54 protein-coding genes and 1 tRNA gene (2 of these 55 cut by a window edge) are annotated in these 57671 nt (G+C 49.7%); 12 read left to right on the plus strand and 43 right to left on the minus strand.

Going from position 1 to position 57671, the window contains the following annotated elements:
- The 5 genes in view from THEAE_RS0113435 to cas6 are tightly spaced (at most 38 nt apart) and all read right to left on the minus strand, a layout consistent with a single transcriptional unit that may run on beyond the window.
- Positions 1-790 carry the start of a CRISPR-associated helicase/endonuclease Cas3 gene (locus tag THEAE_RS0113435; RefSeq protein ID WP_028987828.1) on the minus strand. It extends 1688 nt beyond the left edge of the window, so the window shows 790 of its 2478 coding nt (coding positions 1-790); its start codon is at positions 788-790; its stop codon lies beyond the left edge, outside the window.
- A complete protein-coding gene (gene cas5 / locus THEAE_RS0113440; RefSeq protein WP_028987829.1) occupies positions 784-1479 on the minus strand; it encodes a CRISPR-associated protein Cas5 in 696 nt (231 codons plus the stop codon). The genes THEAE_RS0113435 and cas5 overlap by 7 nt, the downstream gene beginning before the upstream one ends.
- 20 nt (positions 1480-1499) lie before the next feature.
- The gene (locus tag THEAE_RS0113445) at positions 1500-2465 is read right to left on the minus strand and encodes a CRISPR-associated protein (protein ID WP_028987830.1); all 966 of its coding nucleotides are present in this window, start codon (positions 2463-2465) and stop codon (positions 1500-1502) included.
- A 38-nt stretch (positions 2466-2503) separates the two neighbouring features.
- Positions 2504-4594 (minus strand): TM1802 family CRISPR-associated protein, encoded by a 2091-nt coding sequence (locus THEAE_RS0113450; protein ID WP_028987831.1) that lies wholly within the window; start codon positions 4592-4594, stop codon positions 2504-2506.
- 4 nt (positions 4595-4598) lie between these two features.
- Entirely contained in the window at positions 4599-5351 is a 753-nt protein-coding gene (cas6, locus tag THEAE_RS0113455) for a CRISPR-associated endoribonuclease Cas6 (RefSeq protein ID WP_169729991.1), read from the minus strand.
- Between the two features lie 460 nt (positions 5352-5811).
- Here cas6 and THEAE_RS0113460 point away from each other — a divergent pair, with 460 nt between their 5' ends.
- Positions 5812-6693: an NAD(P)-dependent oxidoreductase gene (locus tag THEAE_RS0113460; protein ID WP_028987833.1), complete on the plus strand. Its 882-nt coding sequence runs from the start codon at positions 5812-5814 to the stop codon at positions 6691-6693.
- Positions 6694-6737: 44 nt separating this feature from the next.
- On the opposite strand, the gene THEAE_RS0113465 is transcribed toward THEAE_RS0113460, so the two are convergent.
- The 7 genes from THEAE_RS0113465 to THEAE_RS0113500 form a co-directional block, all read right to left on the minus strand.
- A complete protein-coding gene (locus THEAE_RS0113465) occupies positions 6738-7142 on the minus strand; it encodes a hypothetical protein (protein WP_028987834.1) in 405 nt (134 codons plus the stop codon).
- Positions 7143-7178: 36 nt separating this feature from the next.
- Positions 7179-7655 carry a hypothetical protein gene (locus THEAE_RS0113470; protein WP_028987835.1) on the minus strand — a complete coding sequence of 159 codons (477 nt, stop codon included), beginning with the start codon at positions 7653-7655 and terminating at the stop codon, positions 7179-7181.
- Between the two features lie 327 nt (positions 7656-7982).
- Entirely contained in the window at positions 7983-9401 is a 1419-nt protein-coding gene (glnA, locus tag THEAE_RS0113480) for a type I glutamate--ammonia ligase (protein ID WP_028987836.1), read from the minus strand.
- 239 nt (positions 9402-9640) lie between these two features.
- On the minus strand, positions 9641-10282 hold the full coding sequence (locus THEAE_RS0113485) for a response regulator (protein ID WP_028987837.1): 642 nt from the start codon (positions 10280-10282) through the stop codon (positions 9641-9643).
- On the minus strand, positions 10251-11390 hold the full coding sequence (locus THEAE_RS0113490) for a HAMP domain-containing sensor histidine kinase (protein WP_005584773.1): 1140 nt from the start codon (positions 11388-11390) through the stop codon (positions 10251-10253). The genes THEAE_RS0113485 and THEAE_RS0113490 overlap by 32 nt, the downstream gene beginning before the upstream one ends.
- Positions 11391-11405: 15 nt before the next feature.
- On the minus strand, positions 11406-12329 hold the full coding sequence (gene liaF / locus THEAE_RS22165; RefSeq protein ID WP_052330013.1) for a cell wall-active antibiotics response protein LiaF: 924 nt from the start codon (positions 12327-12329) through the stop codon (positions 11406-11408).
- A gap of 94 nt (positions 12330-12423) precedes the next feature.
- Positions 12424-13227 carry a carbon-nitrogen family hydrolase gene (locus THEAE_RS0113500; protein ID WP_028987838.1) on the minus strand — a complete coding sequence of 268 codons (804 nt, stop codon included), beginning with the start codon at positions 13225-13227 and terminating at the stop codon, positions 12424-12426.
- A 143-nt stretch (positions 13228-13370) separates the two neighbouring features.
- Between THEAE_RS0113500 and THEAE_RS0113505 the strand changes: the two genes are divergently transcribed.
- A complete protein-coding gene (locus THEAE_RS0113505; RefSeq protein WP_028987839.1) occupies positions 13371-14552 on the plus strand; it encodes a pyridoxal phosphate-dependent aminotransferase in 1182 nt (393 codons plus the stop codon).
- 87 nt (positions 14553-14639) lie between these two features.
- Entirely contained in the window at positions 14640-15695 is a 1056-nt protein-coding gene (ytvI, locus tag THEAE_RS0113510; protein ID WP_005584776.1) for a sporulation integral membrane protein YtvI, read from the plus strand.
- Between the two features lie 93 nt (positions 15696-15788).
- On the opposite strand, the gene THEAE_RS0113515 is transcribed toward ytvI, so the two are convergent.
- Positions 15789-16493 (minus strand): thermonuclease family protein, encoded by a 705-nt coding sequence (locus tag THEAE_RS0113515; RefSeq protein ID WP_005584777.1) that lies wholly within the window; start codon positions 16491-16493, stop codon positions 15789-15791.
- Positions 16494-16655: 162 nt separating this feature from the next.
- On the opposite strand from THEAE_RS0113515, the gene THEAE_RS0113520 reads away from it, so the two are divergent.
- Together THEAE_RS0113520 and THEAE_RS0113525 are read left to right on the plus strand one after the other, a co-directional pair.
- Positions 16656-17171 carry a MogA/MoaB family molybdenum cofactor biosynthesis protein gene (locus THEAE_RS0113520; RefSeq protein WP_028987841.1) on the plus strand — a complete coding sequence of 172 codons (516 nt, stop codon included), beginning with the start codon at positions 16656-16658 and terminating at the stop codon, positions 17169-17171.
- A gap of 68 nt (positions 17172-17239) precedes the next feature.
- Positions 17240-17500, plus strand: a complete 261-nt coding sequence (locus tag THEAE_RS0113525) for a metal-sensitive transcriptional regulator (protein ID WP_005584779.1) — start codon at positions 17240-17242, stop codon at positions 17498-17500.
- 62 nt (positions 17501-17562) lie between these two features.
- Here the strand turns inward: THEAE_RS0113525 and sat are convergent, their stop codons facing one another.
- The 4 genes from sat to selB all read right to left on the minus strand — a co-directional run bounded on the left by sat (position 17563) and on the right by selB (position 21921).
- The gene (sat, locus tag THEAE_RS21025) at positions 17563-18732 is read right to left on the minus strand and encodes a sulfate adenylyltransferase (RefSeq protein WP_052330015.1); all 1170 of its coding nucleotides are present in this window, start codon (positions 18730-18732) and stop codon (positions 17563-17565) included.
- Between the two features lie 72 nt (positions 18733-18804).
- Positions 18805-19467: a phosphoadenylyl-sulfate reductase gene (locus THEAE_RS0113535; RefSeq protein ID WP_005584780.1), complete on the minus strand. Its 663-nt coding sequence runs from the start codon at positions 19465-19467 to the stop codon at positions 18805-18807.
- Between the two features lie 145 nt (positions 19468-19612).
- Complete coding sequence (gene trxA, locus THEAE_RS0113540; RefSeq protein WP_028987842.1) at positions 19613-19930, minus strand: thioredoxin; 318 nt, start codon at positions 19928-19930, stop codon at positions 19613-19615.
- Positions 19931-20028: 98 nt separating this feature from the next.
- Positions 20029-21921: a selenocysteine-specific translation elongation factor gene (gene selB, locus THEAE_RS0113545; protein ID WP_028987843.1), complete on the minus strand. Its 1893-nt coding sequence runs from the start codon at positions 21919-21921 to the stop codon at positions 20029-20031.
- A gap of 223 nt (positions 21922-22144) precedes the next feature.
- Here selB and THEAE_RS0113550 point away from each other — a divergent pair, with 223 nt between their 5' ends.
- The 6 genes from THEAE_RS0113550 to THEAE_RS0113570 all read left to right on the plus strand — a co-directional run bounded on the left by THEAE_RS0113550 (position 22145) and on the right by THEAE_RS0113570 (position 28664).
- A complete protein-coding gene (locus tag THEAE_RS0113550; RefSeq protein WP_084213561.1) occupies positions 22145-22831 on the plus strand; it encodes a TerC family protein in 687 nt (228 codons plus the stop codon).
- Positions 22832-22978: 147 nt separating this feature from the next.
- Positions 22979-23074: transfer RNA gene (locus tag THEAE_RS23070), tRNA-Sec, on the plus strand.
- A 358-nt stretch (positions 23075-23432) separates the two neighbouring features.
- On the plus strand, positions 23433-25121 hold the full coding sequence (locus THEAE_RS0113555) for a methyl-accepting chemotaxis protein (RefSeq protein ID WP_028987845.1): 1689 nt from the start codon (positions 23433-23435) through the stop codon (positions 25119-25121).
- A 125-nt stretch (positions 25122-25246) separates the two neighbouring features.
- Positions 25247-26125 carry a formyltetrahydrofolate deformylase gene (gene purU / locus THEAE_RS0113560; RefSeq protein ID WP_005584785.1) on the plus strand — a complete coding sequence of 293 codons (879 nt, stop codon included), beginning with the start codon at positions 25247-25249 and terminating at the stop codon, positions 26123-26125.
- A gap of 235 nt (positions 26126-26360) precedes the next feature.
- Positions 26361-27152, plus strand: a complete 792-nt coding sequence (locus tag THEAE_RS0113565) for a multinuclear nonheme iron-dependent oxidase (RefSeq protein ID WP_169729992.1) — start codon at positions 26361-26363, stop codon at positions 27150-27152.
- 138 nt (positions 27153-27290) lie between these two features.
- Positions 27291-28664, plus strand: a complete 1374-nt coding sequence (locus THEAE_RS0113570; protein WP_028987847.1) for a dipeptidase — start codon at positions 27291-27293, stop codon at positions 28662-28664.
- Between the two features lie 16 nt (positions 28665-28680).
- On the opposite strand, the gene THEAE_RS0113575 is transcribed toward THEAE_RS0113570, so the two are convergent.
- From THEAE_RS0113575 to THEAE_RS0113600, 6 genes are all read right to left on the minus strand, one after another.
- Complete coding sequence (locus THEAE_RS0113575) at positions 28681-30675, minus strand: M28 family metallopeptidase (protein WP_028987848.1); 1995 nt, start codon at positions 30673-30675, stop codon at positions 28681-28683.
- 192 nt (positions 30676-30867) lie between these two features.
- Positions 30868-32685 (minus strand): ABC transporter ATP-binding protein, encoded by a 1818-nt coding sequence (locus THEAE_RS0113580; RefSeq protein WP_052330259.1) that lies wholly within the window; start codon positions 32683-32685, stop codon positions 30868-30870.
- A gap of 117 nt (positions 32686-32802) precedes the next feature.
- On the minus strand, positions 32803-34548 hold the full coding sequence (locus THEAE_RS0113585) for an ABC transporter ATP-binding protein (protein WP_005584793.1): 1746 nt from the start codon (positions 34546-34548) through the stop codon (positions 32803-32805).
- A 90-nt stretch (positions 34549-34638) separates the two neighbouring features.
- On the minus strand, positions 34639-36084 hold the full coding sequence (locus tag THEAE_RS0113590) for a sensor histidine kinase (RefSeq protein ID WP_005584794.1): 1446 nt from the start codon (positions 36082-36084) through the stop codon (positions 34639-34641).
- Between the two features lie 21 nt (positions 36085-36105).
- Positions 36106-36792 (minus strand): response regulator transcription factor, encoded by a 687-nt coding sequence (locus THEAE_RS0113595; protein WP_005584795.1) that lies wholly within the window; start codon positions 36790-36792, stop codon positions 36106-36108.
- A 196-nt stretch (positions 36793-36988) separates the two neighbouring features.
- Positions 36989-38137: a trypsin-like peptidase domain-containing protein gene (locus THEAE_RS0113600; protein WP_005584797.1), complete on the minus strand. Its 1149-nt coding sequence runs from the start codon at positions 38135-38137 to the stop codon at positions 36989-36991.
- A 126-nt stretch (positions 38138-38263) separates the two neighbouring features.
- Between THEAE_RS0113600 and THEAE_RS0113605 the strand changes: the two genes are divergently transcribed.
- Positions 38264-39316 (plus strand): YkvI family membrane protein, encoded by a 1053-nt coding sequence (locus THEAE_RS0113605; RefSeq protein ID WP_028987850.1) that lies wholly within the window; start codon positions 38264-38266, stop codon positions 39314-39316.
- Between the two features lie 129 nt (positions 39317-39445).
- Here THEAE_RS0113605 and THEAE_RS0113610 read toward each other — a convergent pair whose 3' ends face one another.
- The 20 genes from THEAE_RS0113610 to THEAE_RS0113710 form a co-directional block, all read right to left on the minus strand.
- A complete protein-coding gene (locus tag THEAE_RS0113610) occupies positions 39446-40234 on the minus strand; it encodes an undecaprenyl-diphosphate phosphatase (protein ID WP_028987851.1) in 789 nt (262 codons plus the stop codon).
- Between the two features lie 193 nt (positions 40235-40427).
- On the minus strand, positions 40428-41042 hold the full coding sequence (gene wrbA / locus THEAE_RS0113615; protein WP_028987852.1) for an NAD(P)H:quinone oxidoreductase: 615 nt from the start codon (positions 41040-41042) through the stop codon (positions 40428-40430).
- 24 nt (positions 41043-41066) lie between these two features.
- Entirely contained in the window at positions 41067-41813 is a 747-nt protein-coding gene (locus THEAE_RS0113620) for a pirin family protein (protein WP_052330017.1), read from the minus strand.
- A gap of 283 nt (positions 41814-42096) precedes the next feature.
- Positions 42097-42927 carry an aldo/keto reductase gene (locus THEAE_RS0113625; RefSeq protein WP_005584804.1) on the minus strand — a complete coding sequence of 277 codons (831 nt, stop codon included), beginning with the start codon at positions 42925-42927 and terminating at the stop codon, positions 42097-42099.
- 200 nt (positions 42928-43127) lie between these two features.
- Positions 43128-44552, minus strand: coding sequence for a SpoVR family protein (locus THEAE_RS0113630; protein WP_028987854.1), 1425 nt, complete (start codon positions 44550-44552; stop codon positions 43128-43130).
- A 4-nt stretch (positions 44553-44556) separates the two neighbouring features.
- Entirely contained in the window at positions 44557-45708 is a 1152-nt protein-coding gene (yhbH, locus tag THEAE_RS0113635; RefSeq protein ID WP_028987855.1) for a sporulation protein YhbH, read from the minus strand.
- A 35-nt stretch (positions 45709-45743) separates the two neighbouring features.
- Positions 45744-47642 (minus strand): PrkA family serine protein kinase, encoded by a 1899-nt coding sequence (locus tag THEAE_RS0113640; RefSeq protein ID WP_028987856.1) that lies wholly within the window; start codon positions 47640-47642, stop codon positions 45744-45746.
- A 412-nt stretch (positions 47643-48054) separates the two neighbouring features.
- On the minus strand, positions 48055-48780 hold the full coding sequence (locus THEAE_RS0113650) for an HAD family hydrolase (RefSeq protein WP_028987857.1): 726 nt from the start codon (positions 48778-48780) through the stop codon (positions 48055-48057).
- 140 nt (positions 48781-48920) lie between these two features.
- Positions 48921-49781 (minus strand): MTAP family purine nucleoside phosphorylase, encoded by an 861-nt coding sequence (locus THEAE_RS0113655; RefSeq protein ID WP_028987858.1) that lies wholly within the window; start codon positions 49779-49781, stop codon positions 48921-48923.
- Positions 49782-49814: 33 nt separating this feature from the next.
- Positions 49815-50282 (minus strand): tRNA (uridine(34)/cytosine(34)/5-carboxymethylaminomethyluridine(34)-2'-O)-methyltransferase TrmL, encoded by a 468-nt coding sequence (gene trmL / locus THEAE_RS0113660; RefSeq protein ID WP_005584809.1) that lies wholly within the window; start codon positions 50280-50282, stop codon positions 49815-49817.
- A gap of 47 nt (positions 50283-50329) precedes the next feature.
- On the minus strand, positions 50330-50833 hold the full coding sequence (locus THEAE_RS21030) for an amidase domain-containing protein (protein WP_169729993.1): 504 nt from the start codon (positions 50831-50833) through the stop codon (positions 50330-50332).
- Positions 50830-51051, minus strand: coding sequence for a hypothetical protein (locus THEAE_RS23290; RefSeq protein WP_028987859.1), 222 nt, complete (start codon positions 51049-51051; stop codon positions 50830-50832). The genes THEAE_RS21030 and THEAE_RS23290 overlap by 4 nt, the downstream gene beginning before the upstream one ends.
- Positions 51048-51587 carry a methylated-DNA--[protein]-cysteine S-methyltransferase gene (locus tag THEAE_RS0113675; protein ID WP_005584815.1) on the minus strand — a complete coding sequence of 180 codons (540 nt, stop codon included), beginning with the start codon at positions 51585-51587 and terminating at the stop codon, positions 51048-51050. Before THEAE_RS0113675 ends, THEAE_RS23290 begins: the two co-directional genes overlap by 4 nt.
- A 120-nt stretch (positions 51588-51707) precedes the next feature.
- Positions 51708-52892, minus strand: a complete 1185-nt coding sequence (gene queG / locus THEAE_RS0113680; RefSeq protein WP_028987860.1) for a tRNA epoxyqueuosine(34) reductase QueG — start codon at positions 52890-52892, stop codon at positions 51708-51710.
- 199 nt (positions 52893-53091) lie between these two features.
- Positions 53092-53709, minus strand: coding sequence for a hypothetical protein (locus tag THEAE_RS0113685; RefSeq protein WP_028987861.1), 618 nt, complete (start codon positions 53707-53709; stop codon positions 53092-53094).
- A 273-nt stretch (positions 53710-53982) separates the two neighbouring features.
- Positions 53983-54687: an ABC transporter ATP-binding protein gene (locus THEAE_RS0113690; RefSeq protein ID WP_028987862.1), complete on the minus strand. Its 705-nt coding sequence runs from the start codon at positions 54685-54687 to the stop codon at positions 53983-53985.
- On the minus strand, positions 54687-55472 hold the full coding sequence (locus tag THEAE_RS0113695) for an ABC transporter ATP-binding protein (RefSeq protein ID WP_028987863.1): 786 nt from the start codon (positions 55470-55472) through the stop codon (positions 54687-54689). The genes THEAE_RS0113690 and THEAE_RS0113695 overlap by 1 nt, the downstream gene beginning before the upstream one ends.
- On the minus strand, positions 55469-56416 hold the full coding sequence (locus THEAE_RS0113700; protein WP_005583605.1) for a branched-chain amino acid ABC transporter permease: 948 nt from the start codon (positions 56414-56416) through the stop codon (positions 55469-55471). The genes THEAE_RS0113695 and THEAE_RS0113700 overlap by 4 nt, the downstream gene beginning before the upstream one ends.
- A 12-nt stretch (positions 56417-56428) precedes the next feature.
- Complete coding sequence (locus tag THEAE_RS0113705; RefSeq protein ID WP_028987864.1) at positions 56429-57307, minus strand: branched-chain amino acid ABC transporter permease; 879 nt, start codon at positions 57305-57307, stop codon at positions 56429-56431.
- Positions 57308-57397: 90 nt separating this feature from the next.
- Positions 57398-57671, minus strand: the 3' end of a protein-coding gene (locus THEAE_RS0113710; RefSeq protein WP_028987865.1) for an ABC transporter substrate-binding protein. Its footprint extends 953 nt past the window's final position; 274 of the gene's 1227 nt are visible here — the last part of the coding sequence; its start codon lies off the right edge, out of view; its stop codon occupies positions 57398-57400.

Below are 57671 nucleotides of genomic sequence, written 5' to 3' on the forward strand. Positions count from 1 at the left end.
TCTCCTGCAGTTCCCGCCGCAGGGAGGAGATGCCGGCGCCGGAATGGTTTAATCCTTCAAGATAATTGTCCAGGTTTTTCAAGCCATTCTGAATCATCTCACCCGTCAACTTTATCTCTTCCACTTGGGCCGCATCGAAGCGGTCCGCCTGAATAAAAGCGGCGGTCTGATGACGCAGGCAATATTTGGCCGCTTCCGCGCGCTTAATCTCCAACCGTTTGAGAGAAAGGTACCCTTGTTCCCAGCTCCTCCTGGATTGGGACATCCACTGAAGAATGGCGGGAACGGTAAGGGAAAAGGAACCAAATTCCGGATAAAATGAAGTTAACCAATCATGAATCCCGGAGAGATCCATGCTGCCGAACTCTTGAGCCCGGACCACTCCCCCCAACCAAGGGGCATCCTTCTCAATATCTTTTAATTCCCCATGATGGTCCATAATATCACGGACCCAACGCATCATGAAAAGCTTCTCCGCCTCTCGCCCTTCTCCTTCCCTTTTTTTTATCTCCAACAAGCGACTTGCATAAAAAGCGAAAAGGACCGCTCCATATTTGGAGTGAGGTACCTTCTTCTTTCTTTCCCCCCTCATCTTCTCCTGGAGATATACCTGCCATTCCGTTCGTGCTTTCCCGATATCGTGGAGCAGTCCTGCGAGAAACGAGATTCTTCCCGAGAGGGTGTCCTCCACCTTTAGTCCCCGGGCCACCGTTTCTAAATGGGAAGGAAGGGGATAGTTCCTATCCCCTTCTTTTGGTCGTGCAATACATTGATGAAATGGAATTACCATAGGGTGATCACCTCCCCGTTTTCCAAACGAACCATTTTTACCGCGGGAGAGGGGTTTTCCTTGGGAATGAAGCGGATGGGCCGGCCATTCACCTCATAAAGAAGGTGGACGGACCCCTGGAAACGACGATTTCCCAGATGTTCATAATGGAACCCCCCCGCCCGTCCATACTGATTTCCCTCCTCCATGGAGAGGCTTTCAATAAAATGGGTGGGAATCACCGTCACGGAAGTGACCCAATCCTTTCCAGGATCGATCTCTTCCCCGCGGGAGAGGGATATAAACTCGGGAACCGTAAGGGCAAAGGCGCTTCCGAGATAGGTGTGATAGACGCTTTGCCGCTTCCCGATTCTCTCCGCCAACTCTTCCACTTCATCTCCCTGGCAATAGATGCGGTAATGGGGGTTGACCAAAAGTTCAATCGCCGTTGGGCGGTTAAACTGATTTCCCCCATCCCCCAAGAAAGCTTTCCCCAATAGGGAGAGTTCCTGGGAAACCCGCCTGACCGGAGAGAGAAGTTGAATCCCCGCCAAGATGTTCCCATGGTACTCTTCAAGTCCCAGGATGGAACCGATCACCCCTCTGAGGGCGGTGCGGGTAATAAACGGAAAGGTAACATGGGTGGCCGTCGTATCCGGTTTCCGGAAATGAGCCAGACTCCCACGCAGATCAAAGGTTAAGATCTCCATTCTTCTTCCCCCCTGGCGGATTACCAGAGCGGCTGACGTTCGCCTGGAATCTCCCCGTCGATTTGGAATTCGGGATCTACCCAATAACGAATGCGGGCGATCCGGTCCTGGTATTTGCCCAATCGTTCGGCCAGACCCCTCACTTGCAATGTCACCTCCGTTAGCGAGGTGGGGGCTTTCCCCGACAACCACTCCTCCCGCTCCGGAAGTAGTCTCAGGGCATCCTCCAGATAACCGATACGGAAGAAGGGGTCGCTATATTCCACGTGGAGAAGGAACAGGGGTTTTTGCAGGCCTCTGCCCCGGGCCTGACGCAGGAGGGTTCCCTTCCACAAGGCTTCCAATAAGAGCTCCTGATCCTCCTCATTCATCCCGGTCTGCGCGGCGATGGAAGCATTAATCACTCCCGGCATGGCGAAGAGAGCGAAGGGAAGGGTGTAGGCGGTCCAAATGGTTCCCTGTCCCTTTCCCTCCTCCTTTCCTTCTTGGGAAATTTTCACGTCTTCACTGGGCATGACAACGGTACCCTGTACATATTTTGTCTCCACGGGATGGAGGGAATGGGCCCAGCCGAATTGGACGGGGCCGGTAAACTTAAAGGTCTCCTTCTTTACGCTGAAGACGATGCCGAAGGTGCGGACATCGAAGGCGGCTTTTTTCAGGAGGGATTCCATATTCTTCTCCGCATACCCCGCTTTCTCCGCTATGCTTTGTGCGAGGCTGCCCCTCCCCAAGAGACTGCCCGAATCGCTTCTCTCCTCCCGCACAAAGATGAAGCGGTTCTTCCCTTCTCCCCCATCGGGGTATCGCTGGAGCACATAATCCCGCACATCCCGCTTCAGGCTCACATCGCTTAGGGAGATGCGGCCATCCTCCTCTCCAAAAATGCGGCGGGCATCCGATTCATGGAGCGGGTCCCGGTTGGGGATCCCGTCCTTTACGCTTTTTACGAAGAGAATCTCTCCGCTGTTTACCGGAAAGGTCATTTCTATCTCCTCCTTTTTATCATGATTCCTAGCCTTCCTTATTTTTCACTCGCCACGGGAGCGTTCTCCCCTTCATGTTGCGGTTTTTTCTCCCCTTGCCCCTGGCCCGTCTGCAGGCTGTACCCGGCCCAGAAGGAGGTGATAAATTCATCTTTCTTTCTCGCCACCTCTTCCTTCTTCTCCTGATAGGTGGCCAAGACGAGGCCGAGGAGTTCGCGATCGATAAATTTTTTATCAAAATTCAATTTGTAGCTTAATTCCACCATCTGTGCCAATCCGTCCTTCACGATCTTATCCGGCGTAAGCCGGCTGCCGAAGCTTAAGACCCGGTCCCTCAGATATTCCCGCTTGTCCGTGTTATTGTAGTAGAGACGGGAATACCTGCTGATGAGAAAGCCGGCGGCAAACCCCAACTCCTCCACCGAGGTTAAAAGCAAATCGTCGTACTTCCTTTCCTCCAGCCTCTTCCATAATGTGCGCCAATCCTTCATTTCCACACCTCCCTCCTCAATTTGTATGGTTAATGCATAACGCTTTAACAATTCATCAAAAATGAGGAAAAAGTAAACTTCCTCCTTCATGCGGAACAGCTTGGTATCAATCTCCTTCCCCAACTCCTCCATGCGCCGGGCCGCGTGGCGGATAAAGCTCTTCCGGTCCAAGGGACGGCGATGAAGCGCGGAGGAAAGAGCGGTCCAGAGGCGGGTCGTCCCAAAGGCTTTGGACAGCAGGGCGGGAAGGGAGGAATAAAATCTGCCCAAATACTCAGGAAATTGCCCTCCAAAAAGCCTCTCCTGCCAGTCGTAAGCCTCCAAAACCACTTCATCGAGCAGCTCAGTCAATCGGTCAGCCGTGCTGGGGAGAACATCTTCGATGATGGCCCGCAGATGGATATCCCCTCTCCCCGGCTCGCCGGAAAAATAGAGGATTTCCAGGCGGTACTGGTCTCTTGCCAATTCTTCCGGAAGGGAGAGATCAATACCGGTAATTGCACTGAGATGGAGAGAAGCTTTTCCCTTCTCGGTTCTACCCCGATCGGCGATGAGCTCTTTTATGTTCCGGATGTAAGCGAGGCGACCCTCCAAATCATCGGTATCCAGGATGGGGAGAACCAGAATCCCCCCGTAAATCTTCTCCGGCTGCCCGCGGAATTCCCGGGCGGTCGCGCTCTCCACCGGAGCGAAGATCTCCTTCGTCAGCCACGTGGGAAGGGTGGTGGTGAGCTGATCGAAGAGGTTGCTTCCATAGGTTAAGGCCTGATAACATTGCGGACAAAGGGCGATGGTCTCCACCAGCTCCTCCTCGGGAACCTGGATGGATAAGGGAGCGGACCAGGTGGTGGTAAACCAGTTCCACGCTTTGGAATAGACGGAGACCACCTCCCCCCTTTTTCCACAGAGGGTGCAGACCGCTTCTTCCCCTACCCGTTTCCCCATCTCCTCCCCCTCTGCCACCTTTGATTCCCAAAAAAGCGCGGTAATTTTCTCCAAATCGGCGACGATGATCCGTCCAGGATGGAGCAGGCTTTGGCAAAGGGTTACTTCCCTGCCTTCCACAGGAAGGTAATCGCTTCCTTCATAACGGCACCATCCTTTTTCCTCTACCGGAAGAAGAACAATAAGACCCAGCATCTTTTCCTTGGGATAAGGTTCAAGTTTGGATAGAAGATTTTTGACCTCTTTCGCCACCTTTTTTACTGTTCCTTTTTCCAGAGTAAGGGAGGAGGTTCTCTCAAGCCGCCCTTTCAGGAATTTCTCCACCTCCGTTTCGGACTTCACCATCCCCTCAAAGTGCTTCTCATAAAGGGGATACGCGGGAATTCCATACCTCCCCTGAGGCACCAGGGGATTTCCCCGGGGAATGATGAAGGGAACAGCCACAGCCGCCTTCAGGTTCGGAGTAAAGTCTTCCACCTTCCCCTTCGCGTCAAAGGAGAATCTTCCCCAGCGAACCCATTGTGCCATCACCTCCCCTCCGGCGTTCCGATCCATCTCCACCAGCACCACTTTGGTGAGGAAATTTCTTGCTTCCACCGCCGCCACATCGGAGATCTGAAGCAGGATCTCCTCAGGATCAAGACCACCTTGCAGGAATGGTTTTCCCAGGCGAACGATGCTATCGATGAGCATTTTTTCACCTCCTCTCTAAGATAGGTTCGATAAAGCCGAAGCCCTGGCTATTCTTCACCGATATTCCGGCCTCAAAGGCGATCTGCATCAACTCCCTGGATCCGGTAAGACGAAATGTTCCTCCATACGCCTTGATCACGGTCCCCTTATACATCAGAATATGTTCCTTCACCTCCCCCACCGGGTCAACCTGCAGGCGGGAATCTTCGGGAGCTTCCCCATGTAGGAGAAGATATTTTTTGAGAAGATTGGAGCGAATCAGTTCGCTAAAATCCTTCTCACGGGGGTGGTAGTAATGGGTATATTTCCTCCCGTCCGCCTTAAAAAGGGTGCTATAGACGGTGATGGGGGACATGGTTCTTACGAGGAAGCTTTCCCCTTCAGGCATATCCCATTTCCGGTACTCGATGTTTTTGATTTGCAGGAAAGTTTGTCCCAGGCGAAGGCCATCATCACGGAGAATGGCATTCATAATCGCATCGTTAAACTCATCCAGCGGAGAGGAAACATAGAGGTGGGTAGGGCCGATGAAACGGATTTTTCCCTCTCTTTTCAGCAGGTCAAATTTTCCGATTAAACGGGAAAAGACAAACAGTTTAAAGGATCTTTTCCCAAATTGAAACCCCCGATCATGGAGAAACCGGGCGAAATCGTCTTCCAGGAGATCGTATAGCGCGGCTTGGATGAGCAAATGATGATGGATGGGAATCTCAAAATATCCCTCTTTTCCCTCCAATGTTAAAACAAAATAATGCACAACAATCCCTCCTTCAACCGGTTGACTTTATTCTATCACGGCGTTTTGACCACTGTATGTCATCGAACATGAATTCTTATCCGTTATTTTAAATTTTATAAGTTGTTCTAGTTATTTTACGATATAAGGATAAGCATTTTTTTCCAATTGTTAAGTAGATATAAAAAAGCCTATCGTTTCAAAACGAAGCGATAGGCAAACTGAGTGCAATCCTTATAGGTAGGCAATTCCCTTTGTATAACAAGAATGACATACTTTCCATTCCTTCCTTTCCATTCCTTCTAGGAATGCTATCTCTCATTCTTTTTAATGATTCCCATTCCCTAAGGCAAAGATACGCACTTCCGCAAAGGATGTCAAGATAGATGCGTTGACACTCCGCAGAGCTTAAGCCATGGAATTCGAGGATGGTTGTCGTATAATAAATGTAAGATACTTTTCATAAGGGGATGATCATCATATGAGACTGGGATTTATAGGGACGGGGAATATGGGATTTCCCATGGCACAGAATCTACTTCTCCAAGGCAATGAACTGATCGTTCATAACAGGACAAAGGAGAAGGCGGAACCTCTCATTGCGAGGGGAGCGAAATGGGCGGAGTCTCCTGCAGAGGTTGCGGAGAAGTCCGAGGTTCTCTTTACGATGTTATCGGACGATCATGCGCTTGAGGAAGTCACGTTAGGACAGAATGGCCTGCTAAGTGCAATGCGTGCGGGGAGTATTCATGTCTCATCCAGCACTGTTAGCGTACAATTGATGGGGCGATTGACGAAATTACATCAGGAAAAAGGCGTCTTTCTCCTCTCGTCTCCCGTGATGGGCCGCCCGGATGCAGCTAAAGCAGCGCGGTTGAAATTATTGCTGGCCGGTCCTGCGAAAGTGATCGAGCAGGTAAAACCCCTTTTACTGGCATTGGGGGAGGTCTTGATCTGTGGAGAGGTTCCGAAGATGGCCAATGCGGTAAAGCTGGGAAACAATTTCCTCATCGCATCAATGCTTGAAGCATTAGCGGAAGCGATCACGATGGTGCGGAAGCATGGGGTAAAGGCGGAAGATTATGTGGAAATCATAAATGCGTTTTTCGGTTCTCCTGTGTATAAGAACTATAGTCACCTCATGCTAAACCGGGCGTGGGAGCCTGCCGGATTTAAACTTCAGTTAGGCTTAAAGGATGTGAAGTTGGCGCTGGCTGCTGCCGAAGCGGTTCATGCCCCGATGCCGGTTGCCGATGTAGTGAAGAATCATCTCATAGAAGCAGGGGCACAGGGGTGGGGAGATCAAGATTGGACGGCGATCCTGAAAGCCGTGGAAAGAGATGCGGGGGTAGATCGAGAATAACCCCATTTGTTTAAGAAAGCGGAAACTGTGATAGCTTATCTAAGCTATGGCAAAGCCTTATCTTCCGATTTACTCTTCTTTCTCTCCATACTTTTGCGATATTCTTTATACCAAAGATAGAGGGAAAGGGCGACAACCACCCAAAAAGCCGGATTCATCACAGAGATGCCACGATTCGATTGAGCACCAAGGAAGTTCAGCAAAACGAGTAAAACTATCGTATATAGCGTTAGAATTGCGGGAAAGTAAAGATCGAAGCGCATCCTCGGAGCCCATTTATCCAAAAATAAACTTAAAAGAATACCCACAATCCAAAGAATTAGAATAGACAACCGAGATAACGGAAATAGATCGCGAAATTGTGCTAACGAATCATAAAATATAAAGAGCGTGATAAGTAGGATTGTCATGATATAATTTAAATATTTAAAAAAGACCCGGCGATTCATTACATATTCCCTTCCTTATTCAACAAACTAAAATGCCTATCTCTTTCTCTCAGTCGCAGTTAAGTAGTATTGTACTTCTAATGGTGTATTATACGTAGAATCTTGGTAATAAACAACCGTGACATAATAATTATACAAATTAGAATCATAAGGATCTGTAGCACGTGTTACCCATGATCCAACATAAGTAGGATGAATTGCATCATTAGCCCAACCAGAAAGTTTGTTAAAAAGCCAATTAAATAATGTGCTTTTCGTCAATGGAACAGGTATCTTTGATGCTGCAAAAGCTGTTATTAAATCTACAACTTCTCGTACTTCATTATTCGTATAAGTATGGTAAGTAGGACCGGCATAAATAGTTCCGGGAAATTCATCAACAGGAACATATTTTTGGGGATTAATAACAATCCCTTCGTTAGTATATTTGCCTGCATCTGATTGAGCGAAAACATTTGTCAAATGAGCCAACAATAAGAATAATACACTTAACAAACCTAGTGCTTTCTTCATAATTAAATTAACTCCCTTCTCAAAAAATTAAAAATCTAAATCCTTGTTGACTCTTCGCCAAATAACACGACTTCATATCCTCAACTTCCTTTCACGCAAATTATATAGTCTTTCTTTTTTTTTTTGCAAGATTCCCCTTTAAAAATATTTCGATGAATTTCGACATATTCAGTTGTCTCACGATGAAACGATAGGAGAACTCGACCATTTGAAGATCAAAAAAAGAGCCGTCCCCGGGGGAAATCTCTCCCCTTCGGACAGCCCTATATTCACTTCCCTTATTCCGGATGAAGGGATTGCTTTATGGATGATGGGAGGGTTCATCGATTACAGATCATAATACAATTCATATTCCTTCGGATGGGTGGTGGTTGCGACCAACTTCGCCTCCGCCTCTTTCAGCTCCAGCCAAGTATCGATCACATCTTTGTTAAAGACCCCGCCTTCAAGGAGGAATTCATGGGATTGTCGCAGTGCGTCCAATGCTTCACTTAAGCTTCCGGGGACGCTCTTAATCTCATTCTTCTCTACGGGGCTAAGTTCATAGATGTTCTTATCCACCGGCCCAAAACCTTCTTGCCGAGCATCAATCTTTTTCTTGATGCCGTCCAGCCCCGCCATCAGCATGGCGGCGAAGGCCAGATACGGGTTGGAGGAGGCATCCGGTGTCCGAAACTCAATCCGTGTCGCCTTGGGCGAGACGGCAGCGATGGGAACCCGCACCGCCGCTGAGCGATTCGCCTTGGAGAAGACCAGATTTACGGGAGCCTCAAACCCGGGGACAAGACGCTTATAAGAGTTCGTACTGGGATTGGTGAAGGCAATCACCGAATGGGCATGGGTGAGCAAGCCTCCAATATAATAGAATGCCGTATCGCTTAAATTCGCATAATTTCCTTTTTCATAAAAGACCGGGGTATCTCCGGCAAAGAGGCTCTGGTGGGTATGCATGCCGTTGCCGTTATCTCCCACGATCGGTTTCGGCATAAAGGTGGCCGTTTTTCCATATTTCTTCGCGACATTGCGGACGATATATTTATAGAGGAGAAGGTTGTCTGCCGTTTTTGTCAAGGTATTGAAGCGAAAATTAATTTCCCCTTGCCCGGCTGTGGCCACCTCATGGTGATGTCGCTCCACCGGCACTCCGCAGGCTTCCAGAAGCATCACCATTTCATTCCGGAGATCGGTCTGGGTGTCGCTGGGGGAGACGGGGAAATATCCTTTTTTATAGCCGATCTTATACCCCAAATTTCCTCCCGTCGCTCCGGTATTCCAGAACGCCTCCTCCGAGTCAATGAAGTAGTAGGAACCCCGTTGGTTGGATTCAAAGCGAACATCATCGAATACGAAGAATTCGGCCTCGGGCCCGAAGAAGGCTTCCGTGGCCAGCCCCGTCTCCTTCAAATAGGCTTCTGCGCGTTTGGCAATCACCCGGGGATCCCGTGAATAAGGTGTGCCGTCCGGATTGTAAATGTCGCAAAGAATACTTACGGTGGGCACCTGGATGAAAGGATCTACAAATGCGGAGTCGGGATCGGGCATCATCACCATATCCGACTCTTCAATCCCCTTATATCCCGTAATGCTGGAACCGTCAAAGGCTACCCCTCTGACAAAAGTCTCTTCCCCAACCTGCTCCGCCGGAACGGTCACATGATGCTGCCTACCGAGCAAATCAACGATGCGGAAGTCAACAAAACGTATCCCCTTCTCCTGAATTAATTTCAAAAGCTCATCAACCGTCATTTTTCCTCTCACCTCTTGTTCGCATATCTCTAATACACATTGACTAACTCCTATTATAATCTCAACCCCCATTTATGTAAAGTATTATATTCAATTCATGTCATTTTTTCTACCATTCCATCATCCGATTTTTTTGCATAAAAAAAGCTGTTTCCCACAGCTCCATGCTTTCTCCATCTCCCTATTCTCTTTGTATAAGCGATAAATACTACCCTGAACCGTTTTGCTGCCCTTTCCCGCTAATTTCTCACCAATCCATGTTTCACCGCATAGATGGCGGCTTGGGTCCGGTCCTCCAGGCCCAATTTCATCAGGATATTGCTTACGTGGGTTTTCACCGTCTTCACGCCGATATAAAGTTCGTCGGCAATCTCCTGATTCGTCTTCGCCTCTCCCAGAAGGCGGAGAACCTCAAGCTCCCTGTCGGTCAGTTCTTCATGGGGAAGACGTTCTTGCTTCTTTCGCATATTGGCCGTAAGAGCCGTGGCGACGGAGGGGTCGAGGCGGGATTCCCCCTGAACGGCGGAGCGGATCGCCGCTGCGATTTCGTGTGCCTTCGCTGTCTTTAAAAGATAACTGATGGCCCCTGCTTCGATGGCGGCCATGATCTGTTCATCCTGAACGTAACTGGTAAGGACAATGACGGCTGTCCGGGGAAGGCGCTCTTTAATCCGTTTCGTCGCCTTTACCCCGTCCAAGACCGGCATGATAAGATCCATCAGCACCACGTCGGGTGTAAGTTTTTCCGCCAATCTCACGGCCTCTTCCCCATTCTGGGCTTCGCCGATCACCTCAAATCCTTCTTCCAAAGAAAGGTATACCGATAACCCCATGCGAACCATCTCATGATCATCCACGATGAGGATGCGGATTTTCTCCATCTGCTTCTTCCCCCTTATAGACGATTGGGATGCGTATCTCCAAGATGGTGCCTTTTCCCGGTGTACTGGTAAGTTCCACCACCCCCCCCATCTCCCCTACCCTTTCCCTTATCGTTCCCAGCCCCATGGAGGAGGTCACTTTCCTCTCATCATACCGGAATCCGACGCCATCATCTTTAATACGCAGGATCAAAGCGGAACGTTGCTTAAGGAGATGAAGTTCTATTTTTTGGGCATGGCTGTGGCGAACCGCATTGGAGATCCCTTCCTGAACGATCCGGAAGAGATGCTCTTCTAATCCCTTCGGCAAGGGATCGATCGTATCCATGGTCCATTCGTATTGGATCGGATGCTTTTCTTTCAGTTCATCGAGGAGCGCCTGTAAAGCCTCGGTTAACTTCTTGCCCTTTAAGGCAACCGGCCGAAGGTGAAGCAGGAGTGCCCTCATTTCGGCTTGGGCGGCTGCGGCCATCTCTTCTACGATGTGGAAACGTTCCTTCGCTTGGGCCGGATCTTTTTCGATCATAAGCCGTAAGGCTGCGAGCTGCATCATGATGGCGAATAATTGCTGACTGATCGAGTCGTGCAATTCCCGGGCGAGCCGCTGCCTCTCTTCATGAACCGCCACCTGTTTCGACTGCCCCAACAGTTCCGCATTCTCCTCCACCAACTTTTGCAGGGAACCCACCTGCCCCTCAAATCGCTCCGCCATTTTATTAAATTGCCGGGCCAACTCGGCAAACTCATCATTCCCGTTGATGGGAATCCGGTAATCGAGATCTCCACGGGCATATTTCTCCGTCGCCCATGAAAAAGACTCCAGATCCTGTTTTAGCTTTCTCCCTGAAGCAAGACCGCTTACCACACCCACGACGAGTGAAGAAAGAAGGGAGAGAAGGAAAAGAAAGAAGAGAAGCCAAAGGGAGCCTTCTCCCTTGAGCAAAACAAGAAGCTGATAGATGACGCTCCCTTCTTGAAAGAGAAATAGACCGCCTGTCATGAAAAAGATGAGGAAGGCTATAAAGAGAAGGCTGCTTCCCACGGTTGCGTAAAGAAATACCCGGACCGCATTCCACAGGATGCTGTGAAACCGACGCTCCAACTCCATTTCGATCGCCTCTTCCTACACATCGAGGATGCGGATTCCGCCGATTTTTAAGTCGATCAGAAGGCGTAAACGTTTCGGCGCTTCTTCATAATTCGGGCTTTGGTAGACATAATGCCTGCCTGTGCCATTGTCGTAATCATCAAAGATCCGGTAATCGCCCACACCCAGATGAGCCCAAATCGATACCGGCAGTTCACGGGGGATATAGAGCTTCACATCTCCCACCCAGCCCCGGATCTCGACCTCCGTCTCTCCTTCGCCGATTTTTGCTTTGGAGAAATCGATGTTCACATCCCCGATGCCGTTCCAAAGATGCATATCCTCCAGTTCAAACAGTTCTTTCCCCAGGCCGATGTCTCCGATCAGCGCACTTTTATAATATTTTTTTTTCTTTTCTTTCCCTTCGGTGTAAAAGCCTTCACTTTCAAAGAGCCCCTTAAGACGGGAGAAGCCTTTATCCTCCTTCTCCTCTTGATCTCGCTCTCTAGTGTGCAGATCCTCTTTCTCTCTCCCAAACTCCTTTTCATTGGAATGATGTTTCACTTCTATGTGAATTCCCCTTTTTCCCTCGGGAGATGAAGGACGGATGAGAAGGCGGAACCCGATAAAAATAAGAAAGAGAGGCCAGATGAGCCCCCATAGATTGGACCACACGATCTCATAGAGGCCGATCCGTTCCGCTAAGAGATTCCAGCCGATCACGGCGATGATGAAGCCGAAAAAGAGGGAACCCAGCCAACCGCCTGCATGCCGCTTCCACAGCAGGGCATCGGCGATCAATTTCACCCCGAAAAGAAGGATGATGGCGGGCCAAAATTTCATGAAGAGGTCTCGCAGATCGATATGAATCAGGTTAAAATTATCTAAGATCAGTCCTATTCCGATTCCGATGAGGAGTATACTGAAAAAATATCTCCAAAAAAACCCGGTCGGTCTCATCATCTTCGCCACCTTACATGAAATCCATGCTGCTCTCATTATAGGAAGGAATATGGGAAAATACACCCTTCATCAGAAGGGGAAGGACTCCGCCTTAAGACGGAGAAAAAGAGGTGTAAAGGTCAGGCCTCCGATCCTCAAAGACAGGAATCTCCCGCCTAATCTTCTCCACTTCATCCAATCGGATGGTCGCATAAAGAATTTCCTCCCCTTCGCCTCCTTCGGCCACCACTTCGCCCCAGGGTGACAAGACAAGGGAGTGGCCGAAAAAAAAGTTTCTCTCATCCCTCCCCGTTCGATTGGCGGCAATGATGAACATCTGATTTTCAATCGCACGGGCGGCAAGGAGAGTGCGCCAATGATGAAGGCGGGGATGGGGCCATTCCGCAGGCAGGAGGATCGCTTTTGCTCCAGCCAGAGCCAGCTGACGGAAGAGTTCAGGAAAGCGGAGATCGTAGCAGATGGCAAGCCCCATTCGTTCCCCCATAAAGGGGAAGGTGGTGAGTCTCTCTCCCGGGGAGAGGAATTTCTCCTCCTCCATGAGACGAAAGAGGTGGATCTTTCGATATTCCCCCACCTGCTTACCCTCTGCGTCAAATACATAGGAGGTATTATAAATCCTCTCTCCCCTCCTTTCGGCGATCGATCCTCCGGCGATGAAGGCTCCTATTTTTTTCGCATAGGAAGAGAGGAAATTCTTCGTCCTCTTCCCTTCGTCGTCGGCCAGCTCTCGGATGCGGGAGAGAGCATATCCCGTCGTCCACATCTCCGGCATGAGGATAAGATCTACCTCCTTGCCTGAGATTTCATCCAATAATTTTTCCATGTGGTGAATATTGGCCTCCGGATCCCCGAGGGCCACATCGGTCTGAAGGATTGCCACTTTAAAACTTCTCATTTTCCCTCCCCCATTTCGCCCGTTTGTGTTATCATTGTGCTTAATGTTACTCCTATTCTATCATGAGGGCCCAAGCCCTTGAAACCCTTTGATCTATTTATTCGAATGGAAACTAGAAAAAGAAAGGAAAAAGCGTCATGCCGATCTCGATTCAACCCTCCCGACTGATGCAGCGACTTCCCGAACAATTCTTCGCCCAACTTACCGCGAAAGCAAAAAAGTTTATGGATGAGGGGTACGATGTGATCAACTTGGGCCAAGGCAACCCCGACCTTCCCACCCCTCCCCATATTGTGGAATCCCTCCGGGAAGCGGCATTAAATCCAAAACATCATCGCTACCCGCCATTTCGAGGTTTGCCGGAATTAAAGGAGGCCGTCGCCTTTTATTATGAATCAAGGCATGGGGTACAAATTAATCCGGAGCGGGAAGTGGCCATTCTTTTCGGAGCGAAAACGGGTTTGGTTGAAATAAGCCCCATTTTTCTAAACCCAGGCGACATCGCCCTCGTTCCGGATCCCGGATATCCCGACTACTGGTCCGGAATAGCCATGGCTGGAGGAACCATCTATCCCCTCCCTTTAGAAGAGAAGAACGGCTTCCTTCCCGATTTCTCCACGATCCCTACTGAAATCCTGGAGCGGACAAAACTTCTATTCCTCAATTACCCGAATAACCCCACCGGAGCCGTGGCTCCCCTCTCCCTATATGAAGAAGCGATTCGCCTTGCCAAAGAATATGAGTTCTTGGTACTCTCCGATTTTGCCTATGGGGAAATCGCCTTTGACGGTCACAAACCCATCAGCTTTCTTCAAGTTCCGGGGGCTAAGGAGGTGGGCATCGAGTTTTATACCCTTTCGAAAACGTATAACATGGCCGGATGGCGGGTAGGCTTTGCTCTAGGGAATCCGGCAGTGGTTCGGCTGATCGAAGAATTTCAGGATCATCTCTATGTCTCTCTGTTCGGAGCGGTTCAGGAAGCTGCCGTCACGGCCCTTACTTCCTCCCAGGCGTGCGTGGAAGATCTTCGCTCCATTTACCAATCCCGCCGCGACCTCCTCTTTGACTCCCTAAAAGAGATGGGCTGGCAAGCGCCGCTTACCCAGGGAACGTTCTTCGCCTGGATTCCGGTTCCCAAAGGTTTCACTTCCCTCTCCTTCGCCGATTACCTCTTGGAACGGGCCCATCTCGTGGCGGCCCCGGGAATCGGTTTCGGCTCCCACGGAGAAGGGTATGTACGGGTTGGCCTCCTTACGCCGGAGGAAAGATTGCTGGAGGCAATCGAAAGGATGAAGAGGCTTGGGCTTCCCCACGATGCCAGGTAAACCTTGGATCAAACTTGATGAAACCTCTTCCCCGCTCCATCGTTATATTAATATGAGAAATGCATATCGTTTTTTTGGAGGTTTAAGATGCCCACATTGGCAAAACTGGCCACTGTCTCATTAACACTTCTACTCCTCACTTTTTTCGGGGTGATTTTATATTTTCTTCTTCCTTACTTGGCGCCCTTTCTCTTCACCTTAGTGCTCGCCGTCCTCATCGAACCGGTCAACCGGCTTCTCCTTCGCATCCCCCGCATGACGAGGGCGTGGGCGGTGGGAATTTCCAACACTTCCCTTATCCTTCTTATTACAGGACTTCTCATTCTGGGCGGAACAAAAATCATATCGGAGTTAAACGTCCTCCTTCATCATCTCCCCAATCTGGTGGAAACCTTGGTGGGTGACTTTAACACTTGGATGGAGAGAGCCAAGAGAGTCTATTTTGAACTTCCTCCCGATCTTGTTCATAACCTGAATCAGTCGGTCAATTCCCTGGTGGAATGGGGAAAAAATCTCCTGGCCGGTTCTGTTCCCATCCTCTACGGGATTGTCGCCGGATTCCCGGGCTTCCTCATCCTTTTGCTCGTCATCATCGTCTCCTTTATCTTAATGAGCTATTATTTGCCGCAGATGAAATCCCTTTTTTTAAGCCTTTTTACCCATCGGGCCCAGGAGAAGGTAAACCTCATCCTGAACGATCTCAATTCCGCCATCATCGGCTTCGTCGGCGCCCAAATCCTCTTAAGCTCCATAACCTATATCATCTCATTCGCAGGGCTTATCATCTTGGGGGTAAAATATGCTCTCGCCATCGCTTTCTTGATTGTGATCGTCGATATTCTGCCGATCCTGGGAACGAGTGCGGTTCTCCTGCCATGGGCGGCGTATACCTTTTACCACGGAGATACCCGCTTGGGCATCGGCTTGATTCTCCTCTTCTTGGTGATCGCCGTCGTAAGGCGGATTATTGAACCACAAATTCTCGGTGCCGGAATCGGCCTCGATCCTCTCTCTACCATTATCAGCCTTTACCTTGGAATCCAGCTTTTAGGTGGAATCGGGATCTTCCTCGGGCCCCTTCTCTTCATCGTCGTCAAATCGATGTATAAGGCAGGTTTGCTCCGCTTTAAATTCGATTTCTAAGCGTAGGAAGGCGTTAGGCCGTTTATCGTTTCGATTTTCGAAACCCGCCTCGAGCGCTGTTGGCGGAAAGGAGCGCGTGTTCTCGTTCTCCTTTTATCGTTTCGATTTCCGAAATCCTGCCTCGAGGGCTTCCCTCTCGGTTTTGAACCAGGCTTCGGCCTTCGTCTCCTCATAAAACGCTCCTCCGGGCATATGGTAGATTTTCTCTCCATCCTTCGTTATGTTTCCTTTGATTAGCCCTCTTCCTTCCCCATCCACATAAAGTTTATCCAGCTCATCCGATGCGCTTGCGTCGGTCGATTTTTGCCCTCCATTCTCCAATCCCCATAAACCTTTTCCAGCTTCCCGGGCTTTTCTCTCTACCTCGAGGAAATGGTCGGCATATTTCACATTGGGGGGAACGGTAAGAACCTGGGCATACCCCTCTGCCAAGAGAAGCTCGTTGTAGAAAGTGCCATCCGGCAAATAGACGTAAGCTAGGGTCCGTCCATATTTATCCTTTAAAGAAACATCATACTCAAGGCGAACCTTCTTCCCCTCCAGCTTTTTTTTCGTAAAATGACTAGCCTCTTTCCCGTACGGTTCCACCGGTGAATCGGGTTTGACCGACTCAGGGGTATCCACACCGATCAGCCGCACTTTTTCTCCCGTCGCCGTTTCGAAGGTATCTCCATCCACCACCCGTTTCACCACCACCCAATCGTCGTTTGGACCGCATCCTACGATAAGAGTGATGAAACCTACAACGGTTAGGAAGAAGAGGGTTAACCTAAAAACATCTTTTTTCCCCAAAACCACAATGCTTCATCCTTTCTCTCCGGTTTTATGGATTTCCTCACGTAAACAGGTCGTGCGTCTCATATGAATGACCGTTCCAAGAAAAAATGAAAGATGACCCATGCAGCCTATCCCATGTCATGGTACAATGAAGAAAACCCATTGAGCAAGGGGGGGATAACCATGAGCCATTTGGAGCATAAAGAAATGGGGAAGAAAAACATCTCGTGTAAAGTCATTACCGTCAGCGACACACGCACGGAGATGACAGACCGAAGCGGAAAGAAAATCATTGCTCTTTTGGAAGAGAACGGACACACGGTCTCTTCCTACGTCATTGTTCCCGATGAATATGGGAAAATAAAGGAAGAGATCGGGGCGGGGCTTTCTTCCCCAAAGGTAGAAGCGATTCTGATCAACGGAGGAACCGGCATCTCTCCCCGGGATACCACCTATGAAGTGGTCCATGATCTCCTGGACAAACGCTTGGACGGTTTTGGGGAATTATTCCGATACCTCAGTTACCATGAAATCGGTTCGGCCGCCATGCTTTCCCGAGCCATCGCCGGTGTGGTCGGAAAAAAAGTCATCTTCTCCACACCCGGGTCCACCGCTGCAGTTCAGCTGGCGATGGAAAAACTGATCCTGCCGGAACTGCCCCATCTTCTCCATGAATTGCATAAACATGACGAGAAATAGCTTTATTTTTTATACCTGTTAGGGTATAATACTTTCATGGATCATGAGTTGAGAAAGGGAGTATACAAATGGAATATACGGAAAAGATGAAAAACCGCCTAAAGAGGATAGAAGGACAAGCCAGGGGAATCCTGCGCATGATGGAAGAAGGCAAGGAATGTGCCGACGTCGTTCACCAGATGACCGCCCTTCGCTCTGCAGTGGATCACATGATCGCTTATGTGATCGGCAATCATATGGAACAATGCATCCGGGATAATGTTATAAAGGGAATCGATAATGAAAAGACAATACAAGAAGCGATTCAACTTTTGACCAAATCCCGTTAATCCCAAAACATCCTTAACAATGCTAAAAAGGAGGGGATCCCTCCTTTTTTTACTTTATCCCTCTAAGATGCCCCCTTTGCCCAGTCGAGGAGAATGCGTACGACCTCCGGCCGGGAGAATTCCGGCGGTGGAGAAATTCCATCTTTTAACATCTCCCTCACCTTCGTCCCGGAAAGGATCACATGATCACCCTCCGGATGAGGACAGGTCTTGTAGGAGGCCATGCCCTCACATTTTTTGCAATAAAAGGTGTTTTCAAAAAAGAGAGGAGTAATTCCCAACTCTTCCGAGGAAAAAAGGGAAAAGATCTTCTGGGAATCGTAGGTCCCATAAAAATCTCCCACACCTGCGTGATCCCGGCCTATAATAAAATGGGTGCATCCGTAATTCTTCCGAAGAATGGCATGAAAAACCGCTTCCCTGGGTCCTGCATAGCGCATCGCAGCCGGGAAAACCCCAAGCAAAACCCGTTCCTTCGGATAGTAATGGTGAAGAAGTCGTTCATAGCTAGCCATCCTTACATGAGCGGGAATGTCTCCCTTCTTCGTCTCACCCACCAAGGGATGGATGAATAAACCGTCTACGGTCTCCAAAGCAACCTTTTGGATATACTCATGTGCCCTGTGAATCGGATTTCGGGTCTGAAAACCAACCACCCTTTTCCAACCTCGGTCGCGGAAAAGGCGCCTCGTCTCCAGAGGATCCATTTCATAAGGAGAAAAGCCAAAGGTGATGCGCCGGTATACCTCCACCTCGCCCGCCACATAGGTGGGAGAAAGAGACATGAGGCGAGCTACCCCCGGATGTTCTCGATCATTGGTGAGAAAAACCCTCCAGGCTTCTTCTTCTTGATCCACTTCATACACTTCACTGACCCGAACGGCCCCCGCGATCTCTCCCTCCCCTTTCACGAGGGGGGCCCACTCCCCTACTTTTAGCTGATATGCGACTTCAATCGGAACGGAGAAGGTGACGGGCACAGGCCAGATGGTTCCATCCCGGAGCCGCATCCTTGACAGCACACTTTGATACTCCTCCTTTCCCATAAACCCCCGCAGAGGGGAGTATCCCCCATTGGCGAAAAGTTCCAAGTCCGATAATGCGAAACGATAAAGGGGAACCGGTGGGTTTCCGAAATCAAGGAGGCTCATCTTCTCCCTCGGGTTTACCCGCCGGATTTCTAACCTGCCCCCATGGAAATTCTCTTCCGTTTTGGTTAAGAGTTCCTCCATTCTCCTCCCCCTCTATTCGCGGATATCGAAGTATTTCTCGCCGGTCCAAAACCGATCCCTACGTCTCGTCCTTTACTGGTGAAGCCCGCACTCCACTTTATTAAAACCACTCCATCTGCCGCTTCGCATCCCCTCGCCCTGCTTCACAGGGCGGGTGCAGACGGCGCAGCCGATGCTCGGATAATTCCGATCATGAAGGGGATTATAGGGAAGGTTTCTTTCCATGATATAGCTCCAGACCTCTTTCTCCGTCCAATCGACTAACGGATTCATTTTTACCAACTGAAACTTTCGATCCCATTCTACCTTTTTCATATGGGCACGGGTGGGCGACTGCTCCCGGCGAATTCCGGTAATCCAGGCTGAAAAGGAAGAAAGGTACTTCTTCAGGGGTTCCACCTTTCGTAAATTGCAACAAAAATCAGGATCCCTGCTCCAGAGCGCTTCCCCATGACGTAATGTCTGCTCCTTCAGGGATAAGAACGGTTTTACCCGGGTAAAGGTGCGGCCATAATGCGTCTCCAAACGGGAAATGGTTCCATAGGTCTCCTGGAAATGAAGATCGGTATCTAAGAAGAAGATATCCACCTGGGGATGATGCCGCATCAGGAGGTCAAGGATGACAAGATCCTCTTTGCCAAAGCTGGAAGCAAAAGTAAGACCGCTCCCGTACTTCTCCCAAGCCCAATGGATCAGCTCCAGGGCAGTATAGTGTTCATATACATCATGATCCAAATTCTCTCCTCCTATCCGTCAAGGGCGTTCGCCTATCTGCCCTATCTTATGCGTCATCGCCGCCGGTGTGCATAAAATTTCAAACAAAAAAAGCCCCCGCGGTGTCAACCCGAAGGGCTTTAATGGTCAAATCCGGATCGTTTATTCAGGCAATGAAGTACGGTTGCAAGCGCCGTTTTAATACATCCTTAGGCATATAGCCGACCAACGTCTCTGCCGGCAGCCCATTCTTAAAGACCATCATGGTGGGGATGCTCATGATTCGATACTGACCTGCGACGTATGGGTTCCGATCCACATTAAGTTTTAGGACCGTAAGCCCATTCTCCTGTGAGAGCGCTTCTAAGACCGGTGCAATCATTCGGCATGGGGCGCACCAAGGTGCCCAGAAATCAACGATCACCACCTCATGTTTCCGAACCTCCACGGCAAAGTTCCGATCATTCACTTCAATAATCGGCAAGGTGGACTCCCCTTTCATTCCATCATTTCTATAGATACCTATACAGGTATTATAGACAAGGGTTGCCGTTGAATCAAGTCAGTCCTAATGCCTTTGATTTACTTACGCCAGCAGCGAACTTCTCCTTGACGGGTGGTAATCCCCTCCCGATCCAAACGTTCTAAAAATGGAATCAGATATTTCCTGCTTACTCCCAGTATATCCTTTGCTTCCTGGAGTGTAAAGCCTTTCTCGGCCCTCTGCCGTAATATGCTGAGGCTTCTCTCCCATGTTTCCCTGGCCCAACATATCTTTTCACTTAACGATTTCAATTTTCCCGCGTGAATCAGGTAAGCCATTATTTCTTCCCCTTCCTGGGGTTTTAGTCCCATTTCCGCCACGAGGGTGGGCCAGTCGGTCGTAAACTGGCCCTCCCGCTCCATACGCAGATAGATTTCATCCGCCTTTTGGGCCAGCTTTTCCGGGAGATGAACCGTAAATTCGGCCAGCGCCAATCGCTCTCCTTCTTCCCTGATGCGCCCTTCTTGAATTAACCGCTCCACCAGCCATAGATAAAAGGGGTCCGGCCATTTCCCCACCTTCTCTTTTAATTCTGAACGTTTCATCCCTTCTTGGCTGCTGTTTTCTCGATGGTAATCATTTAAGAGTTCCGTAACCCGCTCCATCTGACGTAATCCCAATGACGCTTCGATGAAATAGGTCTCCGGCCCGATTTTTTTATCCGTGGAAAAAAGAATTCCCTCCGCCACCATAGAGGAAAGATAGCAATAGACCTGTTCCGGCGGAAGCGTTAAATCCTTATATAGCTCTCTGCCCGACATCGCCCGAACGGATAAGCGGGACAAGATTCGCTCCTCCGGATCGGCCAAGTCCTCCTTTCTCATTTCCATGACGGTTTCCGGGCGAAAGCGATACTTCTTCCCATAAGCATAGATCACCCTCCCTCCGGCAAACGTAAGGGCAGGGGTGGGGCGTCGGAGGATGACCCGGTCATCCCGTTTTACCGCCACCGGTTCCTTTAGAAGAACTTGTCCATAAAGCTCTTCTCCCGGAAATGCCTCCTCCCGGTCAAAAAAGAGCAGGATTCCCTCAACCTCCGAGGTGCCTGTATAGAGGAAAAGGCGGGAGCGATGTCTCACCACCAAATCGGCCCCGTCTAAAATCTTTATCTTCAGATCGATGCGGGTCGTCGATTCCAGAAAATCAGGCTCCACCAATACATTTCCCCTGCGGATCTCCTTCTTTTCCACTCCGGAGAGGTTTAAGGCCGTCCGGTCTCCTGCTGCCGCCCGCTCAACGTTTTGATGGTGCACTTGGAGCTGACGTACTCTGACCTCCTTATCCTGGGGAAGAAGACGAAGGCGCATTCCCGGGGTGATCCTTCCTTCGAACAACGTTCCTGTCACCACCGTTCCTACCCCCTTTACCGAAAAGACGCGGTCGATCGGAAGGCGAACCGGTTCACTTTCCTTCTTTTTCCCTTTTGAAAGGTGACGAGCGATCAAATCCACCAAAAGAGGGATCCCTGCTCCGGTCTTCGCGCTCACCCGAACGATCGGAGCATTTTCCAAAAAGGTACCCTTCACCTCCCGCCGAATCTCCTCCTCCACCATCTCCAGCCAATCGGAATCCGCCAAATCGACTTTGTTTAGAACAATCATCCCGTTTTCCATCCCAAGCAGCCGGAGGATGTCGAGATGCTCCCTGGTCTGGGGCATCACCCCTTCATCGGCGGCGATGACGAGTAGTACCAGGTCAATCCCTGCCACACCGGCGATCATTTGCCTGATAAAGCGCTCGTGACCGGGAACGTCCACCACACCTACCCCCTCCCCGTTGGGAAGCTTAAAATGGGCAAAGCCGGTTTCGATGGAAATCTCCCGTTCTTTTTCTTCTTTCCGGGTGTCTGTATCCATTCCCGTCAACCTCATGGTAAGAGTGGTCTTTCCATGATCGATGTGACCTGCGATACCGATCGTAAAATGAACCATGATCCATCCATTCTCCTTGACCATCTATCGGCATAAGTCTTATTATGTAATTATATTCTATTATACAAGCCTATTGCAGGGCCACTGCGTAAGGCGGTCCCGGGGGAACAGGTCTTGAATCCCCGATCGGCTTGAGCCACATGGGACAGGAAACCCTGTGGAGAAATGCTTTTTTTATGGATACCTGTGTATACTACAAAGGAACGACAGGGAGGGGAAAGAAATGGAACTGTTTTCTGCCGGGACGATGGCGGTTTTGGCCAGCATCATCGTGATTAATATGGTTCTAAGCGGGGATAATGCCGTGGTTATCGCACTAGCCAGCCGAAATTTAAAGGGGAAACTCCGGAAGCTGGCGGTGCTCTGGGGAACGGCAGGGGCGGTTCTCCTACGGATCCTGTTAACTGTCGTCATTATTCACCTTTTGGAAATTCCCTTTTTGCAGGTATTGGGCGGGGTCATGCTTCTCTGGATCGCCTACAAACTATTATCGGAAGAGGAGGAGCCAAAGCGTCAAATTCAGGGTGGCAAAACGCTCTGGTCCGCCATCGGCACCATTATCACAGCCGATTTTATCATGAGCCTGGATAATGTCTTGGCCATTGCCGCCACCGCCAACGGTTCCATCCCTCTGATTGTGATCGGGATCTCGATCAGTGTACCCATCATGATTTTCGGGAGCCAATTGGTATTATCTCTCATGGAACGATTTCCCATCATTGTGTTGGTTGGCGTAGGCATCTTAGCCTGGACCGCAGGGGAGATGATCCTGAAGGACGAAACCATGCAACATTGGTTAGGAAATTCCCTCCCTGCCTTTCAATGGATCCTTCCCCTCGTTTTTCTCCTCTTCATCCTCATCGTCTGGTTTCTGAAACGGAGAACGCTGATCATCCATCCTTCAAAATGAATTTGTGGAACGGCTCTATACGAGCCAATCCGCTTACTTTTATGGACCCGCAGCCGACCCACACGATGAATTTAAGGATCTATCCGTTAATGAAACCCCGTGAATGGTACAAGGCCTCCCTGCCGGAGCCGCATGGGGAATAAACGCGGGGGCGGTTGAGGTGCCGGTGCCCTCCCCGGTCTTCAAAACCGAGTGTCAGACATTTATGCCTGAGGTGGGTTCGACTCCCACACGCTCCCACCAAAAAACGCTGATATGGATAAGGACATACTCCCATTGGGGTGGAAACCCTTTTTTTTCCTAACAGTGATACGATCCTTTGTTGAAACGAAAGAAAAGATTTGTTATTATAAGTATCAATTCACTATTTTTCGACATATACCTACATATTCAAATAAATGGTTGACCACTACATAAATCATGGGTTAAGAACCTACGTTATTGGATTCCCATCGATGTAAAAGAATATCTCCATTTAAACGATATCCATTGACGAGAAACCGATAGGACAACAGGGAGTTGAAAAAGAAAAAAAAGCGGCTACCTCCAGCGAGTGGAGAAAATATGATAGAAAAAAAGAAAATGAAAGGGAGTGTTCTAGATGAAAATTTCGATTGAAAAAAAATTGATAGGTGTCTTTTTCATTGTTGCCATTTTGCTCGGAATAACCAGTAGTATCTCCTACTACTACTTGAGCAAAGTGAATGATTCCTATATCGATTTGCTTGACCGCAGAGTTGTAATTCAATCCAATGCGAAAGATATACAAATCAAATCTCTTGAGCAGATCAACAGTTTACGTGGATACCTCTTGCTTCTCGATGAGAAAAGTTTGAGGGATTTTACGAAGGCTAATACAGAACTGAACAATCTCATCAACGAGACATCCAACTTGGTGAAGCGAGCCAACAATCAAGAATCCTTAAAAAAATTATCGGAGTTGAATCGAGCGCTTCAAAACAAGGCAGGTCAAGCAGTTTTAACCGCCCGAGTCAACAAAGTAGACGCGATTGAATTTTTTTCGAAAGAGGTTGCCCCCATTACCAACCAATTATTAACAGAAGCAAGTAAGATTGTAGATGATCAACAAAAAATGGTGAATGAAGCAAATCAATCCAACACCGGAATGGTGCTGTTCGCCCGGACAGCTGTCCTGGGAATAAGCATTGCCGCCTTTTTTCTGGCCATTTTAATCGGTATCTTCTTTTCCAGACGGATCTCCAAACCAATAGTAGCTATGGCGGGAGTTGCCAAACAGATTGCATTAGGAGATTTAACCACCAATGAGATCAACGTGAAGAGTCGAGATGAAATTGGCGATTTGGCCAATTCGTTTAATCAAATGGCGAAAAACCTCCGTATTCTGATTCACCAAGTGAGAACCAGCGCAGAACAGGTAGCAGCAGCGTCAGAAGAATTGACCGCCAGTGCAGAACAAACCAGCCAAGTCACCGGACAAATCGCTTCCACGATGCAGGAAGTGGCGGAAGGTACGGAAAAGCAAGCCCGCAATGTGGAAGTAAGCGAGAAAATGATCAGCGAGATGTCGGCCGGCGTGCAACAGATTTCCGCCAATGCCCAAAGCGCATCTGCTACTGCAGTCCGGGCTTCCGAAACCGCGTCGGAAGGTAATCAATCTATTCAAACCGTTGTGCAGCAGATGAATTCCATTAGCAGTACAGTGAATGGGTTGGCGAAAGTGATGGAGGGATTGGGAGAACGTTCTCAAGAGATCGGAAAGATCGTGGAAGTCATAACCAGCATCGCCGCACAGACCAACCTGTTAGCGTTAAATGCGGCGATTGAGGCTGCAAGGGCAGGAGAAAACGGGAGTGGATTTGCCGTAGTAGCCAACGAGGTCCGCAAACTGTCTGAACAATCGGCCCAATCGGCACAACAAATTGCAGATCTGATTACCAACATACAAGATGGTATGAAAAATGCGCTGCAATCGATGGAAAAAGCAACTTACGAAGTAACCGGAGGCATTCAGGTTGTAACCAAGGCCGGGGAATCTTTTCACGAAATACAGCGTTCTGTAGATGAAGTGACCAAACAGATTCAAGAAGTTTCGGCTGCCGCTCAGCAGATGTCTTCCAGCGCAGAGCAAGTGGTAAAATCGATTCAACAAATTGCCGATGTGGCAGAGAGTAACGCGTCCGGAACCCAAAATGTATCGGCTGCAGCAGAAGAACAATTGGCTTCCATGGAGGAAATCTCATCTTCCGCCTCTTCCCTCTCCAAAATGGCTGAAGAATTACATACTCTTATTGGAAGATTTAAGGTATAAAGGATTTAGACTTCATCTATTTTTTCGGCCAAGCGACACGTATGGCCCTATTTTGGCTAAATGTATAGAGCGGTGGGGCAGGCCTTTGGTATAATCAGCATGACGACGGTGAAAGGAAGAGAAATATGTCGAAGGTGTTCAACGGAAAAAAGGAACGTCAAGGAAAACTTCTCATCTCCTGCCCGGACCGGCCGGGCATCGTGGCGGCCATCTCCCGGTTTCTCTTTGAACAAGGAGCCAACATTCTTGAATCGAACCAATATTCCACCGATCCGGAGAACGGCCTTTTCTTTATGCGTATACTCTTTGACCTTCCAGGTCTTCAAGATAAAAAGGAAGCATTAGAGTCGGCCTTCGCCCCCGTTCGGGAACGTTTCGGCATGACGGCACGCTTTGAGTATCCCGCTCCCCGAAAAAAAATGGCCATCTTCGTCTCCCGGCACGACCACTGCCTCCTCGAACTATTATGGCAGTGGCATTCCGGAGACCTGGACGTGGAGATCCCCCTGGTGATCAGCAACCATCCCGATCTAAGAGCGCAGGTGGAGAATATGGGGATTCCTTATTACCATATTCCGATCACCTCTTCGACCAAGGAGGAAGCCGAGGAGAAGGAGCTAAAGCTGTTGGAGGGAAAAGCGGACTTCATCGTATTGGCCCGTTACATGCAGATCCTTTCCCCTTCCTTTATCTCTCATTATCCAAACCGGATCATCAACATTCACCACTCCTTCCTCCCCGCTTTCGTCGGGGGAAGGCCGTATGAGCAAGCTTATGAGCGAGGCGTGAAATTGATCGGTGCCACCGCCCATTACGTGACGGAAGAACTGGACCAAGGCCCGATCATTGAACAGGATGTCCATCGGGTGACCCATAATGAAGGAGTATCCGAACTGAAGCGAATTGGCCGTCAAGTGGAGAAGACGGTTTTAGCCCGGGCGGTAAAATGGCACATTGAGGATCGGATTATCGTTCATCAGAATAAGACCATCGTTTTCCACTAATCGCATGCTTCATAGCCTTTGTGGACGGGGTAACCTTATGGGTTTACTCCGTTTTTCCTCTCTTTCTCAGTGTTTAACTCCTCATATCCAAAAAGGTACACATCGTCTCAAGGCAACCGTATAATAAGAAGGAACGTTTTCCAAATCAAGATAGGAGTGGTTCACATGCCCGAGCCAGATTGCAACTGCCGTCCTGAAGATTACAAGCGGCATGATCGGGAAGGAGTGGGAACGTTTGAATCAAACTCCCCAATTAGGCTGTAATTATTCTCCACAATTGCTTAAGCTTCTCAATCAGGGGGAGGTGCAGGTGGACTGGATCAAACTCTCCCGCTGGGAGGTCTTCGACGAGGAGTTTCAAATCGTCAGGCCCTATCGTCCCATTCTCCTTCATGTGCTGCCTCGGGCCTCCCTCGCTACCTTTGAGGAGTGGGACTGGGAACGAGTCCATCAAGCGATCGAAGCATGCGGCTCTCCCCATATCGCCCTTCATTTCCATGCCGACCCGGCGGACTGGGAAACCCCCCCCTCCGATGAAGAAATTCTAAGCCGTCTGCTTAACGGAGTGAAAAGAGTAAAAGAAAACCTTCCTGTTCCACTGATCATTGAAAATGTTCCCTACTATGGATTGAAAGGAACCCTCCGTCTCGCCACCGACCCGGAAATCATCGGAGAAGTTTGCGAGCGGATGGGAGTGGGGCTCCTCTTGGACCTGGCCCATCTCCGGGTAGCGGCATGGCATCGGAAAGAGGATCCCCTGCGTTACTTGGACAGGATGCCCTTGGCCCAGGTCCGGGAGATCCATGTGACCGGATCGGAAATGGATGCCCAAGAGGGCTTAAGAGACCGGCATTTGGAGATGAAAGAAGAGGATTACGCCTTGCTGGAAGAGGCGTTAAAACGCTGCCAACCGGAGATTGTCACCTTGGAATACGGGGGAACGGGACCCAAGTTTGAATGGCGGAGCGATCTTGCCGCATTGCGGCGGCAATTGCTGCGCTTAATGGAGATCCTGAACATTTCTTAATTTCCCCAGAAAATTACCTTCTCCGAAAACCGGAGACCCCCTGCCATCACGAAACCTCTCGATTCACAATACTTTAGGGATATGGAAAGATATGCTATACTATATCCGTTGGAAATATAGAACATGAGGAGGATAAAAATGGAGAAAACGATTTCTTTCCTTAAAGAACATCGGGAAACGTATTTGCAAGAATTGATCGATTTCCTCCGCATCCCCAGCATAAGCGCCTTGTCGGATCATAAGGAAGACATAAAAAAGGCGGCCGAGTGGCTGAAAAATTCCCTGGAAAAGGCAGGGTTTGAGCATGTGCAAATGATGCCCACGGGAGGGCATCCTGTGGTCTATGCCGATCACCTTCACGCCGAGGGGGCACCAACCGTCCTCATCTATGGCCATTACGACGTGCAGCCGGTAGATCCCCTCCCTCTCTGGCAAAGTCCCCCCTTTGAACCGGAGATCAGGGAAGGAAGGCTCTATGCCCGAGGTGCCAGCGATGATAAGGGGCAGGTTTTCATGCACATCAAAGTGTTGGAGGCGATCCTCAAAACGGAAGGAAAACTCCCCTTTAACTTCAAAGTCCTCTTTGAAGGTGAAGAGGAGATCGGCAGCGCCCATCTGGATGCCTTCGTGGAGAAAAACCAGGAACTCCTCGCCGCCGATCTCCTGGTCGTGTCCGATACCCCCATGCTGGAAAAGGGAAAACCGGCGGTTTGCTACGGTCTCCGGGGGCTTGCAGGGCTGCAGATCGATGTAAAGGGGCCGAAAAGCGACCTTCACTCCGGCAATTTCGGCGGGGCGGTACAAAACCCGATTCACGCCTTGGTGGAACTTCTCTCCTCGATGCGGGATCAGGAGGGAAGAATTACCATCGAAGGCTTTTACGATCGGGTTAAACCTCTCTCTGAAAAGGAAAGGGAAGAATTTAAGCAACTAAACCAGGATGAAGAAAGACTGCGGGAAGAGTTGGGCGTGCCCTCCCTCTTCGGGGAGAAGGGATATACCGCTCTGGAACGGACCTGGGGGCGTCCAACCCTTGAAATAAACGGAATCTACGGCGGATTCCAAGGTGAACGGATTAAGACGGTGATTCCTTCCGAAGCCCACGCCAAGATTACCTGCCGCCTCGTGCCGGATCAGGAACCGGATGAAATCCTCTCCCTCATCGAGAAGCATATCGCCGATCATACCCCTCCGGGCGTTACGGTGACCACCACCCGTTTTGATACCGGCCGGCCTTACATGACCCCCATCGACCATCCGGCCATTCACGCCGCAAGCCGGGCCTATGAGAAGGCGTACGGGGTTCCCGCCGCCTACATACGCATGGGAGGATCGATCCCCATCGTGGAGACCTTCGTCCGCCTCCTGAAACTTCCCGTCATCCTGATGGGATTTGGGTTACCGAATGAGAATTTCCACGCTCCCAATGAATTTTTCACCTTGGAGAACTTCGACAAAGGCCTTGACACCCTCGCCTACTACTGGCAGGAACTGAAAACCGCCCTCTCCTGAGGGCGGTTCTTCCTGCTCACTTCATTAAATTCCCAAACCGTTCCGACACCCGGATGCTCTTTAGGAACGATGCGATCTCATCACGATCCCAGTTGGGAATAATGCCGTATACATGCTCCGCTTCATTGACATATTCCTTCCCTTTGGAAACCGATACGTTATACGTTTGTTGATTCTGTTCTATGGTGGTGCTCACATTCACGATTTGTTTATTTTTGGTGGCTGTGGCGATGGTCCAAAGGAGAGAATCCACCTCGATTTGTTCAACGGTGACATTCGGAGAATCGGCTGTATGGCTCTCGCCTCCTCTCTGAATGCCAACCGAGAGGACCTCATCGGTATCCGGATGGCGATACATTACTTTTAGGTACACAATATCATCCTTCGTCACTTCCGCCTGATAAACGCGGTTTAGCTCTAATTTTCGGGGATCTTCCAGGATGTTTGTGGATAGGTCAACATTCACCTCGACACGATCAAACACATACTCTCCGATTTGCTGTGGGATCTCCATTTCGGGAAAATAGGGCTTCACCGCATCCGCCGTATCACCGCTTAATCTACTTTGCATCACTCCTCTTGCGCTTCCGTCAGGCAATAGGACCAATTTGTATTGCCCTAATTTTAGGGAAGCCAGCTCCTTGTCCATGATCTCCTTTGCGGGATCATTGATTTCTTCTGCATTGCCTGTGCTCATTTGCCCCGGCGAAAATTCCCGATTGTCATTTTGTACGATAAAATCAAATACCGCCTCTTTGATTTTGTAGAGGAATGGAAAATCGATTTGATCCATGATGTCTTTCGTGGTATGTATGCGATCAAAGATGTTTTCCTGAATCAATGTCACAGCACTGATTCCCTTTTGTTCAAAAGAATTGTGGTCGCTTTGCGTATTTTCAGAGGGGATAGAATTAATCTGATTTTTCTTAATGTGTTGAACCATCGTTTCTTGAAGTTGAGTGCTCATTCCCTCTTGACCGGAAATGACCAGAAAGTTGCCCCCATTCACCGCTCCTATGCTGTCCAGATTGATGACATAAAGGTGTGAATACGCCTTTTGCAGGGCTTCCGCCATGGCTTCACTCCCTTTTAACATGGACTCTTCGCCGTTGTAGGCGATGAAGACCAAATCTTTCTTAAAGGGTTTTTTGGCTGCATATGATTGCAGCTCGCGGGCCAGCTCCACCATGGTCGCCGTGCCGGTAGCATTGTCGATGGCGCCCACATATACCCCGGATGAATCCCATCCCAGGTGATCCATATGTGCGGACACAATGACCGCATCCCGGTGATTCCCGTCCCCTCCCGCCCCTTTGATCACTCCCACCACGTTATGGGCGGTAATCCTCTTCTCTTGCAGATCGATCGCCGCCTCGATCGATTCGATCTGATCCTTTTGAGCATTCAACTGTTCATAAGTGGCAGGGCTGATCTGCAGGATGGGCATTCCTTGATAATTTCTTTGGTGCAACATTTTGTGAAAGTCATCCACCTTGAGAATTAACCTTGCTTTTGATGCTCTCCCCATTTGCTCCTTGTCGGCGGTGATGAAGGCTTTTCCATCGGCCTGTTCCGGATCAAAGGTGACGGGAAGGGTAAGGGATTCATCCTTTGCCACGGCTTGCTCAAGAAAATCTTTCCCATAGACCAGTTCTTTTTTCGTGCCGTCTTTATAGCGAACCGCCAACCGGTATTTCTGAAGATCGGGATCATAGAAGTCCTGTTCATAGGCATAAAGGAAGGAACCTTGGAAGGGGGCAAGCCCGATGGCTTGAAACGTTCCGGCCAGTTTCTCCGTCAATTGGTGATTCTCTTCCGTACCCGTAAGACGCCCTTTATACGCCGGGTCGGTCAATTCCTTGATGAGGGACTCCAGGGGTTTGTCCGCCTCCAAGCCAAACAGCGCTTGGGGGTTCGAGGCGGGCCGGCAGGCGCTCATCGTCAGGAGTACGAGAAGAAATATTCCAACTCTCCACATCTTTTCCATCCTTTTTTCCATCCTTTTTTCCATCCTTTTTTCTATCCTCCTTTCAACGTCCATTTTTTCTCATTATATTATGAATTTTACATTATGTAAATTAATAACTTATTTACTTGCATATATTTAATAAATAAGGGACGGAAAGAAGCAAAAGAAAAAAAGCCAGGTTCCCCACGAACCTAGCTTTTTTTCTACATTTACTTGGTAGATTTCCCGCTTTCCTTAGCCGAGCGACTTAAATTGAGAGACGACGAGATCATAGTATTGCCCACGTTTTGCCATCAATTCTTCGTGATTCCCCTCTTCCAAGATGCGCCCATGATCGAGGACGAAGATCTTATCCGCCTCCCGGATCGTGGAGAGCCGGTGGGCGATGATGACGGCGGTTCTCCCTGCCAGAAGCTCCTTCATCGCCTTTTGAATCTTGATCTCCGACTCCGTATCGATGCTGGCCGTCGCTTCATCCAAAATTAAAATGCTCGGATCGGCCAGGATCGCCCGGGCGAAGGAGAGGAGCTGCCTCTGCCCCACAGAGAGGGCATTCCCCCGTTCCTCCACCTCCGTCCTATACCCATTGGGCAGCCGTTCGATAAACTCATCGGCGCCGACCACCCGGGCCGCCTCCATCACCTCTTCATCGCTCGCATCGGGGCGGCCAAACCGGATATTCTCCATGATTGTCCCGGAAAAGATGAATGTCTCCTGAAGCACGATGCTGATCCTGGAACGGACATCCTCCAGGCGAAACGTGCGAAGGTCATGCCCATCCAAGAGGATCCTCCCTCCGGTGGGGTCATAGAAACGGCAGATCAGATTGGCGATGGAGGTTTTCCCGGAGCCGGTATGTCCCACCAAGGCCACCGTCTCGCCGGGTTTTACATGGAGGGTGATGCCGTTTAGGGCGGATCGCTTCCCATCATAGGAAAAATAGACTTCCTCGAAGCGAATATCCCCCTCTACCTCAGGCAAGGGAATAGGGTCCTCCTGCTCAGGAACGTTCGGTTTCTCATCGAGAAACTCGAAGATCCTCTCCGATGAGGCCATCCCCATGAGAAGCTGGTTATAAACCTGCCCCAAGCGGGAGATCGGTTCCCAAAAGCTTCCCAGATAATAGGAAAAGGCGACGAAGGACCCGATGGTCAACTCATGATTCATCAACAGAGTGGATCCGTACCCGATGAGGGTAACCGTCCCGATCGCCCCGGAGAATTCCACCAGGGGAGGGAAGAGGGCGCTCCGTTTGGTCGCTTTTTTCCACGCCTCGAAATTCCTCCGGTTCATCCGCTGGAAGAAGTTCATATTCTCCTGCTCTTGAACGAAGGATTGGGTGACGCGAATCCCCTGAATGCTTTCATTCAAGTGGGAATTGATCATCGACTGGCGAAGACGGACGGTTTGCCAAGAGCGTCGGATCATCTGCCTCAACTTCGTCGAGATGAGGAACATGAGCGGGAGAACCACCATGACCGCCAGCGTTAATTTTGGACTGAGCACGAGGAGCATTCCCGTGATCCCGATGAGGAAAACAAAGTCCATTAAAACATTGATAACTCCATTGGTAAACAAATCCTGAAGAGCATTCACATCGTTCATGATCCTCACTAAAATGGAACCGGCCGACCGTTGCTCAAAGAAACGATGGGAGAGCCGCTGGATATGCCGAAAAAGATGGCTCCTCAAGTCAAAGATGATCGACTGGCCCAACAGATTGGTCCATCGGATCTTAAGCAGGGAGGAGAACCAAGAGAGAAGATAGAGGAATGCCATCCCCCCGGCGATCAGGAATAAGAGCGTAAAATTTTTCGGTACGATGGCGTGGTCGATCGCCATACTGATGAGATAAGGCTGCACCAGACGGACCCCCGTACCTACCAACATGGCCAGCAGGGAAAGGGGAAGAAGCGTTTTCGCATACGGTTTCATATAGGTGAGGAGACGGAGCATTTGCCCCCAGTTAAATGGCTTGTCGATCACCGTCTCTTCCGGATAGAAGAAACGCTCCTTTCTCTTTCTATGTTCCAATTGAGTTTCATTCACCATCGATGTTTCCCCCATTTCCGACGTTCCCTTATAAGAATATAGATACAGCAAGAATTTAAACACCTATCTGGAGTCTTTATATTTCTCCTTCATTTCTACTTAGTCCATCAAAAGGTTTTAAGCATTCATCACCGCGAAGCGGTCTTTAAATTGAATCTCGTAGATGCGCCGATAGATGCCGTTTTTTAAGTGTAGAAGTTCCTCATGGGTTCCCCGTTCCATCACCCGTCCATGATCCAAGACGAGGATTTCATCGGCTTCCTTAACGGAGGAGATGCGATGGGCGATGATAAATGTGGTTCTCCCCTTCATCACTTCCCGGAGAGCGGTTTGAATCTTAAACTCCGTCTCCATGTCAACGGCGCTGGAGGCATCATCCAGGATCAAGATGCTCGGATCGATGAGCAGTGCCCTGGCGATGGCGATCCGTTGTTTTTGCCCTCCGGAAAGTCCCAATCCCCGTTCTCCGAGGAGGGTATCATATCCGTCGGGAAATTCCATGATAAAATCATGGGCCTGCGCCCTTTTCGCCGCTTCGATGATCTCCTCCATGGTGGCATTCGGCTTCCCGTAAGCGATGTTATCCCGCACCGTGGAGGAAAAGAGGAACGATTCCTGGAAGACGACACCGATGTTCTTCCGAAGAAAAGAGAGAGGATAGGCGGTGATGGGCCTTCCGTCTATTAAAATCTTTCCCTTCTCCGGCTCGTAGAATCGGGAGATGAGGCGGACAATGCTGGTTTTCCCGGAACCTGTCGCTCCGATGATCCCGATCACTTTTCCCGGCGGGGCGTCAAAGCAAATGGAATCAAGGGCGATTTCATTCCCTTTATACCGGTGGGTTACATCGAGGAATTGGACATGCCCCTTAATCTCATCCACCGTCACCACATCGGCGGAATCCCTAATCTCCTCCCTCTCATTCAAAATTTCCAGAAGCCGCTCCCCTGCCGCCTTCGATTGGGCGAAGGTATTCATGACAAAGCCAAGCCACATGAGAGGGCCGATAATATACCAGATCAGGCTGAAAAAAGCGATCAGCTCTCCCAGTTTCAATTCGTTACGAATGACGAGGCTGCCCCCATACACCAGAAGAGCGACGACGCTCATATTCCCCATCCACTCCATCAAGGGGAAATAGGTGCTCCAGACCTTTGCGTTCAACAGGTTGCTCTCCTTATACTCGTCGTTCCTCTCTAAAAATCTGCCAATCTCAAAATCTTCCCGAGAAAGAGCTTTTACCGTATTCATCCCGCTGATATTCTCCTGAACCCGGGTGGTCAGATGGGAAAAGGATTCCCTTATTTTGCGAAAGGCCGGATGAACGCGCTTATCAAAACGGTAGACAGCAAAGCCCACAAAGGGAAGAATGCATAGGGTAACCAGAGCCAATTTCCAATTCATCGTCAGCATGATGACGAAGCCAATTCCTATCAGGAGGAGGAAATTGAGAAGCTGGGCGAAACCGAAGGAGAGGAAAAAGCGGAATACTTCCACATCCCCTGCCAATCGGGACATGAGATCCCCCGTTTTCGCATTGTCGTAATAACGAAAGGATAAGTACTGAAGTTTCTTATATAATTCGTTTCTTAATTCATAGACCGCCCGGATCCCGAAAAGGTCTCCGAAATATTGATGGATGAAAAGAAGAAAACCCTTCACTCCCATCAAGAGGAGAAACCCTCCTGCGATCCATGGGACTAAGCCGTACTGCATCTTACCGATCACATCATCAATGGTTACCTTTAACACGAGCGGATAAACCAGGGTGATCCCGGTCGTGCCCAAAAGACAAAGGATGGAAATCACAAAAAAATGCTTATGAGGCCAATAGAAGCGCTTTAATCGCCGTAATGTCTCCATTACAACCTCCTGAGGTTCAAAAATTTTTGCGATAGGTATACTATAGTACTGAAACAAGTTCTATGGCAAGTAGAAAGAATCCGGTGCCGTTTAGATTTGATCTTTCTTTGCCCGCTGGGCCGGCAGGCGAATCGTCACCTGGGTGCCCACCCCTTCTTCGCTTTGTACGATGAAATCTCCCTGATGCTGATCAACGATCCACTTCGCGATGGGAAGCCCCAGTCCTGTTCCGCTCTTTTCAAGGGCGTTCTTTCCCCTGTAGAAACGGCGAAAGAGATGTGGAAGATCTTCTTTCGGAATGCCGATCCCGGTGTCTTCTACCGTGGCGAAAAAGAGGCTTCCTTCTCCTCCCCTCTCTTCCTTTCCCAGAACCAATCGTACTTCCCCCGCCTCCGTATATTTAAAGGCATTCTCCGCCAGGATGATGAAGAGCTGGTTCAGGTAATCCCTGTTTCCATCTATAATAAGATCTGTTACCCCCTCCATCCCTTCGACCCGTAAAGGAACCTCCGTCTTCTGAAAACGTTCCAACTGAGGGATCAGATCGTTCAACCAATCCCCGACGGGAATCTTCTCCTTCTTCACCTGGTAACCGGCATCCGCCCGGGCCAAAGAGAGAAGGTTTTGGATCAAGCGCATCATCCGATCCACATCCTGGCCCATTTCCTCCAAGACCTCTTCCCCCACCTCCGGATGTTCTTTTAGTGTTTTCCGCAGGAAATCGAGATTTCCCTTCACCGCCGTGAGCGGGGTGCGAAGCTCATGGCTGGCATCGGAGACGAAACGCTTCTGCATCTGATACGATTCTTCCAGTTCCTGATAGGCCTTATCGATGCGGCCCAGCATCAGGTTGGTCTGCTCTACCAATTTCCCAATCTCATCGGGAGGACCGTTATAATCGATGCGCCGGCGGAGATCCTCTCCCTCCTGAATCTCCGACGTGGTCCGGATCACCTCTCCGATCGGGCGAAGCACCCTTTTCGCCAACGCCCAGGCGGTGCTACTTACGATAAAAATGGTAATGAACGCCCCCCCTAAAAGAATAAGACGAAGGTTTCGCAATGTCTCCTCCAAGGGTTCCAAAGATCCGGCCACCTGTAATAAGCCGATGATCTGCTCCTGATAAACGATGGGAACGTTATAAATACGCAAGGAATGCCCGGAAAGTTGCAATGTCTCATAAACCGATTTTCCCGTTACCACCGCTCTGAGGGTATCCTGATGGATCGGGAGAACATTTCTGGAGAGGGAAGCGGAGCGGGCAACCAGTCTTCCCTCCTTATCCACCACCTGGATGAAGGTATTGGGAGCGGCGAAAATATCAATATCGGGCAGAACCGCCTGTTGCAAAGGAAAGAAAAATGAATCCACAATCCGGATGGAACGGATCACTTCACGGCTCGTCTGAGCCAGATTCTGATCGAACCGATTCATCTCCCACTGGGTAAAGAACAGATATAAAAAGAAGCCAAGTACAAAGAAAATGACGGTGATGATGCTGCTGAACCATAAAGTGATCCGCCAGCGAATGGTCAACTCTTTTCCCTCCCTTCAACCCTACTCTTCCCGAAGAACATAACCGACACCCCGAATCGTTTGAATGATCCGCTTTTCGCCACCTTCCTCCAATTTTTGGCGAAGATTGGCAATATATACCTCCAATACATTTGATTCCTGATCGGCTTCCAACCCCCATATCTGTTCGATCAATTGCTCTTTGCTCAACACCTGATTCGGGTGCTTTAAGAAAAGAAAAAGGAGATCAAATTCTTTTCCTTTCAGGTTTAGAGGACGGCCCTCTCTCCAAGCCTTTCTCGCCTCCGGGTTTAGTTCAATTCCCTTATAATGAAGAAGAGATGCTTCCTCTCGTTGGCGCTGACTGCGGCGAAGGAGGGCACGAATCCGTGCCAACAGCTCCTCCAGCTCAAAGGGTTTCACCACATAGTCATCGGCACCTAAATCAAATCCCTGCACCCTGCTTTCCAGTTCATCTTTTGCCGTAAGCATTAAAATCGGGAGATCCAGATCCCTCCTCCTCACCTCGGTACATACCTCCCACCCGTCCCGCTTCGGCAACATTAAATCAAGGAGAAGAAGATCCGGCTCTCCCCCTTTGATCATCTGCAGCGCCTCTTCTCCGTCCGCCGCCTCCACCACCTCGTAGCCTTCAAACTGCAATGCCCTGCGAAGCATGGAGCGGATGTGAAGATCATCATCCACGATCAAAATTTTCTCCTTCCGCATATCCCCTTCCTCCATTCTCCCTTTATCTTACCATACCTTCTCTTTACTGCCATGGAGTAGAGGGAAAAGCATAACAGACAGGCTTCATCATAAAGATGTAAAAAAGAAGGCAAGCTGCCCTGAGAATTCTTTCTCTTCAGCATCTTGCCTTGTACCCCATACCCCGTTTAGAAGAAATCGAACCGGCCTCGATCTTTTAATTATAGCTCTTTTCACCCACTCGAACGGTAATCGTCTTTAAGGTTCCTCCCCGGTTGATGAGGAAATTCTTTACGTCCCCCACCTTCGCCTTGGAGATGATATCAACCAACTGTTGACTGGTTTCCACCTTTTGCCGATCAATTTCTACGACCACATCTCCCTGCTGTAAACCCGCCTTTTCTGCCGGGCTGTTGCTGAAGACCTGGGCGATCAGGACACCCTTATCAATAGTTAGGCCAAGATAGCTGGATAGATCTTTCGTCAAATCCTGCACCCCTACACCGATCCAGGGATGGGAAACCTTCCCCTTCGTAATCAGATCATCCAATACACTCTTCGCCGTGTTGATGGGAATGGCGAAACCAAGACCTTGCCCTTGGGCATTGATCGCCGTATTGATGCCGATCACCTCTCCTTTAAGGTTGAGAAGAGGACCGCCGCTATTCCCGGGATTGATGGAGGCATCGGTTTGCAAGAGGTTTTTGAAGTTCTGGCCATTGATGGTGAGCGGACGCCCTTTCGCGCTAATCACCCCGACGGTTACGGTGTGATCCAGTCCGTAGGGATTCCCGATGGCAACGCTCCATTCACCCACCTGAATGGCATCGGAATCCCCCAATTTCAGGTAAGGGAGCTTCCCGTTTGAATTGATTTTAATCACGGCCAGATCCAATTCCGGATCCCGCCCGACCAACTTTGCCGTGATCGGTTTATCTTCTCCGGACATAAAGACCTGAATCGTATCGGCCTGGTCGATCACATGGTTATTGGTGAGAATATACCCGTCTTGATTGATGATGAAGCCTGATCCCAACGCTGAAGTTTGTCGTTGACTGGGAATGTCAAAGGGGAGATCGAAAAATTGGCGAAACGGATCGTTAAAGGACTGGTTCTGCCGAATCGTGGTGGTGGTTTCAATTCTCACCACGGCGGGTCCGGCTTGTTTCACCATCTCGGCGATAATATTGTCCGATGTGATAGGAAGATTTACCGGTGCGGATGCGGTAGTCGCATTTGTCGCGCTTCCAGGGTCGGCATACGCTTTACTCCCATTAAAATATTGATTGTTTTGCGAAGTGGCCCAGATCCCACCCATGAGCAATACTCCTGCCAAGAAGGCCAAGAAGAGATTACGCATCTTCATCTTTCATCACTCCTTCTGAGTTCATTCTTTCTAGATCTCATCCATCTTTATTAAAATAAACCTTCCTTAAAAAACTCTGAAATAAATGTGACATATTTGTGAACGAGAAGGGAAAGGATGTTAAAAATGGTTAAAAAAGTATTTTTACAGCGGTGGATACGGATCTACCAGGTGGCCGCCACCTATATAGGCACGGTCGTAGGGGCGGGATTTGCCACAGGCCAGGAAATCTTTCAATTTTTCACCCGGAACGGTGCATTGGGCACCCTGGCCATTCTTCTTAGCACCCTCCTCTTCATTGGCATCGGATATAAAACGATGACGATCGCTAAATTGGAACGATGTTACTCTTATCAAGAATTTCATGTGCACCTGTTTGGACCCAAAGGAAGCCTCTTCTTTAACCTGATGATTCCTTTTCTTCTTTTAGGCGGGAGCGGCGTGATGCTTTCCGGTATGGGGGCTCTTTTTGAAGAACAGTTTCACCTCCCCAGACAAATAGGAATCCTTCTTGCCATGCTCCTCGTCATCCTCATTGTGCTGAAGGGATTAAAAGGTGTGCTGTGGGTAAACGGTCTTTTTGCCCCCTTTATCCTCTTTATGATCTCCTTGCTTGGCCTACATCTGCTGCTCGAGCCTCCTTCCTTTCCCGCAACACTTGATCCGTGGAATTTTCGATGGATCTTGTCCGCTATCCTCTACACAGGACTTAATCTCATCCTTTCCCAGGCGGTCCTCGTCCCTTTAGGAAAAGAGACGGAAGATGCTTCGATCCTTTTATGGGGCAGCCTCTTCGGGGGAGGGGGACTGGGATTGATGCTTTTGATTGGTCATGAGGTGATGCTCCGTCATCAAAACCTGATTCAACAGGCGGAAATCCCCTTGGGAACGATACTCCATTTCCTCTTTCCCTGGGCTTTTGTTCTTTATTCCTTGGTCATTCTGGTTGAAATCTTAACCACGTTGGTGGGAAATACCTTTGGCATCATGCGCCAGGCAGAATCCATCGCTTCTCTGCCCCCTCTTCCTTCCCTTTTGCTCGTCTTGTTGGGAGCTTACCTCATCAGCCACTGGGGATTCCGCATGTTGGTAAGTTCCCTTTATCCATTCATCGGCGGGCTTGGGATTCTTTATATCGTTCGCATCATTTTTTACCCAATTCTCCCAAATAAGAAATGAAAAAGAGCCGTCCCGGACCCCGCCTTTCGATCATCTAGCCTCGTTTTAAAAAAAGAAACCCTCTCTCATCCTGAAGAGGGCAAACGACCTTATGTGTCATTAGAGAATCCATAGATACAAGCCGGATCATTAGAAATAGAGATAATAGAAGAGGACCCCGGCCAAAAGAATGCGGTATATGGCGAAGGGAATTAGTTTTAACCGGTTGAGCACCTTCAAAAAAGTAACCACCGCCAGCATCGCCACGACAAAGGCGGTCACAAATCCAATCGCAAAGACGCCGAAATCCTGCGGGTGCAATACATCTAGATTCTTGATGAGATCAAATCCGGTTGTCCCGAACATGATCGGAACGGCGACAAGGAAGGAGAATTCGGCCGCCGTCTTATAACTGGCCCCGAGAAGTAGCCCTCCGGAGATGGTCGCCCCTGCGCGGGAGAAGCCGGGCCATAGGGCGAGTGTCTGAAATAGACCGATCAAAAAAGCCTGCCGGTATGTAAGCTGATCCAGGCTTTCCGCCGTCACTTTTCGCTTCGCCAGTTGGGCGGCAATCATTAAAATGGCTCCTGCCAACAGGGCAAAAACCACCACATAAGGGGAGAAAAGGGTTTTGATCCAATCATAAAAGACAAAACCGAGAACAGCGGCGGGGAGAATGCCCAAGAAGATATGGAGGAGATTCAACCCTTTTTTCTGAAATTGGGCCAGCGTCAAAAAGGAATAGAAGCGATGGCGATACAAGACCGCGATCGCCAAAATGGAGCCTAATTGGATAAAGACCTCAAAGATCTTCGCCGTTTCCCCCGTAAAACCAAGCCAACTTCCAACTAAGATTAAATGACCTGTGGAAGAGATGGGCAAGTATTCCGTTAAGCCCTCTACAATCCCCATGATCAGGGCAATCAGGTTTAAATCCATCGGTTTCTCTCCTTTCATTGCAACAGACAAGGTTAAGTATACCATAGAAAAGGAGAGAATATCTTTTTCTCATCCATTTTTTATCTTTCACCGTCTCCTTTAGATATCGAATCCTCTCCGGGGGTTCGTACCAAGGCATTTTACACCATAAAAAAAGGGGCTTACGCCCCTTCTTGCCCATGAATCTCTTGATTTACTTTCCCAGGCCCTTTTTGACCCACTCGGCCACCGTAAGCAAGCGTTTCGTTTGGTGCTTCACCGCTTGCTCCACATCTTCGATCATCTTCCCGTTCTGATCGACGGAGACGCTGGTCCCATACGGATTGCCTCCCGCTGCGAAGATGGACGAATCGGTGTATCCGGGCGTCACGACGATCGCCCCCCAGTGATACATCGTGGTATAGAGGGAAAGGATGGTGGCCTCTTGCCCGCCATGGGGGTTTTGCGCCGATGTCATGGCGCTTACCACTTTGTTTACGGTCTTCCCCTGCGCCCAAAGGCCCCCCGTCGTATCGAGGAATTGCTTCATTTGTGAAGCCATATTGCCGAACCGGGTCGGTACGCTGAAGAGGATGGCGTCCGCCCATTCCAGATCATCGGTGGTTGCGGTGGGCACGTCCCGCGTGGCTTCAAGATGAGCTTTCCAGGCGGGATTTTGTTCAATCGCCGCAGGAGGGGCCAGCTCAGGAACTTTTAACACTTTCACTTCCGCCCCGGCCTCCTTGCCGGCTTCCGCTGCCCATTGGGCTAACTGATAATTGGTTCCTGTGGAACTGTAGTAGACGATGGCAAGTTTTACGGACATCATGAATCTCTCCTTTTTTCATTTTCATTAATCAACAAAGCTGCCTCGAAAAACGGGACGTTCCCCGATCGGCTGCCCGGCAATCAAGACAAAGCGGAGATCCTCCTCCGCCACGACGCTCAGGCCGCCATTCTCCGCAGCCCTTTCCGGAATAAGAACCTCTCCCGCCGTACCGGGGAACCGGTTCCCCCCAAAACTTCCCGTACCCTCCAGTATGTAGATCAAGGGTTGGAATCCTCCAGGAATGGGAAAAAGGCCTTTTTTCCCTTGTGATATCGCAATATCGTAGTAGACCATCGACTGTACAATGCGAACGGGGGAGCCTTCCCCCACCAGCGTTCGGACCCGGATTCCATCCGACTCTCTTTCGGGAATCTCTTCCCTCTTCACATCCTGGTAGCTGGGTTCCATCCCTTTCAATCTGCGCTCCAGATTGATCCACAGCTGAATCCCGCTGTTTATTCCCTCGAAGGCAGGAAATTCCGAGTGAACAATCCCGCGCCCTGCGGTAATTCTCTGCAGTCCTCCCGCCTGAATGATCCCTTCATTCCCCGCACTATCCGCATGCTTAAACGCACCTTCAAGCATATAGGTGATAATCTCAAATCCCCGATGGGGATGATCGGGAAACCCCGCCCTTTGATCCAGGGAAAAGTGGTCCATCATGAGAAAGGGATCGACGTAGGATAGGTTGTGCGTCGGCATGATCCGTTTTAAGGCCGCATTCTCCCCATCCACCGTATGGACGGGCAACGCTTTTTTTAGAATGTCCAAAAATCCACCTCCCTTCGATTCGCATATAACTTAATTATTTGTATCTACTAACGTAAGTATAGTTTAGTCTCCCATCTATGTCAACAGACCAAGAGAAAAAGGTTTGAGTGCTCGACACAGCGTGGTACAAGCTTCCATGCCGATATTCGGTATAAAAAGGCCATACCACGATCTAGGATCTTCCGCCGGATTCGAAAGCTTCTATCGACAAACAGGATAAAAGGAGCCCGGGGGCTCCTTTTTATCCTGTGAATCCATCCATGATTTTATGCCCGGGTCCCGTTTAAAAATCAAAATGATCCGGATCCGGTCCGATTCGTCGGTTAATGTTCATGCCATCCAAACGTTCCATATCCTCTGCGGAAAGTTGAAAGTCGAAAATATCGGCATTCTCTTTGATCCGCTGAGGGTTCACAGATTTCGGGATCGTGACCACTTCGTGCTGCAGATCCCAGCGCAGGACGATTTGCGCCGGGGTTTTGTTATATTTACGCTCAAGTTCCACAATCGTCGGATGATCGAGGATTTGTCCCCTGGCGAGAGGGCTCCATGCTTCCAGTTGGATCCCGTTTTCCCGGCAAAACGTATGTAACTCCTTTTGTGTCAAATAGGGATGATACTCCACCTGGTTTACGGCAGGTTTAACCTCACAGTCTTCCAGCACATCCTGCAGGTGATGAATCTGAAAATTGCTTACGCCGATGGCACGGACCCATCCATCCTTATATAACTTTTCGAGAGCTTTCCAGGTCTCTTTATATTTCCCCTTGACCGGCCAGTGAATCAGATAGAGGTCGATATACTCCAGACCCAGTTTGCGGCGACTTTCTTCAAAGGCTTGAAGGGTGGATTCGTACCCCTGCTGGGAATTCCAAACCTTGGTGGTCACAAAAATCTCTTCCCGAGGGACTCCCGATTCCTTGATGCCTCTCCCCACACCCCTTTCGTTTTCATAGAAGGCTGCGGTATCGATGCTGCGATAGCCCGTCTCTAAAGCAGATTTCACCGCGCCCACCACCTCGTCGCCTTCCCTGGCCTTGTATACGCCAAGACCCAACCAGGGCATCTTCACCCCGTTGTTCAAAATCGTGCAATCGGAAATGTGCTCGGGCATGTGGACAATCTCCTTTCGGGTAGGTTTTCATCCATTGGATATCATCATTTTACCATAGGAAGGCCTGTCCTCTCATGTGGGAGAGTGATTCTTCCAACCTTCCTTGACGGAGGTCATTCAGGAAATGCGAATCTCCCCTCTTTTCTGAGGTGAATGAACCGAATTTTTTTTCCCACCGGTCGATAGTAAAAGAGGGGGATTCAATAAAATTTTCTCGAGTTCTTCTTCCCGTCGTAGGTGAAGAGGACTTCTTTGTTTTCGATCACCGTTTTCAGGTGAACCGGCCTTCCCCAGAGGGTGTAGACATAGGGAAGGGTTTTTTCTATATATTTCACATCCAGTTCCAGATCTTCGTAGTAGTGGGCGAGGAGGAGCTCCCCGTTCCGGTTGTAATCCCCATCCTCCACCGCGATGTAGGGGAAACCTCCATTCACCCTGGATGCCACGAGGAGGTCCCGGACGTTTTCCCAGTTCTTATCCGTGATCGTCCATTCACTCCCCTGTTTCGCGTAAATGTAGAGGTCCATCTCCTCCACCAAATCTTTGGTCAGGTAATTGCGCAGGAAGGAGAGATCGGAATCCAGTTCCCGTACTTCAAAGATCTTTTGCCTTCCTTTCCCCGGGAGGCGGTGAAACCGCCTCCGCTCCTCTTCGCTGGGATGGTCCCATCGCCTCTCGATGTCCTCGTAGATTTTAAGACCCAGGTGGTAGGGATTCAGATGATGGAGGGAGGGCTGTACCACACCAGCGTTCAGTTTCGCATACTCAATGGTCTCCGCCTCGGTGAGATCCATCTCCCGGAGGATGCGTTGATGCCAGTAGGAGGCCCACCCTTCATTCATGATCTTCGTTTCCAATTGGGGCCAGAAATAGAGCATCTCATCATGGAGGATGGTGAGGATATCCCTCTGCCAGGGCTCCAGAACCGAACTAAATTCCTCAATGAAGAGGACGAGATCCTTTTCCGGTTTTGGAGGAATTTTGGCACGGACAAGAGGAAAAGGGCTCTCTGCTTCCTTCTTTTCGGTTTCATCAAGTCCCCATAGATCTTCATAAGGACTTCGTCTTTTTCTCTCTTTCTTTGGCTCTTCCAAAGGTACATCCTTCCAGGATAGGCGCGGGGTGGTAAGGGAGGGGTCCACATGCTCCTGTATGCTTATGGCGGCATCCAGGAATTCCTCCACCCTTTTCCTCCCATACTGGATCTCGTACCGGCGGATCCGTTCCGCACTGGCCGCCATGCTTTCTACCATCTGGCGGTTGGTGTTTCGGAAGCGGAGATTGTTCTTGAAGAAATCGGAATGGGCGAGGACATGGGCGACGATCAATTTATTCTGGATGAGGGAGTTTCCTTCCAGGAGAAAGGCGTAGCTGGGATCGGAGTTGATGATGAGTTCATAGATCTTGGAGAGACCCAGATCATATTGCAGCTTCATCCTGTGAAAGGCCTTTCCGAAGCTCCAGTGGGAAAAGCGGGTCGGCATCCCATAGGCGCCGAAGGTGTAAAGAATATCCGCCGGAACGATCTCGTACCGCATGGGAAAGAAATCAAGGCCGAACCCCCTGGCGATCTCCATGATCTCCTCAATCGCCCGACGTAGTTTCACGCGTTCCTCTTCTTTCACCTCCTCATCCCACCTCTCGCTCCGCCCTGTCGGTGAAGAATAATTTCAAGGCCCGGTAAACGTCGCTCTTATCCCGAATCATGATCGCCTGAAATCGGGGGTTTTTTATGGATCGGAAGGCTCCCATTAAGGTACTGTGCCGGTTATACTGGTTGATTTCCCCATATCCGAACTGGTTGGAGACGACAAGGAGCTTTTCTACCAATTGGACACTTCGCTCGTTGTCCGAGGAGAGATTATCCCCGTCGGAGAAATGAAAGGGATAGATGTTATACCGTTCCGGAGGATACCGTTTTTCCACCAATTCCAGAGCTTTCGCATAGACAGAGGAGCAGATCGTTCCTCCGCTTTCCCCTTTGGTGAAGAATTGGTCCTCGGTCACCTCTTTTGCCTCCGTATGGTGGGCGATAAAGACGATCTCCACATTCTGGTAATTTTTCCGCAGGAAACGAATCATCCAGAAAAAAAAGGTGCGGGCGATATACTTTTCAAAGTTCCCCATGCTGCCGCTCGTGTCCATCATCGCCAGGACGACAGCGTTGGATTGATACTTCACCTCTTCCTCCCAGGTCTTAAAGCGAAGATCTTCATTGGTAATGCGAGTATTTCCTTTTTTTCCATGAAGGGCTTCCCTGCGGATCGCTTCCAGGAGGGTTCTCTTTTTATCGATATTGGACATCAGCCCCTTTTTCCGAACATCGTTAAATTCGATTTGGGTTGTCTTTATTTCCATCTCATTTTTCGGCTTTAGATTGGGAAGGGTAAGTTCCTTAAACAGGATCTCTTCCAATTCTTCCACGGAAATTTCCGCCTCATAGTAATCCACTCCCGGTTGATCCCCTGCGCCGGTCCCATCACCGGCCTGGTGCTGGGGATCGCTTCCCAACACATCCCCCACTTTACTGTTTCCGTCCCCTTGGCCCACCTGTTTTCCTTTGTTGTAATTATACCGAAAACGATACTCATCCAAGGAACGGATCGGAATTTTTACCACATCTCTCCCATTCGATAAGATAATGCTTTCTTCACTCACCAGGTCGGGTAGGTGATTTTGAATGGCCTCCTTCACCTTCTCCTGATGCCTCATCTGATCCTGATATCCTTTGCGGTGGAGGGACCAATCTTCTTGGGAGATCACGAATGCCTCGTTACTCATGCTGGACCCACCTCCATTTTTTATGACAAAAACCCTCAACGGTTTAACAGACTCCCCACATAGCGGAGCAGCTCATTGGAGCAGACGGCGCAGTATCCGTATTCATCCATCAGACGGGCCGTTACCTCATTTATCTTCTTCAAATGGTTTTCATCAGGGGTTTTGGAGGAGGTGGTAATCTTCACCACATCCTTCAAATCGGCAAAGAGCTTCTTCTCAATCGCCTCCCGAAGGCGTTCATGGCTGTTGTAATCGAATTTCTTCCCCTTGCGGGCATAGGTGGAGATGCGGATCAGAATTTCCTCCCGGAAAGCTTTCTTCGCGTTTTCGGAGATGCCGATCTGTTCCTCGATGGAACGCATCAGTTTCTCATCCGGTTCCATCTCCTCACCGGTAATGGGGTCTTGAATTTTGCGGTGGTGGGAGTAGGCCTCCACGTTATCCAGGTAATTATCCAGCAAGGTTTTGGCCGATTCTTCATAAGAATAGACGAAGGCCTTCTGCACCTCTTTCTTAGCCAGCTCATCATATTCTTTGCGGGCGAGGGAGATAAAATTGAGATAACGTTCCCGTTCCTCTTTGGTTATGCTGGGATGTTGATCCAATCCGTCTTTCAAGGCTCTCAGCACATCCAAGGCATTGATGCATTCCGTATCCCGGCGAATCAACGCGCTGGAGATCCGGTTAATAATATAGCGGGGATCAATCCCGGACATCCCTTCATCCTGGTGTTCTTCATGCAGTTCCCGAAGATCCCCCTCATTTAACCCTTCCACATCTTCTCCGTTATAGAGACGCAGCTTTTTGATCAAATCAACCCCTTGCTTCTTTGATTCTTTTAATCGCGTCAGGATGGAGAAATAGGCCGCCGTGTAAAGGGAGTGGGGGGCGATGTGGACATGGCCCACGTCACTTTGGGAGATGAGCTTCTTGTAAATCTTCTCCTCTTCCTTCACCTTCAAATTGTAGGGAATACGCATCACGATCATCCGGGACTGAAGGGCTTCATTCTTCTTATTGGCGATGAAATTGCGGTACTCCGTTTCATTGGTGTGGGCCACAATCAGCTCATCTGCGGAGATAAGGGCAAACCGCCCCGCCTTAAAGTTTCCTTCCTGGGTGAGGGAAAGGAGGTTCCAGAGGAATTTTTCATCACTTTTCAGCATCTCCTGGAATTCCATCATCCCGCGATTCGCCTTGTTCAGTTCCCCATCAAATCGGTAAGCCCGGGGATCCGACTCAGATCCGTATTCGGTAATGGTGGAAAAATCGATGCTTCCTGTCAGATCGGCAATATCCTGGGATTTGGGATCGGAGGGGCTGAAAGTGCCGATGCCGATCCGCTTCGCCTCCGACATGATCACTCTTTCAACGGCAAAGCCGTTCACATCCCCGCCGAACTCCTCTTCCAACCGCATTTGGCAATAGGGACAGAGATTCCCTTCAATCTTTACCCCATACTTTTCTTCAAACTCACCGCGCAGATCCTGGGGAATAAGATGAAGGGGCTCTTCATGCATGGGGCATCCCTTAATGCCATAGAGGGCACCCCGATCGGTCCGGGAGTACCGCTCCAGCCCCTGTTTCAGCATGGTAACGATCGTGGACTTTCCTCCACTTACCGGTCCCATCAAGAGCAGGATTCGTTTGCGGACATCGAGTCGTTTCGCCGCTGCGTGGAAATATTCTTCCACCAGCTTCTCGATGGCCCGCTCCAGGCCAAAGATCTCCCGGCTAAAAAATTTATAATCCCTCACGCCATCTACCTCTTCGATGCCGGCATCTTTAATCATATTGTAAATGCGGGAATGGGCCGTCTGAGTCACATAAGGTTTCTGTTTCACAATCTCTAGATATTCGAGGAAACTTCCTTCCCATTTCAACCGTTCCTCCCGGGCACGGTATTCGCTAATCTTATGCAGAAAATCTTCCATCGTTCTCCTCTCCTCATCCCCTTTTTCCCCTTGGAACGATCTGTTTTTAATTAATATATTCGAAGAGCGTCTAAAGAATGATTCGGCTGAATAGTAAGACTTGTTATATACTATGCGAAGGAAGTCCTCCGGTTCACAGGTATGGCATTTTTGTGACACACAGGTGTGGAAAGATTCACAGGTTGTTCAAAATCGGGTATAATATGGGCTAGATCCATGAAGGAGCGATGCAGATGATTGCAAAGACATTGTTGGTTGTTGTGGTCTTAGCTTCCCTCCTCTTCGCCATTTTAACGGCAGGGTATAATGAGGATAAGACGTGGAACATTTAAACTCATCCAAGAAAAAAGCCTTGGGAGTCGGTTTCCCAAAGGCTTTTTTCTTATGAAAATATTTATATGTTTTTCCTCGCTCATACCTCAGCAAAAATCCCTCTTCCCCATAACAGGTCCTGATAAAAATCCCAAAGGCTTCCTTCTCCATCCGGTAGGTAGCTCGGCTCCCCCCGGTCGATCTTCTTATCGGTAACCAGGTAGGTTTTAAGGCCTATTTCCTTCGCCACCATATCTTCCTGAACATCATTCCCCACCATCAGGGTCTCTTCCGGGGGCAGCTTCAACCGTTCGATCAGCTCCTCATAATATTCCACATTGGGTTTGGTAAAGTGGCTGTTTTCGTAGGTGGTAATCCACTCAAACTGTTCGGGGCGAGCTCCTGTCCAGAGAATCCGCTGCTCGATGGCGCTTTTGGGAAAGAGGGGATTGGTGGCAACCGCAGTCCGGTATCCCCTCTCCTTCACGGTGCGAATCAAATCGGAGGTGAAGGGGTGAGGATGGACGATGGCCGATAGCTTCGGAAACTCTTCTGCATAAAAGAGATCGACCAGGGGGATTAAGGCCTCGCCGTTTCCCACTTTGGGGTAAAAATCCTCATCGAAAACATCTTTGTTCGTCTTCCCGGGATCCCGGTTCCGAATCATGGCGGCCGTCGAGGCAAAAAGTTGTTTCACGAAAAGGGCGGGATCTACCAGATGGGATACATATTCCGATAATGTACGGATATATCCTGCCACGAATTGGTCCGTATCGATGGGGAGAAGTGTTCCGTCAAGATCAAAGAGAATTGCTTTAATGGGCATGGCCTTCCTCCATTCGTATGGATCTCTTCATTTTCCTATTTTATCCGGTTTCCGCTATTTCACAGCCTTTGGTTCTCAGCTGTTCCCATGCTTCTATCATACGCCGTTGCTCGATCACTCAATTTAACTACCTTTGGTTCTTACCTGTTCCCATTCTTCACCTGGAGAAGGGTTTCCTTTCGAAGGGCACGGCAGTTGCACCCCACAGCCTCGGCAGGGGTCTCTTTGAGGGCGTCGAGGAGGATATTCCCGATCTTTTTCCCTTCTCCATAAAAGATGTCGCTTAAGTCCTTGTGATCCCAATCCCGGATGATCCCTTCCGCGTAATTAACCACCATATAGATTCCCGTATAGCAAGCGCCGATCTCCCTGGCCAGGTAAACTTCGGGCGCGATGCTCTGTCCTACAAAATCCCCATGCCAACTGCGAAACATCTGCACCTCCGCCCTGCTTTCAAAATGGCGCCCATCGGTATTTACATAAGTACCCCGCTTAAATACATGCCGATCCGTTCCCGCCAGATGCTTTTTGGCCACCCGATAGAGAATCTCTGCCCCGGTTGGGCAGATGGGCTCCCGCATAATCATGAGATAAGGTCCTCCCAGGCCCACATCCTGTCGCATCGAGTGATCGATGTAATCATCCGGGATGACCAGGTCGCGCAGCTCCAACAGGGGATTGATGCTTCCTACTCCCCCTTCCACATAGATCCGTTCCACCCCCGCCTCTTTCAGTACCCAGAAGAGCTGTTGGGAGGCTTGTCCGCGGCTTACCGCGGGAGGTCGCCACCCATGCATTTTACATGTGAGGAATTCTTTATCCCCGGTTCGGACCAGTTTAAAGGCGGGACTTTCTCCAAAAGGGGTATCAAAGATGAGATCGGTTCGTAGAACCTCCGTATCTTCCCTTTCCAGATCTTCGGGAAAGTTAAGGGAGAAGGTGCTTGATCCTCCGATGACGGCAAATTGAACACGAGGGATTTCTTCACGAGCGAAAGACATGGTTTCCTCCTTTATGATCAAAGATAAGAAATTCTACCAGCGGAATCCTGGAAAGCCGATTTGCCTTAAAGCTTCGTAAAGGACGATGGCGACGGAGTTGGAGAGGTTGAGGGAGCGGGCGTGGGATAGCATCGGGATACGAATCGCTCTCTCTTCATGGGAGAAGATGAGATCCTCCGGCAGTCCCTTCGTCTCTTTGCCGAAGAGGAGGTAATCACCGTCTTGAAAAGAGACTTCATGGTACCCCTGCTTCGCCTTTGTGGTAGCAAGATAAGCCCGCTCTAGCCCCACCCGATCCAAAAAATCTTGCAAAGAATCATGGTGATGAATCTCCACCTCATTCCAATAATCCAGCCCTGCCCTTTTCAGATAGCGGTCTTCAATGGAAAAACCAAGGGGGTGAACGAGATGCAGGACGGAACCCGTCACGGAACAGGTGCGAACGATATTGCCCGTATTTGAGGGAATCTCCGGTTCAACGAGTACGATGTGAAATGGCATAGCAACCTTCCTTTTGCGAGCTGCACGGTGTAGAATAACCGACTCTATTATATCACAAGATGGAAGAAGAGATATTTTGTTTCCACGGAATGGGCCGGTGAATCTTTAAGGGCCCAATGGGCATGGGTACGGTTATAGGAATGGGTATTGATAAGGGGTTCTCCCTTCATATTAAAATCTACAACCAATGCATTATGCTGCCAACGACCGTCGCCATCAAAGTCGTAGCAGATCACATCCCCCACCTCCAACTGTTGGGGATGTTCCACCGGAACCCCCTTTACGCCCGATATGGATGTCTCCAAAAATACTTTAAGGCTGTGAGCCACAGCCCAGCTATAGCTGTATGAAGGAGGGGAGGAAAATCGGTACCACCAGCCGGCATTACGATCCCTTCCATATTGCATGGGGACTCCCCCCGCGAAAAGGCATTGGGAAACGTAATTGGTACAATCCTCATCCCCAAAATAGATGTACTGTGGATTGGGTTTATTCCACCACAGGTCGGCATAGGAAACCGCTTTTTGTCGATCGTATGTCAACTTGCTCACCTCTCCATCCATTCTCCTCCCAGTCTATTCATCGGGCTGTGGGATTGCCTCCGGCTTCCTCCGGATCCCGCCTCGCGGCAGACACCCTTGCCCTCGTCCGGCAAGCTTGTGCCGCCTCGCCCGCGGCGGACTTGCGCCGCCAAGTTAACGCCCATGCCGAGCGCACAAGAAAAAACCTCATCCGAAGGGGATAAGGTTTTTTTAAGATTCCGGTTCATTCCGCTTTAAGGTAGTGACTCCTCCGTTCCAAGTGCAGCAGCTTTTCTTTGATCGAAAGACCGCCTCCATACCCGATCAATTCACCGTTGGAGCCGATCACCCGATGACAAGGGACGAGGATCGGAATGGGATTGTCATGATTAGCTCCGCCGATTGCCCGCACCGCTCTGGGCATATTAAGACGAAGGGCGATCTGTTTATAAGAGCGGGTCTCTCCATAAGGAATCTCCAGAAGAGCGTTCCATACCGCCTTCTGAAAAGGGGTTCCTTTCAGATCGAGGGGCAAGGTAAATGTTTTTCTATTTCCCCGGAAATACTCCTCCAATTGAGACTTAACGTCTGCCAATCGGTCATCATCACGGATCAGCCGGTTCGCGTTAAGTCCCATCCGCCGCAGCCAAAGACCGATCGGAGTAAGCGCCTTCTCTTCATCCCCAAACGCAATATTGAGCACCCCAGCCTCATGCTTGACCGCCGTCAAAGGTCCAATCGGAGTGGAAAAAGTAGAATAGAAGATGTTCGTTTCGTGGGCCATGACGCCCCCTCCTTCAAACATTGGGAAAAAAATCCCCCTTTACATCATAACATGATTGAAGGCCGGTTTGGATTACAATTATATTACAGATAGTCTAAAAATTCGTACTACGATTTCGTTCTACTGTAACGGAGTACCTGATACGGGTTTACGGTCACCTTTCACATCGACCGGCTCTTCCAACCTGCGGAGCGCGTTCAGGATCTCCTCTAAAACCACTTCTTCTTTTTCGCACATCCGTTGTTCTTCCAGAGCCTTTCGGGCCATGTCTCCTCCAATCTTCCCGAGTGCCCAGGCAGAAGTCCCCCGGATGACCGGCCGCCCATCCTCCTTTAGGAGCTTGATGAGATCGGGAACCGCCGACTCATCCCTGAAATGAGCCAATGCGATAATCGCATTCCGTTGAATCGGCTTTTTCCCCCTCCATGCGGCCGCGGTAGGACCCCATTTCTCTTGAAATTCCCGTTTGCCGATGCTCAAGAGGGGTTTCAACAGGGGGCGCGCCAACTCCGGATCCGGCCGGAAAGCTTCTTGATGGGTGAAGTTTATTTTTCGATTGTAGGGACATACCTGCTGGCAGGTATCACATCCATAGATTCGATTTCCCATTTTCTCCCTTACCTCCTGGGGGAGAAACCCCTTCACCTGGGTGAGATAAGCAAGGCAACGCTTCGCATTCAGCTGCCCCGCCTTCACAAAAGCTTGGGTAGGACAAGCCGTAAGGCAGGCGGTACATGCCCCGCAGCCATTCTCCATCGGAGAGTCGGGGGGAAAGGGGAGATTGGTAATCATCTCCCCCAAATATACATAGGAGCCGTATTCGGGTGTGATCAGGTTGGCGTTTTTTCCCACCCACCCCAAACCCGCCCTCTCCGCCACCGCCCGATCGGCGAGAACACCGGTATCCACCATCGGGATGCAGTTCGCTTCCGGGACGTTCTGCTTTATAAAAAGAGCCAGCTTTTCCAACTTCTCTTTAAGAACCTGGTGATAATCCCTACCCCAAGCGGCTCTGGAGACGATACCCCGGTAGGCTCCCGGTTCCGAAGGATTCGGGTTGGAAAAACGGGAGGGATGGGCAAGCGCCACCGCAATGATTGATTTTGCATCGGGAAGAGTGAGCTTAGGGTAAACCCTTTTATCGATATCCATCTCTTCAAAACCGGAAGCATACCCTTTCGCTTGGTGTTCTTCCAACCTTTCCTTCAACGAATAAAAGGGCTCCGCCGTGGTAAAACCGATCTTATCGATGCCGATTCCTTTCGCGAAGGTGATCACTTCTTGTTTAACGAGTTCCCCATTCATTTCCATCCCATTCTCCCCATCCGGAATCATCTTGGCCCGATTTTCCCCACCCCATGCAAGGATGATACGGATAAACATGGAAAACATTCCGGATGTGATTTCATTCTACAGTCCGATTATACCATACTCACGATCTTCCTCAGGAAAGAAGTGCAGGGAAGAAAAAACGGAACGGGCGGATCCATCAAGCTCAAATGTCCTATTGGGGTAAGGAATTTACCGCACCCGTCTCTCCGGATCGGAATACTGGGACCGTCTTTTCTTCCTGAAGGGCAAGATAACGATCAAAAAAAGAAAAGAGGTAGGCGTAATCCTCCGGGCGGAGTTTTCTCCTTGCGATTTCATAGATCTTCAGAAAGCTTTCTTCTGTTAAACCTTCCTCCAACAATTGGGTGATTTCCTTCATTTCCGTTTCATTGAAGCGGGAACCGGCCCAGATGAAGAAAGAGAGCTTCTCCTTGCTTGTCAAATGATTGCTTAAGGCATCGATCATGCGGTTTACTTCCAACAACTGTCCTTGAGGCGCTCCTCCCGGCGAAGGGGTTTTCACATCTGTGCCCGGCATATCCTCTTGCATCTGAGTTTCGGTGGGAGTCCCTTGGTTTTCCGGCGTTCCGGGATTTTCAAAGGTCCCATTCTCCAGGATTGAACGAAGATCGGCGATAAAGCGATCGTAGGCAGATGAGGAAGAGATACCGGATGGCAAAAGGGAGGCAAGGAAAGGGTCCTGACGGACATAACCGGAAGAGAACCACCCTCCCAAGAATGAGAGAAAAAGGAGAAAGAGAAGGAATATGTTTCTGATCATCGAGGCCATATCATTCACCTCATTTTTGTTTGCTTTTTCTCATCTTTTCCAACATTCTCAGGTTTTAACCCAATCGTCCAATCCAATTTTCATTCATCCCTCATTGTGCCCATCATACACCGGAGAATGGATCACCGCCTGTTACCGCGGTCGGGAGAAGGGAGAGCGAAAGGCAAGAAGCCCATTGGGTATGCGGCCGAGTGAGAAAGATGTGGACAAAAAAAACCCCCCCTGTTCCAACGAAGCCCGCCGCTTCGTTCGCAGAGGGAAGGCTTATTCGTCTTACCCCCCGAGATAAGCCGATTGAACCTGAGGACTCTTATGAAGTTCTTCCGGCCTTCCGGATAAGACCACTTTGCCTGTCTCGATCACATACGCCCGATGGGCGACGGAAAGAGCCATATGGGCATTCTGTTCCACGAGGAGGATGGTGGTCCCCCCTCCGTTAATCTCTTTAATGATCGAGAAGATGGTCTTCACCAGAAGGGGAGCAAGCCCCATGGAGGGTTCATCCAGCAAAAGGAGCTTGGGCCTTGCCATCAAGGCTCTTCCCATCGCCAGCATCTGCTGCTCTCCACCGGACAACGTCCCGGCTTGCTGCCGCATCCGTTCCTTCAATCGGGGGAAAAGGGTAAAAACCATCTCTTGATCCTGTCGGATCCCTTCCTTATCCTTTCGGAGATAGGCGCCCATCTCCAGGTTTTCCTCCACGCTTAAGTTGGGAAAGATCCTTCTCCCTTCCGGCACATGGGAGATCCCTAACTTCACGATCGCTTCCGGAGAGGTGGATTCAATCTTCTTCCCCTGGTAGATGATTTCTCCTTTTTTCGGATGAATTAAACCCGAGATGGTTCGAAGTAAGGTCGTTTTTCCCGCACCATTGGCTCCGATCAACGTAACGATCTCCCCTTCGTTTACCTCCAAGGAGATCCCTTTCAGGGCTTGGATCTTTCCGTAATAGACATCGATTTCGTTCACTTGTAACATCAAGATACCTCCTCCCCAAGGTAAGCTTCAATCACCTTGGGATTGGTGCGTATTTCCTGGGGTGTGCCGTGGGCGATGAGTTGCCCATGGTCAAGGACGTAGATCCGCTCACAAATGCCCATCACCAACGACATATCATGCTCAATCAGGAGGATCGTCAGGTTAAATCGATTCCGAATAAAGGCGATCATTTCCATGAGGGATTTGGTCTCTTGGGGGTTCATCCCTGCCGCCGGTTCATCGAGAAGGAGGAGTTTGGGTTTGGTGGCCAAAGCTCTGGCGATCTCTAGCCTGCGCTGCATCCCGTATGGGAGATTCTTCGCCTTCTCCCTTTTCACCTTATCCAAGTCGAAAAGCTTTAATAACGCCAGGCTCTCCTCCTCCATCTTCTTTTCCTCCCTAAAATGGTTTGGCAGACGAAGGATGGAGCCGGCAAAGGAGTGATGGGTATTGATATGATAAGCCACTTTAACATTATCAAGAACCGATAATTCATTAAACAGGCGGATGTTCTGAAAGGTTCGGCATACCCCTTTACGGGTTATCGCCGATGGCGAAAGTCCATTCACCCTCTCACCGGCAAAGAGAATCTCTCCTTCCGTCGGTTCATAGACCCCGGTTAACATATTAAAAAGCGTCGTCTTCCCAGCCCCGTTCGGGCCGATCAAGCCGATCAACTCACCTGCTCGTAGATAGAGATCAACGTTGGAAACCGCCTTCAGCCCGCCAAACCGGATGCTCACCTGGTTTAACTCCAGGAGATTTTTATCGCTCTGTTTTATCATCCTCGACCCACCTCCTTCTCCGGTTTGCGGAAGGAGAAGAAATCGGTAATCTCCTTCGTCCCCATCAACCCCTGCGGCCGATATAACATGACTAAAACAAGGACCAGGCTGTATAGAATCATCCGTGTCTCCGGATACTGTTGCAGGAAGGTGGAGACAAGAGTGAGGAAGGTGGCGGAGATGACGGCGCCGGAAAGGCTCCCCAATCCACCTAACACCACGAAGATCAGGATATCAAAGGATTTGAGAAAACCGAAGTTGACAGGCTGAATCACATAGAAATTATGGGCGTATAAGGCTCCGGCGATCCCTGCGAAAAAAGCTCCGATCGCAAAGGCGAGCACCTTATAATAGGTGATGGGAATGCCCATCGCCTCTGCGGCGATCTCATTCTCCCGGATGGCGATACAGGCTCTCCCATGAGTGGATTCGGTAAAATTCCGGACGACCAGGACGGTAATGAGTGTCCCAAGAAAAACGTAAGTCCAGTTCGTCATATGAGTTACCTGCATCCCGGCCGCTCCACCCACATAATCGATATTGAGGAAAAAGATACGGACAATCTCCCCAAAACCAAGGGTAGCGATGGCCAGATAATCCCCCTTGAGTCGGAGGGACGGAATCCCTACCACAAGCCCAGCCAGCATGGCGGCGATTCCTCCCACCAGAATGGCGATTTCAAAAGGAAGACCCATTTTCATGGTGATGATCGCGGAGGTGTACGCTCCTACCGCCAGAAACCCCGCATGACCGATGGAGAATTGCCCCGTAATACCGATGATCAGATGAAGGCTTACCGCCAACATGATGTTAATCCCAATGTTTATAAGGAGATTGCTATAGTACAGATCAAGGACTCCCATGTTGATGAGAACTTGAAAAACGGCATAGAGGAGGATGGATGCTAGGAAGAAAAGCCAAAACGAACGGTTACCTATCTTCATGGAATATCCCCCCTATACTTTCTCTTTCACGTTCTGCCCAAAGAGGCCGGACGGTTTAAAGATTAAGATAAGTATGAGGATGACGAAGGCTGCCGCATCCCGCCAGAGGGAAAAACCTGCGGCACTGACGAACGTTTCGACCAGCCCCAGAAGCATTCCCCCCGCCATCGCTCCAGGAATGCTTCCAATCCCTCCGAGAACCGCCGCCACGAAGGCTTTAAGTCCCGGGATAATCCCCATAAGCGGGTCTATCTTCGTATAGTAAAGGCCAAAAATGACTCCTGCCGCCCCGGCTAAAGAAGAACCGATGGCAAAGGTGACGGAAATCGTCGTATCCACGTTTATACCCATTAAGCGCGCGGTTTCCGCATCATGGGAAACGGCACGCATCGCTTTCCCCACTTTGGTCCGATGAACGATGTATTGAAGCAAAATCATCAAGAGAATCGATACCCCGAGAATGAAGAGGGCATCCGCATTCAGCGTAAGGCCGAAGAGATTCAACACCATATCCGGGAGGGCGTTCCCCGGATACGCTTCCGGTTGGGCTCCTCTTACATAGATTGTCCCATATTCTATGAATAGGGAAACCCCAATCGCCGTAATGAGAGCGGATATGCGGGGAGAATTGCGCAACCGCTTGTATGCAACCCGTTCAATGATCACCCCTATCAGGGCGGTCAGGATCATGGAGAGAAGAAGTGCCGGTATAAGTCCCAAATGAAGGGCGGTAATGCTGTAAAAACCGATAAAAGCCCCCAGCATGAATACATCCCCATGTGCGAAATTAATTAATTTTACGATTCCGTATACCATGGTATACCCCAATGCGATGAGGGCATAAATACTACCCACCGATATTCCGTTAATAATCTGTTGGAAGATTTCCATGGAATGCACTCCCTAGTGTGTCTTGTTGGAATAAGGGGAAATAGGGGGCTAATGCCCCCTATCTTCTAATTTTTAGAAGCTCTCAATTACTTACGGATTTACTTTCGTTTTAAACTCCTGAACCCCGTTCTTATACTCCAGAATCGCTGCCGACTTGATCGGATTATGTTTCTCGTCAATGGTCAATACCCCGGAAACCACCTTCAAATCTTTGGTCGCCGCTAAAGCATCCTTAATTTTGGTGGGATCGGCAGAGCCTGCCCGTTGGATGGCATCGGCTAAGAATTTCACCGAGTCATAACCTAAGGCATTAAATGCATCCGGCTCTTTACCGTTATATTTCCCTTTAAAGGCTTCTACGAAC

The sequence above is a fragment of the Thermicanus aegyptius DSM 12793 genome (assembly GCF_000510645.1).
GTDB lineage: Bacteria > Bacillota > Bacilli > Thermicanales > Thermicanaceae > Thermicanus > Thermicanus aegyptius.

What these genes read in the sequence shown, in the direction of transcription:
- THEAE_RS0113575 (WP_028987848.1), bottom strand. Translation starts at nt 30,675, where the DNA reads ATGGAAAAAAGGATGGAAAAAAGGATGGAAAAGATGTGGAGAGTTGGA.
- queG (WP_028987860.1), bottom strand. Translation starts at nt 52,892, where the DNA reads ATGAATGGGGAACTCGTTAAACAAGAAGTGATCACCTTCGCGAAAGGA.
- THEAE_RS0113605 (WP_028987850.1), top strand. Translation starts at nt 38,264, where the DNA reads ATGGTTAAAAAAGTATTTTTACAGCGGTGGATACGGATCTACCAGGTG.
- THEAE_RS0113625 (WP_005584804.1), bottom strand. Translation starts at nt 42,927, where the DNA reads ATGCCCGAGCACATTTCCGATTGCACGATTTTGAACAACGGGGTGAAG.
- THEAE_RS0113520 (WP_028987841.1), top strand. Translation starts at nt 16,656, where the DNA reads ATGAGCCATTTGGAGCATAAAGAAATGGGGAAGAAAAACATCTCGTGT.
- THEAE_RS0113685 (WP_028987861.1), bottom strand. Translation starts at nt 53,709, where the DNA reads ATGGCCTCGATGATCAGAAACATATTCCTTCTCTTTCTCCTTTTTCTC.
- THEAE_RS0113465 (WP_028987834.1), bottom strand. Translation starts at nt 7,142, where the DNA reads ATGAATCGCCGGGTCTTTTTTAAATATTTAAATTATATCATGACAATC.
- THEAE_RS0113445 (WP_028987830.1), bottom strand. Translation starts at nt 2,465, where the DNA reads ATGACCTTTCCGGTAAACAGCGGAGAGATTCTCTTCGTAAAAAGCGTA.
- trmL (WP_005584809.1), bottom strand. Translation starts at nt 50,282, where the DNA reads ATGCCATTTCACATCGTACTCGTTGAACCGGAGATTCCCTCAAATACG.
- THEAE_RS0113550 (WP_084213561.1), top strand. Translation starts at nt 22,145, where the DNA reads ATGGAACTGTTTTCTGCCGGGACGATGGCGGTTTTGGCCAGCATCATC.
- sat (WP_052330015.1), bottom strand. Translation starts at nt 18,732, where the DNA reads ATGGAGGAACTCTTAACCAAAACGGAAGAGAATTTCCATGGGGGCAGG.
- glnA (WP_028987836.1), bottom strand. Translation starts at nt 9,401, where the DNA reads ATGACGGTTGATGAGCTTTTGAAATTAATTCAGGAGAAGGGGATACGT.
- THEAE_RS0113525 (WP_005584779.1), top strand. Translation starts at nt 17,240, where the DNA reads ATGGAATATACGGAAAAGATGAAAAACCGCCTAAAGAGGATAGAAGGA.
- THEAE_RS0113690 (WP_028987862.1), bottom strand. Translation starts at nt 54,687, where the DNA reads ATGTTACAAGTGAACGAAATCGATGTCTATTACGGAAAGATCCAAGCC.
- THEAE_RS0113485 (WP_028987837.1), bottom strand. Translation starts at nt 10,282, where the DNA reads ATGGAGAAAATCCGCATCCTCATCGTGGATGATCATGAGATGGTTCGC.
- THEAE_RS0113640 (WP_028987856.1), bottom strand. Translation starts at nt 47,642, where the DNA reads ATGGAAGATTTTCTGCATAAGATTAGCGAATACCGTGCCCGGGAGGAA.
- THEAE_RS0113580 (WP_052330259.1), bottom strand. Translation starts at nt 32,685, where the DNA reads ATGGTGAATGAAACTCAATTGGAACATAGAAAGAGAAAGGAGCGTTTC.
- THEAE_RS0113655 (WP_028987858.1), bottom strand. Translation starts at nt 49,781, where the DNA reads ATGTCTTTCGCTCGTGAAGAAATCCCTCGTGTTCAATTTGCCGTCATC.
- THEAE_RS0113695 (WP_028987863.1), bottom strand. Translation starts at nt 55,472, where the DNA reads ATGATAAAACAGAGCGATAAAAATCTCCTGGAGTTAAACCAGGTGAGC.
- yhbH (WP_028987855.1), bottom strand. Translation starts at nt 45,708, where the DNA reads ATGAGTAACGAGGCATTCGTGATCTCCCAAGAAGATTGGTCCCTCCAC.
- ytvI (WP_005584776.1), top strand. Translation starts at nt 14,640, where the DNA reads ATGCCCACATTGGCAAAACTGGCCACTGTCTCATTAACACTTCTACTC.
- THEAE_RS0113705 (WP_028987864.1), bottom strand. Translation starts at nt 57,307, where the DNA reads ATGGAAATCTTCCAACAGATTATTAACGGAATATCGGTGGGTAGTATT.
- THEAE_RS0113610 (WP_028987851.1), bottom strand. Translation starts at nt 40,234, where the DNA reads ATGGATTTAAACCTGATTGCCCTGATCATGGGGATTGTAGAGGGCTTA.
- THEAE_RS0113700 (WP_005583605.1), bottom strand. Translation starts at nt 56,416, where the DNA reads ATGAAGATAGGTAACCGTTCGTTTTGGCTTTTCTTCCTAGCATCCATC.
- THEAE_RS0113600 (WP_005584797.1), bottom strand. Translation starts at nt 38,137, where the DNA reads ATGAAGATGCGTAATCTCTTCTTGGCCTTCTTGGCAGGAGTATTGCTC.
- THEAE_RS0113585 (WP_005584793.1), bottom strand. Translation starts at nt 34,548, where the DNA reads ATGGAGACATTACGGCGATTAAAGCGCTTCTATTGGCCTCATAAGCAT.
- THEAE_RS0113500 (WP_028987838.1), bottom strand. Translation starts at nt 13,227, where the DNA reads ATGAGAAGTTTTAAAGTGGCAATCCTTCAGACCGATGTGGCCCTCGGG.
- THEAE_RS0113490 (WP_005584773.1), bottom strand. Translation starts at nt 11,390, where the DNA reads ATGGAGTTGGAGCGTCGGTTTCACAGCATCCTGTGGAATGCGGTCCGG.
- THEAE_RS0113460 (WP_028987833.1), top strand. Translation starts at nt 5,812, where the DNA reads ATGAGACTGGGATTTATAGGGACGGGGAATATGGGATTTCCCATGGCA.
- purU (WP_005584785.1), top strand. Translation starts at nt 25,247, where the DNA reads ATGTCGAAGGTGTTCAACGGAAAAAAGGAACGTCAAGGAAAACTTCTC.
- liaF (WP_052330013.1), bottom strand. Translation starts at nt 12,329, where the DNA reads ATGAGACCGACCGGGTTTTTTTGGAGATATTTTTTCAGTATACTCCTC.
- THEAE_RS0113650 (WP_028987857.1), bottom strand. Translation starts at nt 48,780, where the DNA reads ATGCCCATTAAAGCAATTCTCTTTGATCTTGACGGAACACTTCTCCCC.
- THEAE_RS0113595 (WP_005584795.1), bottom strand. Translation starts at nt 36,792, where the DNA reads ATGCGGAAGGAGAAAATTTTGATCGTGGATGATGATCTTCACATCCGC.
- selB (WP_028987843.1), bottom strand. Translation starts at nt 21,921, where the DNA reads ATGGTTCATTTTACGATCGGTATCGCAGGTCACATCGATCATGGAAAG.
- THEAE_RS23290 (WP_028987859.1), bottom strand. Translation starts at nt 51,051, where the DNA reads ATGAACCGGAATCTTAAAAAAACCTTATCCCCTTCGGATGAGGTTTTT.
- THEAE_RS0113470 (WP_028987835.1), bottom strand. Translation starts at nt 7,655, where the DNA reads ATGAAGAAAGCACTAGGTTTGTTAAGTGTATTATTCTTATTGTTGGCT.
- THEAE_RS0113570 (WP_028987847.1), top strand. Translation starts at nt 27,291, where the DNA reads ATGGAGAAAACGATTTCTTTCCTTAAAGAACATCGGGAAACGTATTTG.
- cas5 (WP_028987829.1), bottom strand. Translation starts at nt 1,479, where the DNA reads ATGGAGATCTTAACCTTTGATCTGCGTGGGAGTCTGGCTCATTTCCGG.
- wrbA (WP_028987852.1), bottom strand. Translation starts at nt 41,042, where the DNA reads ATGATGTCCGTAAAACTTGCCATCGTCTACTACAGTTCCACAGGAACC.
- THEAE_RS0113450 (WP_028987831.1), bottom strand. Translation starts at nt 4,594, where the DNA reads ATGCTCATCGATAGCATCGTTCGCCTGGGAAAACCATTCCTGCAAGGT.
- THEAE_RS0113675 (WP_005584815.1), bottom strand. Translation starts at nt 51,587, where the DNA reads ATGGCCCACGAAACGAACATCTTCTATTCTACTTTTTCCACTCCGATT.
- THEAE_RS0113555 (WP_028987845.1), top strand. Translation starts at nt 23,433, where the DNA reads ATGAAAATTTCGATTGAAAAAAAATTGATAGGTGTCTTTTTCATTGTT.